This is a genomic window from Paenibacillus alkalitolerans, from assembly GCF_016482785.1.
Taxonomy (GTDB): domain Bacteria; phylum Bacillota; class Bacilli; order Paenibacillales; family YIM-B00363; genus Paenibacillus_AE; species Paenibacillus_AE alkalitolerans.
The window spans coordinates 1-57,671 of record NZ_JAEMXM010000020.1 but is presented as its reverse complement, the minus strand read 5'-3'; the positions used below and the strand labels follow the sequence as shown (position 1 = coordinate 57,671).

Annotated in this window: 51 protein-coding genes, 1 pseudogene and 1 riboswitch; of the genes and pseudogenes, 47 read left to right on the top strand and 5 right to left on the bottom strand. The window is 46.3% G+C overall.

Features of this window, described 5'->3' with window-relative positions; translation table 11 throughout:
* Nucleotides 1–24 precede the first annotated feature (24 nt).
* Nucleotides 25–732, top strand: a complete 708-nt coding sequence (queC, locus tag JET16_RS23255; RefSeq protein ID WP_199621080.1) for a 7-cyano-7-deazaguanine synthase QueC — start codon at nucleotides 25–27, stop codon at nucleotides 730–732.
* A gap of 622 nt (nucleotides 733–1,354) precedes the next feature.
* Here the strand turns inward: queC and JET16_RS23250 are convergent.
* Nucleotides 1,355–2,200, bottom strand: a complete 846-nt coding sequence (locus tag JET16_RS23250) for an IS1595 family transposase (RefSeq protein ID WP_199621006.1) — start codon at nucleotides 2,198–2,200, stop codon at nucleotides 1,355–1,357.
* Nucleotides 2,201–2,593: 393 nt separating this feature from the next.
* Here JET16_RS23250 and JET16_RS23245 point away from each other — a divergent pair, with 393 nt between their 5' ends.
* From JET16_RS23245 to JET16_RS23215, 7 genes are all read left to right on the top strand, one after another.
* A complete protein-coding gene (locus JET16_RS23245) occupies nucleotides 2,594–3,496 on the top strand; it encodes a WD40/YVTN/BNR-like repeat-containing protein (protein ID WP_199621004.1) in 903 nt (300 codons plus the stop codon).
* 136 nt (nucleotides 3,497–3,632) lie between these two features.
* A complete protein-coding gene (locus JET16_RS23240; protein WP_199621002.1) occupies nucleotides 3,633–4,505 on the top strand; it encodes a hypothetical protein in 873 nt (290 codons plus the stop codon).
* A gap of 99 nt (nucleotides 4,506–4,604) precedes the next feature.
* Nucleotides 4,605–5,171 carry an acyltransferase gene (locus JET16_RS23235; RefSeq protein ID WP_233532124.1) on the top strand — a complete coding sequence of 189 codons (567 nt, stop codon included), beginning with the start codon at nucleotides 4,605–4,607 and terminating at the stop codon, nucleotides 5,169–5,171.
* A 36-nt stretch (nucleotides 5,172–5,207) separates the two neighbouring features.
* The gene (locus tag JET16_RS23230; RefSeq protein WP_199621000.1) at nucleotides 5,208–6,158 is read left to right on the top strand and encodes a helix-turn-helix transcriptional regulator; all 951 of its coding nucleotides are present in this window, start codon (nucleotides 5,208–5,210) and stop codon (nucleotides 6,156–6,158) included.
* Nucleotides 6,159–6,491: 333 nt separating this feature from the next.
* Complete coding sequence (locus tag JET16_RS23225; protein ID WP_199620997.1) at nucleotides 6,492–6,755, top strand: hypothetical protein; 264 nt, start codon at nucleotides 6,492–6,494, stop codon at nucleotides 6,753–6,755.
* A 151-nt stretch (nucleotides 6,756–6,906) separates the two neighbouring features.
* Nucleotides 6,907–7,956: an ATP synthase beta subunit C-terminal domain-containing protein gene (locus JET16_RS23220; protein WP_199621075.1), complete on the top strand. Its 1,050-nt coding sequence runs from the start codon at nucleotides 6,907–6,909 to the stop codon at nucleotides 7,954–7,956.
* 17 nt (nucleotides 7,957–7,973) lie between these two features.
* Nucleotides 7,974–8,912 carry an acetamidase/formamidase family protein gene (locus JET16_RS23215; RefSeq protein WP_199620995.1) on the top strand — a complete coding sequence of 313 codons (939 nt, stop codon included), beginning with the start codon at nucleotides 7,974–7,976 and terminating at the stop codon, nucleotides 8,910–8,912.
* A 73-nt stretch (nucleotides 8,913–8,985) separates the two neighbouring features.
* On the opposite strand, the gene JET16_RS23210 is transcribed toward JET16_RS23215, so the two are convergent.
* Complete coding sequence (locus JET16_RS23210) at nucleotides 8,986–9,345, bottom strand: winged helix-turn-helix transcriptional regulator (protein WP_199620993.1); 360 nt, start codon at nucleotides 9,343–9,345, stop codon at nucleotides 8,986–8,988.
* Nucleotides 9,346–9,617: 272 nt separating this feature from the next.
* Nucleotides 9,618–9,986 carry a helix-turn-helix domain-containing protein gene (locus tag JET16_RS23205; RefSeq protein ID WP_199620990.1) on the bottom strand — a complete coding sequence of 123 codons (369 nt, stop codon included), beginning with the start codon at nucleotides 9,984–9,986 and terminating at the stop codon, nucleotides 9,618–9,620.
* An 802-nt stretch (nucleotides 9,987–10,788) separates the two neighbouring features.
* On the opposite strand from JET16_RS23205, the gene JET16_RS23200 reads away from it, so the two are divergent.
* The 30 genes from JET16_RS23200 (at nucleotide 10,789) to JET16_RS23055 (ending at nucleotide 41,008) form a co-directional block, all read left to right on the top strand.
* Nucleotides 10,789–12,723 carry an asparagine synthase-related protein gene (locus JET16_RS23200; RefSeq protein ID WP_199620987.1) on the top strand — a complete coding sequence of 645 codons (1,935 nt, stop codon included), beginning with the start codon at nucleotides 10,789–10,791 and terminating at the stop codon, nucleotides 12,721–12,723.
* Nucleotides 12,724–12,782: 59 nt separating this feature from the next.
* Nucleotides 12,783–12,908 (top strand): paeninodin family lasso peptide, encoded by a 126-nt coding sequence (locus tag JET16_RS23195; RefSeq protein ID WP_199620984.1) that lies wholly within the window; start codon nucleotides 12,783–12,785, stop codon nucleotides 12,906–12,908.
* Between the two features lie 101 nt (nucleotides 12,909–13,009).
* Entirely contained in the window at nucleotides 13,010–13,966 is a 957-nt protein-coding gene (locus tag JET16_RS23190) for a phosphoenolpyruvate carboxykinase (ATP) (protein WP_199620981.1), read from the top strand.
* A 167-nt stretch (nucleotides 13,967–14,133) separates the two neighbouring features.
* Nucleotides 14,134–14,436, top strand: a complete 303-nt coding sequence (locus JET16_RS23185) for a lasso peptide biosynthesis PqqD family chaperone (protein ID WP_199620978.1) — start codon at nucleotides 14,134–14,136, stop codon at nucleotides 14,434–14,436.
* Nucleotides 14,437–14,439: 3 nt separating this feature from the next.
* Entirely contained in the window at nucleotides 14,440–14,919 is a 480-nt protein-coding gene (locus JET16_RS23180) for a lasso peptide biosynthesis B2 protein (protein WP_199620975.1), read from the top strand.
* Entirely contained in the window at nucleotides 14,916–16,100 is a 1,185-nt protein-coding gene (locus JET16_RS23175) for a nucleotidyltransferase domain-containing protein (protein ID WP_199620972.1), read from the top strand. Before JET16_RS23180 ends, JET16_RS23175 begins: the two co-directional genes overlap by 4 nt.
* 12 nt (nucleotides 16,101–16,112) lie before the next feature.
* A complete protein-coding gene (locus JET16_RS23170) occupies nucleotides 16,113–17,915 on the top strand; it encodes an ABC transporter ATP-binding protein (RefSeq protein WP_199620970.1) in 1,803 nt (600 codons plus the stop codon).
* A 206-nt stretch (nucleotides 17,916–18,121) separates the two neighbouring features.
* Entirely contained in the window at nucleotides 18,122–18,889 is a 768-nt protein-coding gene (locus tag JET16_RS23165; RefSeq protein ID WP_199620966.1) for a tyrosine-protein phosphatase, read from the top strand.
* A 38-nt stretch (nucleotides 18,890–18,927) separates the two neighbouring features.
* Nucleotides 18,928–19,686 carry a YveK family protein gene (locus JET16_RS23160; RefSeq protein WP_233532121.1) on the top strand — a complete coding sequence of 253 codons (759 nt, stop codon included), beginning with the start codon at nucleotides 18,928–18,930 and terminating at the stop codon, nucleotides 19,684–19,686.
* Nucleotides 19,667–20,356 (top strand): CpsD/CapB family tyrosine-protein kinase, encoded by a 690-nt coding sequence (locus JET16_RS23155; protein ID WP_199620963.1) that lies wholly within the window; start codon nucleotides 19,667–19,669, stop codon nucleotides 20,354–20,356. Before JET16_RS23160 ends, JET16_RS23155 begins: the two co-directional genes overlap by 20 nt.
* Nucleotides 20,357–20,671: 315 nt before the next feature.
* Nucleotides 20,672–21,562 carry a UTP--glucose-1-phosphate uridylyltransferase GalU gene (gene galU / locus JET16_RS23150; RefSeq protein ID WP_199620960.1) on the top strand — a complete coding sequence of 297 codons (891 nt, stop codon included), beginning with the start codon at nucleotides 20,672–20,674 and terminating at the stop codon, nucleotides 21,560–21,562.
* A 40-nt stretch (nucleotides 21,563–21,602) separates the two neighbouring features.
* Nucleotides 21,603–22,289: a sugar transferase gene (locus tag JET16_RS23145; protein ID WP_199620956.1), complete on the top strand. Its 687-nt coding sequence runs from the start codon at nucleotides 21,603–21,605 to the stop codon at nucleotides 22,287–22,289.
* A gap of 14 nt (nucleotides 22,290–22,303) precedes the next feature.
* A complete protein-coding gene (gene fcl / locus JET16_RS23140) occupies nucleotides 22,304–23,257 on the top strand; it encodes a GDP-L-fucose synthase (protein WP_199620953.1) in 954 nt (317 codons plus the stop codon).
* Nucleotides 23,258–23,268: 11 nt separating this feature from the next.
* Complete coding sequence (gene gmd, locus JET16_RS23135) at nucleotides 23,269–24,261, top strand: GDP-mannose 4,6-dehydratase (protein WP_199620950.1); 993 nt, start codon at nucleotides 23,269–23,271, stop codon at nucleotides 24,259–24,261.
* 99 nt (nucleotides 24,262–24,360) lie between these two features.
* A complete protein-coding gene (locus tag JET16_RS23130) occupies nucleotides 24,361–25,704 on the top strand; it encodes an oligosaccharide flippase family protein (protein WP_199620947.1) in 1,344 nt (447 codons plus the stop codon).
* Nucleotides 25,705–25,782: 78 nt separating this feature from the next.
* Entirely contained in the window at nucleotides 25,783–27,255 is a 1,473-nt protein-coding gene (locus tag JET16_RS23125; protein ID WP_199620945.1) for an O-antigen polymerase, read from the top strand.
* Nucleotides 27,256–27,260: 5 nt separating this feature from the next.
* Nucleotides 27,261–28,388, top strand: a complete 1,128-nt coding sequence (locus JET16_RS23120) for a glycosyltransferase family 4 protein (RefSeq protein ID WP_199620943.1) — start codon at nucleotides 27,261–27,263, stop codon at nucleotides 28,386–28,388.
* Between the two features lie 17 nt (nucleotides 28,389–28,405).
* The gene (locus JET16_RS23115; RefSeq protein WP_199620941.1) at nucleotides 28,406–29,602 is read left to right on the top strand and encodes a glycosyltransferase family 4 protein; all 1,197 of its coding nucleotides are present in this window, start codon (nucleotides 28,406–28,408) and stop codon (nucleotides 29,600–29,602) included.
* Nucleotides 29,603–29,646: 44 nt separating this feature from the next.
* Nucleotides 29,647–31,932, top strand: coding sequence for a glycosyltransferase family 4 protein (locus JET16_RS23110; protein ID WP_199620939.1), 2,286 nt, complete (start codon nucleotides 29,647–29,649; stop codon nucleotides 31,930–31,932).
* Nucleotides 31,933–31,960: 28 nt separating this feature from the next.
* Nucleotides 31,961–32,551 (top strand): WcaF family extracellular polysaccharide biosynthesis acetyltransferase, encoded by a 591-nt coding sequence (locus tag JET16_RS23105; protein ID WP_199620937.1) that lies wholly within the window; start codon nucleotides 31,961–31,963, stop codon nucleotides 32,549–32,551.
* Nucleotides 32,523–33,752 (top strand): glycosyltransferase family 4 protein, encoded by a 1,230-nt coding sequence (locus JET16_RS23100; protein ID WP_199620934.1) that lies wholly within the window; start codon nucleotides 32,523–32,525, stop codon nucleotides 33,750–33,752. The genes JET16_RS23105 and JET16_RS23100 overlap by 29 nt, the downstream gene beginning before the upstream one ends.
* A gap of 44 nt (nucleotides 33,753–33,796) precedes the next feature.
* Nucleotides 33,797–34,912 (top strand): glycosyltransferase, encoded by a 1,116-nt coding sequence (locus tag JET16_RS30945; protein ID WP_199620930.1) that lies wholly within the window; start codon nucleotides 33,797–33,799, stop codon nucleotides 34,910–34,912.
* A 24-nt stretch (nucleotides 34,913–34,936) separates the two neighbouring features.
* Nucleotides 34,937–36,274: a UDP-glucose dehydrogenase family protein gene (locus JET16_RS23090; RefSeq protein ID WP_199620928.1), complete on the top strand. Its 1,338-nt coding sequence runs from the start codon at nucleotides 34,937–34,939 to the stop codon at nucleotides 36,272–36,274.
* Between the two features lie 20 nt (nucleotides 36,275–36,294).
* Nucleotides 36,295–37,674: a sugar phosphate nucleotidyltransferase gene (locus JET16_RS23085; RefSeq protein WP_199620926.1), complete on the top strand. Its 1,380-nt coding sequence runs from the start codon at nucleotides 36,295–36,297 to the stop codon at nucleotides 37,672–37,674.
* A 79-nt stretch (nucleotides 37,675–37,753) separates the two neighbouring features.
* Complete coding sequence (locus tag JET16_RS23080) at nucleotides 37,754–38,035, top strand: hypothetical protein (protein WP_233532113.1); 282 nt, start codon at nucleotides 37,754–37,756, stop codon at nucleotides 38,033–38,035.
* Between the two features lie 9 nt (nucleotides 38,036–38,044).
* Complete coding sequence (locus JET16_RS23075) at nucleotides 38,045–38,545, top strand: VanZ family protein (RefSeq protein WP_199620925.1); 501 nt, start codon at nucleotides 38,045–38,047, stop codon at nucleotides 38,543–38,545.
* 310 nt (nucleotides 38,546–38,855) lie between these two features.
* The gene (locus JET16_RS23070; RefSeq protein WP_199620923.1) at nucleotides 38,856–39,023 is read left to right on the top strand and encodes a hypothetical protein; all 168 of its coding nucleotides are present in this window, start codon (nucleotides 38,856–38,858) and stop codon (nucleotides 39,021–39,023) included.
* 84 nt (nucleotides 39,024–39,107) lie between these two features.
* Nucleotides 39,108–39,539, top strand: coding sequence for a tetratricopeptide repeat protein (locus tag JET16_RS23065; protein ID WP_199620921.1), 432 nt, complete (start codon nucleotides 39,108–39,110; stop codon nucleotides 39,537–39,539).
* Nucleotides 39,540–39,551: 12 nt separating this feature from the next.
* Nucleotides 39,552–40,505 (top strand): LCP family protein, encoded by a 954-nt coding sequence (locus tag JET16_RS23060; RefSeq protein ID WP_199620920.1) that lies wholly within the window; start codon nucleotides 39,552–39,554, stop codon nucleotides 40,503–40,505.
* Nucleotides 40,506–40,663: 158 nt separating this feature from the next.
* Nucleotides 40,664–40,745, top strand: a riboswitch (cyclic di-GMP riboswitch).
* An 80-nt stretch (nucleotides 40,746–40,825) separates the two neighbouring features.
* Nucleotides 40,826–41,008 carry a hypothetical protein gene (locus JET16_RS23055; protein ID WP_199620919.1) on the top strand — a complete coding sequence of 61 codons (183 nt, stop codon included), beginning with the start codon at nucleotides 40,826–40,828 and terminating at the stop codon, nucleotides 41,006–41,008.
* 62 nt (nucleotides 41,009–41,070) lie between these two features.
* Here the strand turns inward: JET16_RS23055 and JET16_RS23050 are convergent, their stop codons facing one another.
* The gene (locus tag JET16_RS23050) at nucleotides 41,071–43,386 is read right to left on the bottom strand and encodes a helix-turn-helix domain-containing protein (protein ID WP_199620917.1); all 2,316 of its coding nucleotides are present in this window, start codon (nucleotides 43,384–43,386) and stop codon (nucleotides 41,071–41,073) included.
* Nucleotides 43,387–43,674: 288 nt separating this feature from the next.
* On the opposite strand from JET16_RS23050, the gene JET16_RS23045 reads away from it, so the two are divergent.
* The 9 genes from JET16_RS23045 to JET16_RS23005 all read left to right on the top strand — a co-directional run bounded on the left by JET16_RS23045 (nucleotide 43,675) and on the right by JET16_RS23005 (nucleotide 57,250).
* Nucleotides 43,675–45,279 (top strand): extracellular solute-binding protein, encoded by a 1,605-nt coding sequence (locus JET16_RS23045; RefSeq protein WP_199620915.1) that lies wholly within the window; start codon nucleotides 43,675–43,677, stop codon nucleotides 45,277–45,279.
* A complete protein-coding gene (locus JET16_RS23040) occupies nucleotides 45,276–46,175 on the top strand; it encodes an ABC transporter permease (RefSeq protein ID WP_199620913.1) in 900 nt (299 codons plus the stop codon). The genes JET16_RS23045 and JET16_RS23040 overlap by 4 nt, the downstream gene beginning before the upstream one ends.
* Before the next feature lie 11 nt (nucleotides 46,176–46,186).
* A complete protein-coding gene (locus JET16_RS23035) occupies nucleotides 46,187–47,056 on the top strand; it encodes a carbohydrate ABC transporter permease (protein WP_199620912.1) in 870 nt (289 codons plus the stop codon).
* Nucleotides 47,057–47,075: 19 nt separating this feature from the next.
* Complete coding sequence (locus JET16_RS23030; protein ID WP_199620910.1) at nucleotides 47,076–49,082, top strand: hypothetical protein; 2,007 nt, start codon at nucleotides 47,076–47,078, stop codon at nucleotides 49,080–49,082.
* Between the two features lie 54 nt (nucleotides 49,083–49,136).
* Nucleotides 49,137–50,042, top strand: a complete 906-nt coding sequence (locus JET16_RS23025; RefSeq protein WP_199620908.1) for an aldo/keto reductase — start codon at nucleotides 49,137–49,139, stop codon at nucleotides 50,040–50,042.
* A complete protein-coding gene (locus JET16_RS23020; RefSeq protein WP_199620906.1) occupies nucleotides 50,032–54,987 on the top strand; it encodes a right-handed parallel beta-helix repeat-containing protein in 4,956 nt (1,651 codons plus the stop codon). Before JET16_RS23025 ends, JET16_RS23020 begins: the two co-directional genes overlap by 11 nt.
* Nucleotides 54,988–55,036: 49 nt before the next feature.
* Complete coding sequence (locus tag JET16_RS23015) at nucleotides 55,037–55,777, top strand: creatininase family protein (protein ID WP_199620904.1); 741 nt, start codon at nucleotides 55,037–55,039, stop codon at nucleotides 55,775–55,777.
* A gap of 14 nt (nucleotides 55,778–55,791) precedes the next feature.
* On the top strand, nucleotides 55,792–56,622 hold the full coding sequence (locus tag JET16_RS23010) for an amidohydrolase family protein (protein WP_199620902.1): 831 nt from the start codon (nucleotides 55,792–55,794) through the stop codon (nucleotides 56,620–56,622).
* 349 nt (nucleotides 56,623–56,971) lie between these two features.
* Entirely contained in the window at nucleotides 56,972–57,250 is a 279-nt protein-coding gene (locus JET16_RS23005) for a hypothetical protein (RefSeq protein ID WP_233532111.1), read from the top strand.
* A 193-nt stretch (nucleotides 57,251–57,443) separates the two neighbouring features.
* Here the strand turns inward: JET16_RS23005 and JET16_RS23000 are convergent.
* A pseudogene (locus JET16_RS23000) lies at nucleotides 57,444–57,671 on the bottom strand (endonuclease/exonuclease/phosphatase family protein); the annotation flags it as partial.

The window sequence follows — 57,671 nt, the reverse complement described above, 5'->3', positions numbered from 1 at the left end:
AATTGAGGAGGTCGGATGAAGCCTATGTCGGGTAAGAAAGCGGTCGTTATTTTAAGCGGCGGATTGGACAGCACTACGTGTATGGGGTTTGCGAAGGAAGCGGGGTACGATATTTACCCGATCACGTTCGATTACGGGCAGCGCCACCGGATCGAAATCAATAACGCGCGGGCGGTTGCGCGGTTTTACGGCGTGTCGGGGCAGCACAAGATCATCGATTTGCCGTTCCTGCGCGAGTTCGGCGCCAGCGCATTGACCGACTCCGCGATCGACGTTCCAGTGTTGAAGAACGGATCGTCTTTAGAAGGCGCGCTTCCCGGCGGCAAAGACATTCCGGTGACGTATGTGCCGGGACGCAACCTATTGTTCCTATCGATCGCGGCTTCTTACGCCGAAGCGTCGGGAGCCGAAGCGCTCTACATCGGCGTCAACGCGCTTGATTACAGCGGTTACCCGGATTGCCGCCCGGAGTTCATCGAACAGTTCGAACGGACGGTCGAGCTCGGGACAAAGGCGGGCGTGCAGGGGCAGCGGTTCCGGGTGGAAACGCCGTTGATCTTATTATCGAAGGCGGACATTATTCGCGAAGGGACTCGTCTCGGCGTGCCGTACCATCTCACGACTTCGTGCTACAACGGCAAGGAGTTTGCTTGCGGTGTCTGCGATTCGTGCGTGCTCCGGCTGAAAGGCTTTGCGGAGGCCGGCTTGAAGGATCCGATTCCGTACGTATAGAGCTTTAGCGATCTTACGGCCTGCGCCAATTCGGCGCGGGTCTTTTTTACTCTAGGGTGCGGGGGGAGATCATCCCTTTCTTCGAAAAATGTTCGCTCGCTCTCCCATCCACTCAGTAAGAAACACAGCAACAACCTCAAAATCTAAGAAATCGACTCCGTGCTTATTATGATATTACAAACTTAAGGTTTGAGCCAATACATTGCAGGCTTGATATGCGCTTTAGAGAGGGAGACCATCCCCTTCGTTTAAAAGTGTTCGCTCGCTCTCCCATCCACTCAGAAAGACACACTACAACAACCTCAAAAAACAGACTCTAAAAAAGGACTCGAAGAGGCTCGGAAAGCAACTCAAAAAGAGGCTCGGAAAGCAACTCAAAAAGAAGCTTAAAAGCAACTCAAAAAAGAAGCTTACAGGAAATTCGGAAGAGGCTCGGAAAGCAATTCAAAAAGAAGCTCGAAAGAAGCTCGAAAGAAGCTCGAAAGAAACTCAAAAGAAGCTCAAAAGAAGCTCAAAAGAAGCTCAAAAGAAGCTCAAAAGAAGCTCAAAAGAAGCTCAAAAGAATACCAAAAAAAGCCCAGAATGATGCCACGAAGAAACTCAATATAACAACAGCATTATATTATTGAACTGCCGGTCTCGGGGCAGAAGCCAAACAAATACCGGAGAGAACGTCCATGACGGGCATGTCGCGGTACGATTGATTGCAGCGGAAACAAAACTCGTCCAAATAATTTTGCAAATATTTAGCGCCTATTCCGTGAAACGTGCGGTTGATCCACTTCTTCGCTTGCTTGAACACTTCCGGAAGCAGATTGATTTCGTGAAGGCGGAAACGCTTAAGAATCCTCACATCAAAAGTTTCGGGCTCGACATGCCGCTCTACAAAATCATGCTCCCCTGAGCGAAGGATCGACTTCCCGTCCATATGCGTCATGGGCACGGTTTTTACTTTGATGTAGGAAGGCTGGCCGTTCAAATGAAAAGCTGCGCCAACCATAACGGGATGCTCCTGCGGATGCCGGACGAACGGTTGCCGAGTGGTACGGCCATAGAAAGCCGGACCGGCTCTGACTGCGCCGGAGAGAGGCTGCTTTGCGTCGTTGTCGCTGATCGCCTGACGAATCTTCCTCAGCATGGACCAAGCTGTCTTATACGTCACGCATATTTGCTCGGCAAGCTGAACCGCATTGATACTGGCGGGTTGGGACACAAGCTGCATGGCGACGGCCCACTTATGCAGAGGTGTGCGGCTGCCTTCCATCGCAGTGCCTGCAGTTAGGGAAGTCTGATGGCGGCAAAACCGGCATTCGTACAGAGGCAATCTGCGGGTATTTACGGTATAGGCGTGGCTATGCTCGCAGCGGGGACAGCGAAAGCCGTCCGGCCACTTCATCCGATAAAAATATGCGATGCAATCTTCTTCCGACAAAAAACCTTGAACTGCCGGTTCCCGAGATTGAACCATCAAACAACACCTCCGAACATACATTCCCTATTGAGATAATACCAAACATACGTTCTAAAAACAAGTTAATTATGGGAATTTATAACTACCGAATAAAATGAGCAAGGTCACCTGAGCCAGGGGGAGAGCATGAGGTGGGAAAATGAGGAGATACGGGTAAACTAGGTGTAGATAGTGGGGAAGCAAGTACAGCAATAAATGAGGGAGAGTCGAGGGGAGAGCGGGGGGAGGAGGAATATACGAAAAACTGCCCGGTCATTTGCCGGATGGGGTACACGAACGTTCCTGATTTACGGGGATAGCGGGTGAAAGAAGTTGCAGGTGGGGGATAGTTTGACCTGAGGCGGACATTTTCTTTACAATTGGGTAAAAGTATCGAGAGGAACGGGTGTCATGGCAAAATCGAAACAACAACGCAGCGGCCCAAAATTCGGAGCCGCAGCGATATTCGGTATCGCAATCGGGCTATTCGCAATTGCCGCGGTCGTCTCGATCGTCGTGAACGCGAACAAAACAGAAGAGTTGACGGTGAACACTCCGACGCACCCGCACACGTTCGGGTATGCGCCCGACGGCGAAACGATGTGGATCGGGACGCATACCGGGATGTACGAATACGGTGACGGAAAGTGGACGAGGGCGGTTCCCGCGATCGCGCAGAACGATGTGATGGGCTATTTCGTCGATGCGGAGGATACGAACATCATCTACATTTCCGGACACGGCTTCGTGCAGCGGTCGACGGACGGCGGCGAGACATGGGCGGCGATCGAGAACGGGATGCCGAATGCACCGAAGCCGGATGTGCCGGATGCCCACATGCTCGCGCAGGATCCTAACGATCCGAAGCACTTATACGTGTTCACCAATCAGCAGGAAAACAATATCTACGAAACGAAAGACGGCGGGGAGACTTGGAGCTTGGCCGGAACGATCGAACCGGTCGCTTATATGATGGCTGTTGCGCCCGGAGGGTCTTCGCTGCTGACGACAAGTGAAGCAGGGCTGACAGAATACAAGTTGACCGCCGGCAATAACGAGGTTATCAAGCGCACCGATGCTCCCGCCTACATCGTCTTAACCCGGTCGAACGGAGAAGCGATCGTGTACGGGGCGAACGGTTTCCAACGTTCAACCGATTACAACAAATGGACTCCGATGGAAGTCGATTTGAACGGCGAACTGCCTCTCGGCATCCGCGAATCGCATACGAATCCCGACCGGTTGGCGATCGTGACCGATAAATATTCCTTGTACGAAAGTGAAGACGGCGGCAAGTCGTGGAGCAAAAAGTAAAGCAAAAAGTAAAGCAAAAAGCAAAGCAAAAATTACAGCACAAAGTAAGGCAAGCCCGAACCTCGAGTTGAGTGTTCGGGCTCTATTTTGGGCATAATTGGGGAGACCTACAATTTTTTGTCCAGAGGATGTCGCTATGTTCCCCAGATGGCAATGCACCACCGGAAACACGTTCGCTTACCGGCTCTTTAAAAAACACCACACAGAAATCAATAATTTATACTGGTCTCATATGCTCGCCGCCAACCGGACGTTAAACATCGTGAAGAAGGCGGACAAGGGGATGAAACCGACAACCGTATTTTCCGCCTCTAAGAAATATATGAAGCGTCTTCCCGCCACCCTCCAACAATGGGAGCACGATTTCAAAGATTTCAACAACTGGGTGCGGTTGTCGGCGGCGATGGCGATCAACGGGTACATGGAAATATATCTTCGGAAAATTTGCGCGCTGGCTATCGAGTCGAATCCCGGCATCATTATCGGAGCGCCGGGCGCCATCGACGGCCTGGCGCTGCTGAAGTCCCGCCCGTCGCACGATTATTCCGAGTATGCGGTACACCTGACGAAAGGAGACTGGAACAGCCGGATCGGGTTCTACGAGAAACTGTTCGGAGAAGCTCCCGGGAAATTGAAGGATTACAGTAAAGAATTGAATGAGTTAAGAAAGATGCGCAACGGCGTCGGTCATTCGTTCGGACGGGCGATGGAAGACTACGATACGGGGCTGCATCTGCAAATCAAACCGATGATGAGGCTGTCGGAGGAGCGGTTCCTCAATTGGCTGCGGATGGCCGACGAGGTGACGTTGGCGATTGACAATCACTTGAAAGATACGCATATCGGCAATTATGAGCTGCTGCTCTATTATCATACATGGGACGGAGATAACGACGGGGACGCGGACGATGAAAGCGAAGTGCTCCAAGAGAGGCTGTCCCACGAAGCGGGAACGACATTGGAGCGGCGCTTTTTGCAAGAGATGATCGAATATTACCGGGAACTGTGATCGGGGCATCAGTCGCGACGATAAGCCGAACGGCTCATACACTTGGAGAAACGAGGTGTTACAATAAAAATATTATTTTTTTCATAGAGGTGTGACTCATTGGTTCAAATAAAAAACAAAATCGTCAAAGCGGCCAGAGCATTCAGAGGACTCATGACATTCGGCAATCTGGGCTATAAACTTAATGAATTGCCGTCAATCAAAGGCAAGATGTATCTTAATAAATTCGGGCAGCTTTCGATAGGAAGAGGCTTCAAAGTCGTAGCGCTTCCTTGGGCCACGCAAGTAACGGTGGAGAAAGGCGCGGTGCTTTCTATCGGCGATGACGTGTTTATCAATGCCGGCTGCGGAATCGCGGCGACAAAAGAGATCCATATAGGAAATCATGTGAGAATCGGACCGAGAACCAGTATTTTGGACAGCGATTACCACCAATTGGATGCAGATGTACCCCTTGACAGGTTGCACAGGCCGATCATCATAGAAGACAATGTGTGGATCGGAACGAGATGCACCATTCTCCCCGGCGTGACAATCGGAAAAAACTCTGTGATTGCCGCCGGAAGCATTGTAAATAAGGATATCCCGCCGAACGTCGTAGCCGGCGGAGTACCCGCAAAAATCATAAGGGAGATTAACGCCCCCGAAGGATGGATTCGGATTTGACGATGACCCTTCTCCAAGTAAAGGAAGGCGAGTGCGATGCGTGCCGATCGGCTTTTGTCGATTTTATTGCTCATGCAAGGCGGCGGCAAATGGACCGTCCGTGAACTGGCCCGCCGACTTGAAGTGTCCGAACGAACCGTGGTGCGCGACCTGGAAGCGTTGGCGGCAGCAGGCGTGCCTGTATATGCAGAGCGGGGGAATAAAGGCGGATGGCGTTTGGCGGAGGGGTATCGGACGACGCTAAACGGTTTGAATCCGGACGATATCCGGCTGCTCTTGATGGCGCAGATGTCGCGAATGTTCGAGGATCTTGGTAAGCGGCGGGAAACGGACCTTCTTTTGGACAAGTTTATGAACGGTATGCCTCCTTCCACGAGGAAAGAAGCCGATATGGTGAGAGAGCGAATCCATGTCGACGGGGCCGGTTGGAGCGAGTCGATGGAAAAATTCCCGCATTTGCCTGTTCTTTACGAAGCCGTGTGGAACGAGCGGACAGTGTGCATCGTTTACCGGCGGGGCGAAGAAACGGTAGAGAGAGAGCTGCAGCCGTTAGGCCTTGTGGCGAAAGGTAACACATGGTATGTTGCGGGCGTCGTGGACGGTGAAATTCGCACGTATCGCGTGTCGCGAGTGGCGGAGGTGAGGGAGTGCGGGAAACGTTTTGACCGGCCGGAACGGTTTGATCTTTCTGCATACTGGGAACGGTCGTCGGCGGAGTTCCGTATGAATTTGCCTTCATACGGTGCTAAAGTGAGGATGAGAGCATCGGTTGTTGAACGGTTCGCCGGCACACGGTTTGTCAAGCTGGGGAACGTAGAGGAAGACAAGGAAGGATGGGTGACCGTCTGCGTCGATTTCCAGGCGATAGAATACGGATGCGCGATCGTGCTCGGCTTCGGCGCGGACATCGAGGTCATGGAACCGGCTGAATTGCGGCGGATGGTGAAATCGGCCGCATCGGAAATCCTTCGATTGTATAAAAAATAAATCAAGACCTCCTCTTACCCGCCGGTAAGAAGGAGGTCTTATGAATACCCTCGATAGAGGAACGGATTCCCGGATGCCGCGAATCGCGCGGTCCGGGAGTGGGGTAACGTATCCTCTTCCGCTCTCCTTGCGAACTGTACCGGTACAGAATTGCGAAAGTGACAGTACAAGCTGGAAGACAATGCGCAAAAATGCCGTCTGTACCGGTACAGTTCCTAAGGGGTCGATTGAAGCAGTGGGTTCGAGGCCAAGCAGGAAGCCGTGTTTTTCTTATGGTTTCGTTGGAGAAGATGAGGTTGTGGCGTGATTTCATTTTGGAAAGGGAGATCGAAGTTGAACATTACAGTGTTGAATGCACGGATGAACAAGGATCAAGACGGATATGCGGGAGCGGTGGAATTTCAAGTGGATGGACACAAATTTCCGTACGAAATGACGCTTTTCAAAGATAAGGCTGGCGAGTGGGAATACAATTTGCTGTTTTTGAACGAGTCGGGCAGCGAGGAGGATATTTTGGCGGTCGAGGAGTATCTCGAGGAGAACGACGATGCGTTCATCCGGCTGTTGGATGCGGCGGAGGCAACATTGAAGGTGTAAAACAAAAACTGTGCTTACGAACCGGGGAGTCGGCCTGGGGAGTAGGCGCTTTTTTTTGTGCGTGGAAAATTTGAAAATTGTGGTTGACTAACGGCAGTTATATACGCTATAAAGTAATTGTAGTTACTCTAAGGCGGAATAGGTGATGAAAATGTTTGACGATATCCAATTAAACGTTGCTCTCCTCCGGCGCCGTGTGCCTAATTTGACGGCGGCGGCCCGTGCGGCGGGGCTGCGGCCGGCAACGGTTTCGAATCTGTGCACGGGTAAAATCCCGCTCTCGCGCGCAGAAGTCCGCACCCTTGCCACACTCGCTTTCTTGGCGGGATGTACGTTGGACGAATTGGTCATTAAGGGAAACGGCGCGGGCATGATGGAAACCGGTATCAAAGCGCTCGACTTGCTTGCTCCGATCGTACGCGGGGGCACGGTCGGTCTCGTCGCGCGCCCCGGCATGGGGCAGCTCGTCTTGCAAGCCGAACTGCTGCACCGGATGAGGAAGCGCGGTTTTGCGACTGTATTCTGGAAACCGCAAGAGACGGCGCCGGACATCGAAGGCGTCGAAGCGGAGGCGGAAACGGTTTGCGATACGATGGAGGAAGTATACGCGCAAATCTCGGCTGCAAGAGAGGAGCGCGACGTGCTGCTTGCCGCCGATCGTTCGGTGGTGCTTTCCGGCGAGCTGCTAGCGCTTCGCGAGCGGTTGCAGGAAGCGGGGACGCGCCCCGTCACGATTGTCCTCGCGGATTCGCGGGGCGAAGCGCCCGAACAGGAAGCGCCTTACGGTCCGCTCGATACGCTGCTGCAGTTCGATATGGATATGGCCGTTCGCCGGATGTATCCCGCGGTCGATCCCGTCGTCTCCACTTCCACCGTGCTCGAAGGCGCCCACCTCGAAGCGGTCCACCAAGCGATTCAACAGAACGCGCGGAAGCTGCTTCGCCGTTACCGCGAGCTTCGGCCGCTAGTGAACGTTAGGGGCCTCGATCATCTGTCCGAAGCCGATGCGGCGACTTACCGGCGGGGAGAACGGCTGGAAGCGTTTCTTACACAGCCGTTCTACGTTGCGGAGCCGTATACCGACATACCTGGCGAGTGGCTGCCGCTGCAGGAAACGTTGGACGGCGTGCGCCGCGTCATCGAAGGCGCGGCCGACGGGCTCGATCCCGGCGAGTTGACGTACATCGGCAAGCTGCCGTGAGGGGGGTAAAAACAAACATGGCAATCTATGAAATGAAACCCGATCGCAGTACGATTCACGGATCATTTTCAAAAGATCATAAACCGGTACTTACCATTCAATCGGGAGACATTGTCCGGTACACCACATTTGATGCAGGTTGGGGAACGCCCTCTAAAGAAGACGGCAAAAGAATTAAACCGATTGAACGAAGAAAGGAAGTTGACACGGGTCATGCCCTGTTTGGTCCGATTTATATCGATTCCGCCAAGAAGGGTATGACTTTAGAAATAAAGATAAATGAAATTATTCCGGGACCCTATGGTTTCACATCCGCAGGAAAATATCCGAATTGGCAAAATCAAAAGCTGGGACTAACTGAATATGATGAGATCCTTTTGCAATGGGAAATTGATAATAAAGCAATGGTTGGAAAGACAATCGTAAACAACAGATCATTTTCCGTTACGTTAAACCCTTTCATGGGCATATTCGGGATGCCGCCGGACGAACCGGGAATTCATGCTACTTGGCCTCCAAGAAGCTGCGGCGGAAACTTGGACTGCAAGGAGTTGACAAAAGGCAGCACGTTATACTTACCGATTCCGGTCGATGGTTGCTTATTTTCTACCGGGGACGGTCATGCAGCTCAAGGCGACGGGGAGATAAGCTGCCAAGCGATTGAATGTCCTATGGAATTGGTAGAGTTGGCTTTGTTCGTTCGTGAAGATATGAAGATTAACATGCCGTTAGCCAATACGCCCTCCGGTTGGATCACTTTTGGTTTTCATGAAGATTTAAATGAGGCAACGGTGCAGGCAATGGATGGGATGCTTAATCTGATGAGCGTCTTGTATGGAATAAACAGGGTGGAAGCCATCGCTCTAGGCAGTTCTGTCGTAGATTTAAGAATCACTCAGGTGGTGAACGGGATAAAAGGAGTGCATGCCGTATTGCCTCACGGAGCATTAAGGTAGGCTAGATATACCGAACACCCCAAGGACTTCAGACCTTGGGGCTTTTATTGCATTGAAGTTGATTGCCGTGCAATTATTTGACATTCAACGAACGGCTGCTTTTTACTTGCTCGCTGTGCATGAAACCCCAGTCGCACATGGTTCTCAAAACCGAGGCCAACGATTTCCCGTGTTCGGATAACGAGTACTCGACTCGCGGAGGAATCTCTTGATAAATAACCCTTGTGATAAGCTGATCCCTTTCAAGCTCGCGAAGATGGGAGGTTAACATGCCTTGGGTAACTTGAGGAATTAGGCGTCTTAATTCTCCGAATCGTTTCGTCCCGTCTTCCAGCAAAATAAACAAAATGAGCGGCTTCCATTTTCCCCCGATCGCGTTCAACGTCGTGATGATTCCGTGGGTTGTCAAAGAATGACCGGCCGATTTGTCCATTGTCAGTCGCTCCATCCTTCCAAAATTGTATTTACCCTTATTATGGCGTTGCATCCTTGTTAATTAAAGTACTAATATTTTTCGTACATAGTACGGAAAAACATACTAAAACAGACAAACCGGCATGCGCGGCGGTTCGACTGTTTTTTCATACCCGGTACGAAAATACTGCGTTGCTGATTTGCATGACTTGTTTGACCGTATAATGTCGATAATGTATAAAGGCCTGCTCTTACCTGAAACCGGTAGAGGAGGCCTTCTTTTGCGTAAAATTATCTCAGCGATCTTTCGGCCCGAATGAAGGCGATGAATCTCTTGGCTTCTTCAGGCGTGAGTTCTTTCCCGTCAATCGTAAGGGAAAACTTCTCCAAAATTTTTTCGTCCGAAAGTTCCAGGCTATCCGTAAATTCTTTGATGCCATCGGCAACCGAAGATTCGGTCTGCTCGCGTCCGATTAAATAATCGACCGTCACGTGAAAGAAGTCGGCGATTTTTCGAAGCGTTTCATAGTCCGGTACTCTTCTGTTTTTCTCATAATGCGATAAGGATGCTCGGGAAATATCAAGCCGGCCGGCCAACTCTTCTTGTGTAAGCTTTTGCTTCTCCCTAAGCGCAGATATTCGTTCACCGCATGTATTCATATCAAAGGCCCATTCCTCCAGAAATGTGAATGATTAGTTCCAAGAAAAACTTCCTCTAATCGCGTTCCGGCTCCTTAAATGCACTTCGAAGAAGTTTTTCAAGCTTAAATATTTAGATAAAAAACGACAAAAGTCACAAAATACTCTTGACATGATACATTCTGTAACATAAATTAGAGATTGCAACCGAGTTAGATACGTATAGTATCAAATTGTAACCCGAATGAGAGGTGCTGATCGGTGCTCGACACAACAAGTGCGGGTCGATCGTTTCAAGCCGAGATTCCTTCGGACGCTGACGCGCAGCGTTGGCGTTGGAAAACCATGATCAAATGCCATTTCCTGCAATTCAACGTGATAATAATATCATGTTCGCCAGCATTCAAGTGTCGCTATCGGCAGAGCCCCTTTCTCGCCGGTCCGTACAGAGCCCGCTTCATGCGATGGCCCGTCATCCGCAAGTATGGCAAAACAAGCCTCTTTCCCAAATCGCGGATCGTTCCACGATTTATGCGAAGGTATTAGAAGCTTACCGAGTGCATTCTTGAATCTTTTCGTACCTTAATAATTAATTTTTACATCCAGGCGCAAAACGTATTCAAGCACTCTTTATGATACTATATTTTGAATGAAAATGCACTGAAGTCAACAGCAATTAGAACCATTTCCGCATGTTTGTGAAAAAATATTCCATAAGACGCTTTATTTTAATGAACGATATGATACAATATGTATCAAAAAATGAAGATACAGTGCGTATCGGCATGTGTCGAAATGTCGGACAACAAGGCTGGGTGGAATCGTGAGCGCGATAGCCGGTATTCTCAATTTTAATGAAACTTTCATTAATTCCAGCGATGCAGAAGCGCTGATGCAGGCTTTGCGCAAATACCCCGCCGATCAAGTTGGGACGTGGTTTAGCGGGGGGATCTTTCTCGGTTGTCATGTTCAATGGATTACTCCTGAATCCATTGATGAAATACTGCCCTATTACGATCCCAGAACTAAGCTTGCAATCACTGCGGATGCGATCATAGACAACCGCGCCGAGTTATTTGATTTGCTGCAAGTGGAGCATGACCGGCGGAAGAAGACGGCTGACAGCGAGTTGATTTTACTCGCTTACAATAAGTGGGGTGAAGAAGCCCCGAAGTATTTAGTCGGCGATTTTGCATTTATGATTTGGGATGAGCGGAAAGGCAAACTTTTTGGCGCGCGAGATTTTTCCGGAACCAGAACTCTTTATTTTTACCGCGAACAACATCGATTCGCTTTTTGTACGGTAATCAAGCCGTTATTTTCACTTCCTTACATAGACAAGGGGCTGAACGAGCAGTGGATCGCCGAGTTTCTTGCGATTCCGGTCACGACGGATGCGGTGGATACGTCGTCTACCGTCTTTAAACAAATAGAACAAGTGCCGCCCTCCCATTCGATAACGGTTATAAACGGGAAGGTAACGTTTAGGAGATATTGCAGCATAGCGGCGGAAGACAAACTGAAATTGTCGTCTAACGGCGATTATGAAGAAGCTTTTCGCGACGTATTTCGAATCGCCGTAACTTCGCGAATCCGGGCGCACCGTGAAGTTGGCGCTCAATTGAGCGGCGGGTTGGACTCGGGCTCGGTTGTGAGTTTTGCCGCCAAAGCATTGCAGCGCGAAAATAAACAGCTTCATACCTTCAGTTACGTACCTGTTGACGATTTCGAGGATTGGACGCCGAGGAGAAGGATCGCCGACGAGCGGCCGTACATCCGATCCACGGTGCAATATGTAGGGAACATTAGCGACCATTACTTGGATTTCAAAGGCAAGAGTCCGCTTTCGGAAGTGGACGATTGGCTTGAAATATATGAGATGCCTTATAAATTCTTCGAAAACTCCTTCTGGATAAAAGGAATATATGAGACGGCCCATCAGCAAGGAATCGGAATGCTGCTAAACGGACAAAGAGGCAATTGGACCGTATCGTGGGGTCCGTCTCTGGATTATTTGGCTATTCTGCTTAGGAAGATGAGATGGATCAAGTTTTACCGCGATCTGCGGCAGCACAGCGGTATTGCAGGCGCAAAAATGTCGCGGCTCCTCCCGGTGATCGGAAGGAAAGCATTTCCGTTCGTCCAGCATCTTGCTTTGAAGAAGCAAGACGGCTTTCCGTTAATGATTAACCCGGATTTTGCAAGAGAAACGAATGTGTTCGACAGACTGCGGCAGCATCAAATCGATTTAACCGGGACTTATCTTTCCAATGCGTACGAGATCAGAAAGAGACAGTTCGAGAAGCTGTATTTCTGGAACATTAACGGAACGTTTGGAACCAAATTATCATTGCGTTACTCGATGTGGGAACGCGACCCGACCAATGATTTGCGGGTCATTAAGTTCTGTTTGTCGGTGCCGGAGGATCAATTTTTCCAGGATGGAGTAGGCAGGTCGTTGATCCGAAGGTCTATGAAAAATTTGCTGCCCGACGAAGTGAGGTTGAACGTCAAGAGCCGCGGCGTACAAGGCGCAGATGGGATCCACCGGATGAAGCCGTCCTGGGGCGCATTCATGGATGAGCTGCAGCGGCTTGGCTCGGATGCGGAAATTTCCCGCTACATCAATATGAAGGTGTTTAAAGAAGCTGTTTCAAAGCTGCAGTCAGGACCGCAATCCAGTTACATATTCGACGCCGATTTTAAAGTTGCGATGCGAAGCTTGATATTTTACCGGTTTATGAAGAAGTTTGCGTAATGTTAGTCGAGGCTTATGCCTTGCCTATAGAGTTTTGACCATACAAGGAGGTGAGAAACATGAAAAAGACGTGGGAAGCGCCGGAATTGGAAGTGCTCGATGTCAAGATGACAATGGCAGGTCCGGGAAAAGCAATACCTGACGCGGTACAGCCTGATGATGATGAAATGGTAAATTATAGCTAGTTCATGCTACTGATCAGGATTTGCTGCGCGCTGCCCTTATACATTCGATTGATTGTATAAGGGCAGGACTTTTATATTGCCGGCCGGTTGGAGTGATGAGGATGATCGATACGGAAAAGATGGCTGTGTACAAAGCTTTCGGATTAACAATATCAAGCGATATTCCTCTGCCTGAGCTGCAGGGGCAGCAGTGCCGTGATGACGAAATTGCAGATGTTCATATAAGAGAAGCCGATTTGACCGGGCTATGGCGGCAGATTTCCGGACAACAAAAAAAAATCGTCGTCAAAGATAATATCGTTATGTTTCAACTGCCCGATGTGGGTACTTTTTGCATTCGAGACGGTGAAACCATCGAGGTTTCTCCCGCAGAGGGATCCGATCCGGCGAAGATGCGTCTGTACATTCTTGGCACGTGTATAGGCGTTATATTGCTGCAGAGAAAAATACTTCCCTTGCATGGGAGTGCTATATCCGTTAATGGGAAAGCTTATGCTGTAGTCGGCGATTCGGGGGCCGGCAAATCCACGCTTGCTTCCGTATTATTGAACCGGGGTTACCGGCTTCTGAGTGACGACGTCATTGCGGTAACGCTTACTCAAGATAACATCCCTATGGTTATGCCGTCTTACCCGCGCCAAAAGCTGTGGCAGGACAGTATCGATCGGCTTGGGATGGAGCTCGCGGACTATCAGCCTCTATTCGAGAGGGAAAACAAGTTTGCGGTGCCGGTACATTCCCGATTTTATTCCGAGCCGCTGCCGCTTGCCGGCATATTTGAACTTGTCAAGACGCAAGATGAACAGATTGGGGTCAGCCGAATTCAAGGGCTTGAGCGTATATCCGTCTTGCAACGCCATACATACCGCCGATCTGTTGTTCCATCTCTAGGATTGACGGAGTGGCATTTCAATACCTCGGTCAGCTTGTTGCATCGAGCCAGCCTCTTCCGGCTGCGAAGACCGGTTGCCGGATTTACGGCTCATGACTTGGCGGATTCAATGATTTCCGAAATAAGATGCGATACATATGAAGCAAAAACGGCCCTTGTACGGTGACTCCATATAAGGGTCTTTTTAATGCAGCGCTTACAATATTCCTGTCCAAAAAACGACAAAACCTAAATAATAATTTGCTTGACACGATACAATTTGTATCATAAATTATTATCAAGAGATTAACTGATACCTATTGTATCATAGCGATTAAGGGGTGTAAGAGAATCATGAATAATCTTAGGGTTTCTTTAAACGATACGATTTTCCAAAGCAGCGGGTATTTGGTAAGCGATATGGACGGCGACAAAGTGATGATGAGCGTCCAAACCGGTAAATATTATAATCTTGGCAAAGTGGGCGGCAGGATTTGGGGATTGGCGGCATCGCCGATAGCTGTTAGCCAGATCGTCGACACACTTGTTTCGGAGTATGAAGTTGAACGGGAATTGTGCGAGCGGCAGGTGCTTTCCTTCGTCACAAAGTTATATAAGGAAAGTTTGATTCAACTTGAGGAAGCGGTAAGTGCCTAATCTATGTGGACCAAAGTGAAGAAATGGATCTACCTCCCCCCATCAAAGCGCAAACTATTCATAGAAGCCTTCTTTTACTTGGCGTGGGCGCGTATATTGAAGAGCTTGCCGTTTTCCAAAGTCGCACCGTCCTTAGGCGCCTCCATGTTGGAAACGCCGCATACTCATGACCCGAATAATGAACCGACACTGCGTGCAATCTCATATGCGGTTCGAACGATGAGCCGCCATACCGTCTGGGAAAGCAAGTGCATGGTGATGGCGATTGCCGCCATGAAGATGTTGGAACGAAGAGGTATCGAAAGCACGTTGTATTTAGGAACCGCCAAGGACAGCTCTGGCCAAATGACGGCTCACGCCTGGCTGCGAAGCGGCCGTTTATATATCACCGGATACGAGCAAATGAATAAGTTCACAGTGGTAGGAAAGTTCGGGAAACAATTGAATGCACATGCGGTCAGAAGGGGAATAGAAAGAGCATGAATCGTGAGTCCGGTCTCGATCTTAGTGATTTTCCAAAGGAGTTAACATTGCTTCTTGCATTGCTGCAAGAAGGCGATGAAACGAACATTTCTGAAAGAATAAAGGATAAACTAACGGATATCGACTGGAACCGGTTTCTGGAGCTTGTCAGGCATCATCGGGTATACCCACTGATGTATCTAAAATTGAGGAAAGTAGTAGATCAAGAGCTGATTCCTGTGAAAATTATGCAAGCTCTTCATTCCGATTACACAAGGAATACGTTCCAAATGCTTCATTTAAGCGGAGAAATGGAGAAAATATGCAGAGCTTTTAACGAAAACGGAATATTTTCGCTTATGTTAAAAGGGCCGGTGCTTGCTGAAACTTTATACGGGGATATCTCGCTTCGAACATCTAAAGATTTGGATATTTTGGTTAATGTAGATGACGTTGAGAAAGCGGAACAAATGCTGTCCGCTCATGGTTACGAATCGAAGAGTAATTTTCCTCGTATATTAGGCGATTGGAAGTGGAAAATTCACCATGTAAGTTATTTCCACCCCCAAAAAGGTATATTAGTTGAACTTCACTGGAGGTTATATTCGGAACTCGGAAGTGAACCCCATTTTAAAGAACTTTGGGAACGCAAGAACCGCAGTTTTCTTACAACTGAACCGGTTTATTTTCTTGGCGAGGAAGACTTATTTCTATATCTTACTTCCCACGGAGCCCGACACGGTTGGTTTCGGCTTCGTTGGTTAGTCGACGTTGACCGTATGGTGCGGCGTGGGCTTAAGTGGGAAAATGTTCGTATTTTACTTAAAAAGCATCGTAGTCTTCATATTGGCGGGCAAGCGTTATTATTAGCTTCTCAGCTGCTGAATACGCCGCTTACACAGCAAATGAATTCAATGGCGTATGTCAGGCGTCCTGTTAAATTAGCGCAACAATCGATTGTTTTCATAAAAGAAAAGTTAGATTCATACCCACCCCCTAAACATTTTGCCGGCCGCTTTAAGCGATATTCTTTCTCGCTATTACCATTAACTCAAAAATATATATTTTTAATTAGCAGACTTCATCCAAGTTCTTATGATGCGGAGCTGTTGCCGCTGCCGAAGGCTTTGCACTTTATTTATTTCCCGTTACGTCCGTTTTTATGGTTTTGGCGGCAAATGAAACATAGAACGCAAGCCTAAGGGGAGGGAAGTATGGCAAACATCCTTCTGTTCGTGAAAAAAATGCATGCTTTTGCCGGCACTAAATTATATGTGAATTTATTCTGCATGATATTAATAAGTTTATTGGAAGGGATTGGGGTCTTACTGCTTGTTCCCATGCTCGGTTTGATTGGTTTATTCGATGTGAATATGGGAAATGGTTCACTCATTGCAACGATGAATACAGTATTGCAAGCTGTAACTGCCACTCTTCATCTACCCGTAATTTTAGGAAGCTATATAATCCTCATCACAGCTCAAGCATTATTGCAAAAGAATCAATCCGTGCTGGATGCTAATATTCAACAAGGTTTTATGCGTTTTTTAAGAATAGAAATTTATCAGGCTTTATTGAAGGCAAGCTGGATTTTCCACCTAAAGAAAAGAAAGTCTGATTTTCAGCATATCTTGACTTCTGAGCTCGGCAGAGTGAATCACGGCACGACTCTCTTTTTACGATTGGCAACATCAATGACTTTCATGGCGATTCAGATTGGCATAGCATTGTGGATATCCGCCCGGATGACTCTGTTAATCCTCATATGCGGGTTATTGCTGGCTTTTCTTTCGAGGAAATTTATTGAACATTCTAAAGAATATGGAGATCAAACGACGGAGCTGGCGAAGAGCTATTACGCCGGAATCAACGACCAATTGAACGGGATCAAAGATATTAAGAGCAATATGCTGGAACAATCACATATTTCCTGGTTTCGCAAACTGAATCATGATATTGAATCGAACGTAATCAAACAAGTAAAAGTTCAAACAAATTCACAATTATTGTATAAAGTGTCATCGGCGATATTGATCGGATTATTTATTTATGTGTCCTTGGAAGCATTCCACGCGCAAGCCGGTCAGTTGATGATCATTATTATTCTCTTTTCCCGCTTATGGCCAAGGTTTACAGGAATACAATCAAATATGGAACAAATTGCATCCACGATTCCCGCATTCAAGAACTTGGTCGATTTGCAACAAGAATGCGAGAGTGCTGCGGAATTGCGAACGTTAGAACACTCAAGCAGTTCGAATCCGTTCCAGATTAAAGAAGGGATTGAGTGCCGGAGCGTTTATTTCCGATATGATCGGAGCCAACAATCTTATGCGCTAAAAAATATTCATTTGTACATTCCGGCAAACCGGATGACAGCTATCGTCGGTAAATCCGGCGCCGGCAAGAGTACCTTAATTGATGCGCTGATGGGACTTATGCAGCCTGAAAGCGGGGAAGTCTTGGTTGATGGAGTGCCACTAACGGATGAAACGGTGCTTTCGTTCAGGAGGTCGATGGGATATGTATCGCAGGACCCGTTCCTGTTCCATACAACGATTAGGGAAAACCTGATGATTGTCAGTCCGAATGCGAGCGAAGAACAGTTATGGAATGCATTAAAGTTTTCCGCTGCGGATGAGTTTATCAAACGTCTTCCGCTTGGCCTTGATTCCGAGATTGGTGACCGCGGCGTGAGGCTTTCCGGAGGCGAAAGACAACGGTTAATACTGGCTAGGGCGATTCTGAGGAAACCTTCCATTCTTGTGCTGGATGAGCCCACAAGTTCATTAGACACAGAGAATGAAAAGATAATACAAGAGGCTCTTAACAGACTTAAAGGTGAAATGACCATTATTGTCATTGCTCATCGTCTTTCGACGATTCGGAACGCCGATCAAGTGATTGTGCTTGAAGACGGCAATATCATTCAGCAAGGCGGTTACCAGCAACTTTCTAAAGAAGATCAAGGAGTGTTTGGCAAGTTATTGAGGTATCAAACGGAAATGAACGTTTGAGAAGAAATGGCTAGTGAATGCGCTTTCGAGAAAAAACGACAAAACCGAAAAAAAATTTGCTTGACATGATACTATCCGTATCATAAAGTAAGATTGTAAATTGAAAATGATACATAAAGTATCGGAATGCTTACATTAATATCACAATTCAAAACAATCCTACTTTTTTCGTAATCGGTAATGATTGTGCGGAAGGAAAGCATGAAATGATCGATATCCACTGCCACATTTTACCTGGACTAGACGACGGAGCTCAAGATGTAAACCAATCGATCGAGATGGCTCGGCAAGCTGTAGCACAAGGAATTCACAGCGTCATTGCCACTCCTCATCACTCCGACGGATTCCATTGGAATGAGCCGGATCAAGTTATTGGCGCTATTGAACGATTGAACCAGGCGCTGGCTCTGGAAAACATCCCTCTCCACATCTATTCTGGGCAAGAAATACGAGTTTATGGCCAATGTCTTAAAGATTGCCAGGAAGGGAGGCTGCTTACGCTTGCCGGAAGCAAATATTTGTTGCTTGAGCTGCCTGCCATGCAAATGCCTGTTCAAATATATCGCTTGATTGAACAAATTCAAATGATCGGGTTCATTCCAATCATCGCACACCCGGAACGGAATTTCGTAATCTTGAACGATCCGGGTAGATTGTCCGATCTAGTCGATCGGGGAGCCTTATGTCAGTTAACGTCACATTCTATAGCGGGCAAGAGGGGGAAGAAGCTTCAAGAATTATGTTTTGAACTATGCAAGCGGCATTTGATTCATTTCATAGCTTCCGATGCACATAACGTTTCTAACCGCGGATTTCTACTCAGCGAAGCTTATGAGGCAGTGGATAAAGCATTGGGGCGGGAGTATAGAGAGTATTACATGAATAACTCGGAACGTCTAGCGTCAGACCTTCCCATTGAAAAATTATTGCCGGTTAAACCAAAGAAGAAATCCTATTTTTTCATCAATTGGTAAATAGAAATTAGGCCTATTAGGGAGGAAATTAAAGGATCATGATGGAGTCGTCAATGGGACTTAAGGATTATGTCGCGATTTTGTGGAAAAGGCTGTGGCTCATCGCGGTCTGTATAATTGCCGCATGTGTAACGACAGGCATATATAGTTACTACTTCACTAATCCGGTATATCAATCATATTCAAAGATAATCGTAAATCATTCTAAAGAAAGCAATGAATTGATGGGACAGCTAAGTCTTAATGAAGTCAATTTAAATATTCAATTGGTCAATACATACAAGGAGATTATAAAGACGAATGCGGTGATGGACCGGGTTGTGGAGCAGCATCCAGAGCTAAGGTTAACAGCGGAACAATTGATAGGAAGAATTGAAGTGAGAACAGTTAATAATTCACAAGTAATGACGTTATCCATTCAAGATGATTCTTATGATAACGCCATAAACACGGTTAATGCAGTGGCATCGGTATTTAAAGAAACGATCCCAAGCATTATGAGTGTGGACAACGTGGAGATTCTTAGCGAGGCGAAGATTGCGTATGACGTTTCTCCGAACCCGATTGTAAATATTATGATGAGCTTTATCGTTTCGCTAATGATATCGGTCGGGATCGCATTCCTACTTGAATATTTGGATGATACCGTCAAGAGCGAAGCTGATATTGCCCAAATCCTTGGAGTACCGACGTTTGCGGTCGTTGCTGTGATCACGAAGAATGACTTGGTTCCACGGCACAAAAATCTAAGCAAGCAGGAAGTGGAGGGAGCGCCATATGCGACAGTTAACTCATAAATACCCGCTGATCATGGACATCAATCCGAAATCATTCATCGCGGAATCCTATCGCGCGCTACGAACGAACATCGAGTTTTCTTCTTTCGATGATGATTTGAAGTCGATTGTGATTACTTCGGCGAAGCCGCAAGAAGGCAAAACTACAACGGCGGTTAATATGGCGGTGGCTTTCGCTCAAGCAGGGAAAAGCGTAGTGCTGATTGATGCGGATCTTCGCAAACCGAGCATTCATAACATCTTTAGCAAGCATAATCGTGGGGGGCTTTCCAATATTATCGTCAAACAATATCGCGTTAATGAAATGATTCAGGAAACGCACATCGACAATTTATGGGTGATCACTTCGGGACCTGTTCCTCCGAATCCGTCGGAAATGCTCTCATCCAATAACTTCACGGAAATGCTGGATGAGTTGAAAGAGAGATATTCCGTTATTATTATCGATACGCCGCCTGCTTTAACCGTTACGGATGCGCAGATTGCAGCCGCGAAATGCGACGGAGTTATCCTCGTTGTGAATGCAGGTAAAGCTAAGCGCGATTCTGTCGTTAAGGTGAAAGAACAATTAGAACATGTAAAAGCGAGACTTCTGGGTGTCGTTCTCAATAATGCAAAACGCAAAAAAAGAAATAAACAAGAGGAATATTACTACGAAAGCAGAGCATAAGAGCAAGTACCTCGACTAAATAGTTACTTCGTATTCGAATTATATAGGAAAAAACTATGTAAACGGTTTTATTTATAGGTAATGTCTACTGCACCTTTATCACTGTAGGCACTCGGCCATGCTGTGGGTTCGATGGAACCTTAGACGTTGATCGTCGGTGGTGTGGCGTGAGGGCGGGTTGAATGCCCATCATCTTTATTTTACATGGATAAAAATCAAAGATCTGTTGTTTTCATAAATAGGAAACCGGCAGATCTTTGAATTTTATCAAGCAAAAATGGAACAAGAGTCATAGAAAAATAAGGAGGTCAACACATGAAGAAAGTAAAGAAAGCAATTATTCCAGCGGCCGGATTAGGAACGAGATTTTTGCCGGCCACCAAAGCAATGCCTAAAGAGATGCTTCCGATCGTAAACAAACCGACGATTCAATACATCGTTGAAGAAGCGGTTGAATCCGGTATCGAGGACATCATTATCGTGACGGGCAAGGGGAAGCGGGCAATTGAGGATCACTTCGATCACGCATTCGAGCTCGAAATCAATTTGGTTGAAAAAGGAAAGCTGAAGCTGCTGGAAGAAGTGCGACGACCGTCCTCCGTAGATATCCACTATATTCGACAGAAAGAACCGAAAGGGTTAGGCCATGCTGTTTGGTGCGCAAGACGCTTTATCGGTGACGAGCCTTTCGCCGTTCTGTTGGGAGACGATATTGTTACCGGAGATACGCCCTGCTTGAAACAGCTCATCAACCAATATGAAATGCTGCAATGCTCCGTTATTGGCGTTCAGCCCGTATCCGATCAAGAGACGAACCGTTATGGCATTATCGATCCGATCGGTAAAGACGGACGGTTGTATCAAGTGAACAACTTTGTGGAAAAACCGGCCCCGGGTATGGCACCATCCAATTTGGCGATAATGGGCCGCTATGTATTAACACCCGAAATCTTCAACTATTTGTCACTTCAAGAACAAGGAGCGGGCGGAGAAATTCAATTGACGGATGCCATTCAGAAGCTCAATCAATACCAAAACGTGTACGCTTACCACTTTGATGGAATCCGCTATGACGTCGGCGAGAAACTAGGGTATATTTTGACGACGCTTGACTTCGCGATTCGAAACGGGGAACTGCGAATACCGCTGCTTAAAGCGTTGGAAGAAATATTGAGCAGGGAATCGATGCAGAAAGTTATCGGATAATAGCTAAATGTAACGCGTTCAGATAGGAGAGAGAGAAAGCATGAGTGCGACGAATGAAGCGAAAGCTTTAGAACACAGTCAATTCAGATCTGCTGCTCCAGTTCAACAACGAAGCAGTCTTAGACTATATTTGGTTTCGAAGAGAGCTTTGGATATCGTCGCATCGTTGTTTGGACTGCTCTTATGTATGCCGTTATTCATCGTTCTAGCTGTGTTGATTAAAATCGAAGATCCGAAGGGACCGGTTTTATTCAGCCAATCCCGCATAGGAAAGAATGGGAAACAATTCAATATGTACAAATTCCGTTCGATGGTTTCGAATGCGGAAGAGCTCTTGGAGCAGCTGTTGGATAAGAATGAAGTCAGCGGCCTCATGTTCAAGATGAAAGAAGATCCTCGAGTTACAAGAGTAGGAAAGCTGATTCGGAAAACAAGCATGGATGAATTACCGCAATTATTCAATGTATTAAGGGGCGAAATGAGCTTGGTCGGCCCCAGGCCGCCTTTGCCCCGGGAAGTTAAAGAATATACCGCCAGACATTGGAAGAGGCTGGAGGTAACTCCGGGATGTACCGGCTTATGGCAAGTGAGCGGCCGGAACAGCGTCGGATTTGAGGAAATGGTGGAGCTGGATTTGAAATACATCCAAGAGCGAACCTTCTTTTATGACATAAAAATCATTTTTAAAACCGTTTGGATTTTAATTCGCCCTAATGATGCGTTCTAAGTGAGGTGCTTGGCATGGATAGAACATCCAAAATTTTTCTCGCGGGTCATCGCGGTCTGGCAGGCTCGGCTATTTTGCGCAGATTGCAATCCGAAGGCTTTAAAAACATTGTAGTCCGGACTTCGGTTGAATTGGATTTGAGGGATTACAGTAAAGTTTTATCGTTTTTTCAAGAAGAACAATTTGAATATGTTTTTCTCGCAGCGGCTAAAGTAGGAGGTATAGTTGCCAACAATGATTATCCCGCAGACTTTATCCGTGATAACTTACTGATCCAAACCAATGTAATTGATTCGTCTTACCGTACCGGGGTGAAAAAACTTTTATTTTTAGGCAGCACCTGCATTTATCCGAAATTGGCTCCGCAACCTATGAAGGAAGAGTATTTGCTTACAGGAGAGTTGGAAGCCACCAATGAGCCGTATGCAATTGCTAAGATCGCGGGCGTCAAGATGTGTCAATCCTACAATCGGCAATATGGAACAAAGTTTATATCTGTAATGCCGACAAATTTATACGGACCGAACGATAATTATGATCTTCAGCATTCGCACGTTTTGCCTGCTCTTATTCGGAAGTTCCATGAAGCGAAAAGCAACGGAGCCGAATTCGTAGAAATATGGGGGACGGGTACCCCAAGACGGGAATTTCTACATTCGGATGACTTGGCTGATGCTTGCGTTTACCTTATGAATACATACGAAGACAATGAAATCGTAAATATCGGAGTTGGAGAAGATATCTCCATCCGGGAGTTAGCTGATAAGATTAAAGAAGTAGTGGGTTACGAGGGTCGGATTCAATACGATACCAGCAAGCCGGACGGTACCCCGCGAAAGCTTGTAGATGTAACCCGATTGACGCGGTTAGGATGGAAAGCTTCGATCACGTTGGAAGAAGGTTTAACAGCAACCTATCAATGGTTTCTCAATAATGAATTGCAACTTCGTAAAGTTGTAACTATATAGGAGGAGTTTACATGAGAAAAGCATTAATTACAGGTGTTACAGGGCAAGACGGTTCGTACTTAGCGGAGCTTCTGTTAGAGAAAGGTTACAAGGTTTACGGTGTTCGCAGAAGAACGAGCACGCCGAATTACGAGAACGTTGAGCGGATTAAGGATGAAATTGAATGGATATCCGGCGACTTATCCGATCTTTCTTCACTGATTGAAGCCGTTAACAGGTCTCAAGCGGACGAAGTGTATAATTTAGCGGCGCAATCTTTCGTCGAGGCATCCTGGCCTCAGCCGTTGTTCACCGGAAACGCCACAGCGATTGGGGTAACCAACATGCTGGAAGCAGTGCGCATAGCAAAACCGGATGCAAGATTTTATCAAGCATCAAGCAGCGAAATGTTCGGAAAAGTTGTAGAAACACCGCAAAGAGAAACAACTCCATTTTACCCGAGAAGCCCATATGGAGTTGCGAAAGTATACGGCCATTGGATTACCGTAAACTATCGTGAAAGCTTCAATATGTTTGCCTGCTCAGGAATTCTTTTCAATCATGAATCGCCTCGCCGCGGATTGGAATTTGTAACTAGAAAAGTAACCAATGCAGTTGCCCGTATCAAACTTGGCCTTCAGAAGGAACTTCGCATGGGTAATTTGGATTCCAAGCGCGATTGGGGCTTCGCCGGTGATTATGTTAAGGCAATGTGGCTAATGCTTCAACAAGAGCAGCCTGACGATTATGTTATCTCAACAGGTGAAATGCATACGGTTCGGGAGTTGCTCGAAATTGCATTTTCGTATGTTGGATTGAATTATGAGGATTATGTTGTGATCGACCCGAAGTTTTTCCGTCCGGCTGAGGTTGATTTGTTGCTTGGCGATTGTTCGAAAGCGAAACAGAAGCTTGGGTGGGAGCAGGATGTGAGTTTTGTAAATTTGATTCACATGATGGTTGATGCAGATATGGAAAGAAATAAAGGCGAAATGAAGTACAGCGAGTCAGTTCTTGTAGTATAAAGGATTAACTGAAATGGGACTGTATAAAATTTTTACAGTCCCGTTTCCATTTAATTGGTATAAATCCTTCCCATTTTATCAAGCCTGGAGTAACCATTCATGAAGCTGATATATAAATTGTCTCTATTAAAAAAAAATGGTGACTTTAAAAATGTATTTTATAGCGTTTTATCATATTGTATAACACCTCTTGTGTTAATTGTATCTACTCCCGTGTTGTTGAAAAACTTAGGGGATGAGAATTACGGGATATGGATCCTAATTAATTCGGTAATAAATTTGTTGGGAATATCAAACTTTGGCTTGGGAAATGCTTTAATAAAGATTGGTTCTGAATATGAACCAACAGACGAAAATAACGATGTTTTTAATGAGCTTTTAAATGTTTCCTTAACGTTATCGGTTATTGTAGCTATACTTCTAAATATAATTATTCTCCTTTTCGGTATGTATTTGTTTCCTGTTGTTTTTGGGAGCAGCGGAATGGAAACAATTTTACCTTTAACGTATTTCTTAGGCGGAGTAGTTGGACTTAGGATTATCAATGGAATAATATCGGGTTCGTACATGGCAAGGCAACGATATGATATTAATAGCAAAGTAAACATTGTCTACAATTTAGTAATGTCAATTACATTTACAATACTCACAATGATTTATAAAGATATACATGTGCTTGTCTTATATTTATTTTTATCATCTATTTTTCTTATAATTCTTAATGCAATAATAGCCAAAAAAGTGACACCGAGTATCGAATATAAATTTCTTCTTAAAAGAACCACAGTTTTTAGAATTATTAACTATGGTATTTACTCATGGTTTCAGTCAATTGTTAGTTCATTAAACGCTCAAGCCGACAAGTTAATAGTAAGTGCTTTATTAGGTCCGAAAGCTCTTGGGTACTATACCGTTTGTATGCAGCTGGTAATAAAGATTCATGAAATTCCAGCCGCAGCAGGCGGTTTTCTTTTGGCTAAGTTTAGTGGTTTGTACGAAAGGAATGATATGCAAAAAATCCGAGGACTGTACGCAAAGGCATTGAAAATTACGGCTTTATTTATAATTATTTCATCCATATTTACTTTTATATTTGCATACCAAATATTGTCGTTATGGATTACTACTGAATTTGCTAATCAGCATACTGCATTATTTCGTTTACTTGTAGTCTCTATTTCATTAGGCGCCTTCGGTGTTATTCCTTATTACTTTTTAAACGGAACAGGTCACGTAAGAATAAATACAGTGCTATCGTTAATTACCTCATTATCAACAACTGGAATATTGTTCTTGTTTATTCCTTATTTCGGGGATATTGGGACTGGGATGGCGAGATTTGTAGGAATACCGCTTGTTTTGTTCTCGCTATGCTATGTTCATTTCATGATCATAAAACAAAAGCAGCAAATAGAGGGATTCAAAAAGGAACTTAACTATTAAATATTCGAGAAGGAGGACACCTTAAAATAAAGCATTCTTTAAAAATAATTGCCCGACATTATGAGCAGTGGGTGTGGGATGATGAAGTGGAGTTTAGTTAACAAACTGATTTTGTTAGCCATAGTTGGCATCTTTATAGGCTTAGGTTCGGTACTGCTTGGGTGGATCATTTCCGTTGGCGATTATGACACCAGAGTTAAGATATTAGCGATCATACTGGCCCTTATAAATGTATTACCAATCATGATAATGATCTACAAAAGAAAAGTTAACTTTTTAAATCCTTTAATCATATTTTTGCTTACTTTTTTTGCATTCTTCCCACTTAGAGCTATATATATTATTTGGAACAATGACTATTCTTTTATTAATATGCTGAATGCAAACAGATTTATTATTCATGAAGTATTAATTGTAATTATTATAAGTTTACTCTTCTTTTATTTGGGATACTGCTTAAATTTTGATAAGGTTGTAGTAAATGCGTTAAGGAAAAATAAAGTTGCTCAATCATTCTTTAATGCTAAAAATGTGATCAACCAAGACACTTACACTAAAGTAAACATCTATGCTAATTTGCTGCTTGTATTGTCATTGATCGGATTTTTGGTATTCGTTGTTGCACAAGGAAGTTTTTCAATTGGAAGAGGCGGCACTAAATTAGCTGGAGATAATGGGTACATTTATTTATCAATCAACCTCTTAATACCAAGTATCCTTCTAAAATATGCAGCCATTAAAGAAATAGGGAAAAAAAATATGACCGGCATCTTGTTATTGCTTGGAATGGCTTCATATTTGTATATGGTATTTGGAGGAAGATATAGACTCGCCATCCTCTTAGTTTCTTTTGGAATCTTGGTAACTTATTACAACAAAATTAGATTTGGCCGTATGATGTTTTTCTTTGGAAGTTTTGTGTTTACTTATTTGATTTCAGTCATAGGTGCCAACAGAAATAGATTATATGTCGGTTCTTCACTAAATCTAAATGTAGATCTAAAAGTAATAAATGAGAACTTTTTATCGTCTACTGGTGATCTAAATATCTTTGACACCTTTATTAAAGTTTATGAAGGGATTCCAAGCATACTGGATTATAAGTATGGGCAAACATTCATCTCATTATTATTGCAACCAATTCCTAGAGCGATCTTCCCACACAAACCGGAATTTGCATCAAAAATAATTATGGAGAATTTAATGCCTGAATTTTATGAGAAAGGAATCGGTTTTGCTGGATCGATATTAGCCGATTTTATGCTTAATTTTGGTGTATGGGGAATATTCTTTGGGATGATGGCTTCTGGTGTTGTTATAAAATTGCTGAATAAAATAAATCTAAATTCAGTCCAAAAAGTTCTGTTCTTTGCAATTTCAACAAGTGTTATTCCCTTCTACATTAGGGGAGAGTTTGTGGGGACATCGGTATGGTATCTGATTGTATTAATTCCGGTAATGTTGATTTTTAAAATGCTCTCAAAAAGTAACAATAATGATTCTAAATACAAACAAACAAAAACAAAAAATGTTCTTATAAGAAGCAGGTGAAGCTTGTGGGTAGACTTCTTCTCTTTGATACGATAAACACAGGACATCGACTAAGATATAATCAGTCCTTGATTAAGGGATTATTGAAACAATATGAAGTGTTATACGTTACAAAGACATGCAAGGAATTGGAAAGGAAATTAATTGATGATCAAATTGATTATCGGTTTATAAACACTAAGTTCAAATATTTCTTACTTCATGATCTTTCTTTATTATTAAGAGCATATAGCATTGCATACACGTATCATATCAAGCGATTACATATTTTGTATCTGGATAGCTTATTAATACTACTGTTATTAACATTCCCAATCATGTGTTTACTTAGATTGAAGATTAGCGGAACACTTCACTGGTATCCGAGTCGTTCGTACAAAAAAACTTTATTGCGCATATTAATAAGATTTCGTGTATTAGATAACATTGTTGTACACGGAGAGTACACCAAAAATAAAGTTATAAAATTACTGGATAAGAGGGATAGTTCAAGAGTCATATCGATCGTTTATCCCAATCTTCATGAAATACATGACACGAAAATCGAAAGTGTTCAAATAAAGGGGTTGGATGAATCAAAGTTTAAAAGACCTTATTTTTTATTATTTGGCGGATTGAGATATGACAAGGGGATTGACATTTTATTAGAAGCAATGAAATTGATTAAAGAAAAGCAGTTCACCGTTTTAATAGTAGGAAAGGAAGAATACTACACAAAAGAATTTATTGAGCATTATATAAAACAGTATAAATTAGTAGATAAAATTTATCTGAATTTAGAATACGTACCAGAACACGAAGTTCCTGTTTACTTTAACAAGGCTGATTCAGTTATTTTGCCATATCGTAAAATATTTTCAGGTCAAAGCGGACCTCTAACGGAAGGTGTGGCAAATTCAAAATTTATTATTGGTCCTAATCGCGGTGAATTAGGTTACACAATAAAACATTATAATCTAGGGTTTACATTCGAATCGGAAGATTCAAATAGTTTATCGGAGAAAATGAATGATTTTATTTATAGTTACGATCTAGGCCGAATAAACGTGAGCAGTATCAGTCAGTACAAGCAAGAAATAAGTGTAGAAACATTTGCAAAAAAATACCAAAACTTCTTTTTGAAAGAAGTATGATATGGAGAATACATGTGATGGTTAAGGTCATTCTCTCCTCTAACATTTTTCATTATAATTATACCGCAAGGGCTTTGCAAAATATGAGAGTACTTGAACGGTATATCGCAGGAGTGCAGTTTTCAAAGCAGAAGCAATTATTCAACATGCTTCCCTCAAAATATAGAAGCTATTTATTAGATCATGTAGATAAAGAACTTGAAAGTAAAAAGTTGAAGTCCCTTTGGGGAATAGAAATACTATATAAAATTTTATTAGGTGCATTTAAAAGTAAAAAAGATTATATTATCAAATTTCATAATATGCTGTTTGATAAAGTCGCAAGCCAGCAAATTGGCAAATGCGACTTTTTTCATTTTGTGAGCACCGTTGGGTATCATTCTGCGATTAAATCAAAAAAAAATGGCGCTAAGATTATTGTTGATGATCGAGCCCAACATCCAGTATTTTTAGAGCATCTTTTATCGGAAGAATGTCGGTTGCTCAATGTAAAAGATGAAAACATCGTTGTTCCTTTAAGAGACAATCTGCTTAAAGAGTATGCTCTTGCAGATTATTTTATCGTCTCTTCAACCTTTGCAAAACGTACATTTGTTGAACATGGTATTGATGAAAGCAAGATATTTGTATTGCCTTATGGTTTTAACGGAAATAAATTCTATCCGTTAAAGAAAGAGGATCATACATTCAGGGTGATTTATGTAGGGCAAATCATACCTCGCAAAGGAGTCACTTACTTACTGGAGGCATTTAATAAGTTTTCTAACAATAAAAGCGATACAGAATTAGTTCTAATAGGTAAAATCGATCCTTGCATGAAGGCCTATTTTGAAAACTTACCGTCTAACGTCATTCATCATAATTACATACCAAACCACGAACTTATTCACTATTACTCGAACTCCAGTGTCTTTGTTTTGCCATCCATTTCTGATGCTTTTGGGCTAGTTGTGTTAGAGGCAATGGGGTCTGGATTGCCGGTCATTGTTACAGAAAACGTTGGCGCAGCTGATGTAATTGATGAAGGTACAGATGGTTTTGTTGTTCCGATTAGAAACAATGAAGCAATTTACCAAAAGTTAAGTATGCTTTATAACGATAAAGACTTACAGCAAAGAATGAGCATGAATAGCATTAAAAAAGCAAAAATGTATACGTGGGATTATTACATGAAGAACCTTCAAAAAGTCTACAGCCAAATCATGCGATTATAAAACAAGAAACCGGTAAGTAACTGAAGGTCAAAGAAGGTGGAATCATGATAAAAACCCTCCTGCTCACAAATACGATCGCTCCTTATCGAATTCCTGTCTTAAACAAAATGAAAGAAAATGATGAAATCGAGTTAACGGTATGGTATTTAGAAGAACGGGAAAAAAACAGGCAATGGAACATAGATCATAAGGATATTAAATATGATTACGAATGCCTGCCAGGGATTCATGCTTTTATACAAAAACTTGATATGGGCGTGCACTTTAACCCAGGTATTTTTTTAAAACTGCTGAAAAAAAATCCGGATGTTATCATTACGTCGGGGTATGACTCACTTGGGTATTGGTCGGCCCTCCTCTACTGCAAGTTATTCCGAAAAAAGTTTATTGTTTGGTGGGGAAGTACCCTTGAGAGCAGTCGGGTTCAAAATCCAATTGTAAATCGAATTCGAAAGATATTCTTCAAATCGGCGGATTCATTCGTAACCTATGGCACAGAGTCAGCAAAGTGTCTAATGCATTACGGCGTCCAGGAGGAGAAAATTGAAGTTGGCTATAACACTGTAGATATTAGATATTTTCGTAATAAATATAATGAATACTTTCGAATTAACCGAGTACGCAATGATGAGAACATTATTAAGTTGTTGTTCATTGGCCAACTTATTGAGCGAAAAGGACTAGTACAAATCATTGAGGCTCTTAAACATGTAAACAATTCTTCCTGGGAGTTAAGAATTGTCGGATCCGGTCCGGATGAACAGAAGTTGAAAGAACGAGTCAAAGAGGCCGGGTTAGAGAGCCAAATCTATTTTGAAGGTTACAAACAAAAAGAGGAACTGATCAACTATTTGGTTCAAAGCCACTGCTTGGTGTTTCCTTCTTTGATTGAAGTATGGGGATTGGTTGTAAATGAAGCATTGGCTACCAATACTTTTGTATTAGCTTCCAAATACGCAGGCGCCACTAAAGATATCATTGTCGACAAGCAGAATGGTTTAATTATTGATCCGTTGGATGAGAACGATATACTGCGGGCTTTTCGCTGGGTGATGGAAAATCAAGATTATATTCGTTCCCAATGGAAATTGAGTTTTGGTTTATGGAGGAAACTTCATCCGTACTCATACGCACGAGCCGTTTCGGCCGCAATCAAGAAAGCATTTTCGAGAGGTAAAACTACAATGAAAAATATTTTATATATTCAACCATATGCAAGTCATGTAGGCGGAGTAGACACCGTCTTGTTGCAACTGGTTCAAGGATTGGACAAAACAAAGTATAGACCATATGTAGTGCTGCCCGCACCAAGTCCGTACGTTGAAAAATATGAGGCGGCCGGGGCAAAGGTATTGTTCTGTACATTAGCCGTATTCGGAAAGCCTACAGATGCAATGTACTATGCTCGAAACGCGGTAAATCTGCTTCGATCTATAGCTTCCTTAAGAAAGATCGTCAAGGACTATAAGATAGACCTCATACATTCGCACAAGATGGAGCTTATCGGCGGAAACATCGTCGGTAAGCTCCTTCGCATTCCAACGATGCAGACAGTCCATGAGCTGCCTAGAAATCCATTGGCAGCATATAAGTTTGTCGGTTACTTAAATCATCTCTTTAACGATAGGGTAATTGTATTGTGTGATCGAAGCAAAACCATGTTTCAATGGGGGAAACGAGAGTCCGACAAACTCATTAAAATTTATAATGGCATTGATATTCCTCGCGATAATCCGGCTAAGGGAACTGTATTGCGCGAAGAGTTGGGGTTAGCGCCCGAGGATAAAATAGTCATTACTGTAGCCAGACTGTCACCAATGAAAGGGATTGAGTACCTGTTAAAGGCGGCGTGTCTTCTACAAAACACAAATCCTGAAATCAAGTTTATCGTTGTCGGAGACGTTGCATTTGACACGGAACGTGAATATAAAGAACAATTGCTTGCATTTGCGAATCAAAATGATTTAAAAAATGTTTATTTTTTAGGATTAAGAAGGGATGTCCCGAATTTGCTCCGACAAGCGGATCTGTTTGTGCTTCCATCTGTGTACGATATATTTCCCACAGTTATATTGGAAGCTATGTGCGCAGAGCTCCCCATTGTGGCAACCGATGTCGGGGGTGTCCCTGAGATGGTAACAAAAGAAACCGGTATCCTGGTTCCGTCCGAAGACGAGCTTGCCATCCAAAAAGCGATTCTTGAGATATTTTCCTCTAACCCGAAAGAGCTTGGAAAGGCGGGGAAGAAATTGGTGCAGCAATCATTTACTCGACAAAAGTATGTAGATCGGACGACTGCTGTTTATGAGGAGCTAATGAAAATCGTATGAGAAAAATTTATCGTTTGGACTGGTACCTATGAAAAACGTTGTTCGATTGGATTTGTACGATCAAAGTTGGTATTCAAGAGGGAGAAGTAACTTAATTGTGTTGCTCTGGTGGTTTATACAGGGTACGTTGTTTCGGTATTCAATTCATAACATGTACGGTTGGCGAAGAAGCTTATTGCGGTTATTCGGTGCAAAAATCGGACGTGGTGTTCAGGTCAGAGCCACAGCCAAATTTACATATCCTTGGAAAGTGGAGATCGGAGACTATACATGGATCGGGGACAACGTTGAATTTTATAGTCTTGATCATATCCGAATTGGAAAGCATTGTGTAATTTCGCAAAACACCTATCTATGCACCGGCAGTCATAACATTCATGACCCTCATTTCGGATTGATAACAAAAGTAATTGCTATTCACGACGGTGCTTGGGTGGCAAGCGATGTATTCGTTTATCCTGGCGTAATGATCGGTGAAATGGCGGTTGTAGCGGCTCGAAGCACAGTAATGAAGGATGTCCCTCAAAATGAAATTCATGCGGGTTCACCTGCTAAGTTTCTAAAAAAACGGTTCGAAGAGGAGGGAGTGTATGAAAAGGAAAATAGTTTTTGTCATTAATTATTTTTATCCCGATTATGCTTCAACGGGCCAGTTATTGACGGAACTTTGTCTGGAACTTCAGCATAATTTCGACATAACTGTTATTGCGGTTCAACCGGAAGCTAAAATGAATAAAACGCAGAAATGGTTTGAAGAAGATCATTTGGAACAAATTAGAATTATTCGTGTAAGGAATTTTTCAGTAGATAAAACGAATAAGTGGAGCAGGATTAAATTCATTTTATCCTACTTTTTTTTATCTTTAGTTGCCCTAATGAAGGAAAAGCGCGTCTATATGGTCTACACTATATCCTCCCCGCCTATCCTAGGTGGCGCGATTGGGACAATTGGTAAAATATTTAAGAGGACAAAGCATGTATACAACATACAGGACTTTAACCCGGAGCAAGCGCAAGCTGTCAATTACTCGAATAAACAGTGGATTTATAAAGCGGCGAAATACGTTGACAACCTCAGTTGTAAAATGGCTGATCATGTGATCACTGTCGGGCAAGACATGCAGCAAACTCTTCTGAATAGATTCACCGGAAAAATGGTACCCCGTAACAGCGTAATTAACAATTGGACGAACGAGAAAGAGATAGTTCCGTATTCAAAGGATCATCCGATAGTAAATGAATTTTTACACAAACACAACTTGAACGATAAGTTCATTATTATGTATTCAGGCAATTTAGGTCTCTATTACGACTTAGAGAACATTATTAAAGTAACTGCTGAGTTCAAAGGCTCTCCAGACATTGCGTTCGTATTTATCGGTGACGGTGCTTCAAAAAATATAATGCAACAATTTGTTAAAGAAAATAATATTACGAATGTTCACTTTCTCCCATTTTTACCGAAGGAATTTATTAAATACTCTTTAAACGCAGCCGACGTACATCTTGTTGTCAACCAAAGAGGCATTAAGGGCGTATCCGTCCCGAGCAAAATTTATGGCGTAATGGCCTCTGGAAAGCCGATCTTAGGCGTCTTGGAGCGGGGAAGTGAGGCACATAGGCTGATTATGGAGAGTAAATCAGGGGTTGTGGTTGAACCGCAAGATTATAAAGGAATTGTGAGAGAGATTAACGTTTTTCGCCAGTTAGATAATAGGCAACTGGAAGAGATGGGGCTCAACGGAAGGCAGTACCTTGAACAGTATCTGAGGAAAGAAGCTTCAATACAAAAGTACCGTCAATTGCTTGAATCCGTCTAATCATTAATAAGGTTGGACGGGTTTTTCGGATGGGGGACGTGTTAGTGCACCGGATTATAGCATATTACATATCGGACTACGGTTACGGCCATGCATCCAGAAGTATCGCTGTCATCAGGCAATTACTGAAGCAGCCGTGGGTCTCGAAGCTGTATATTTGCACCTCTTTTCCAATGCAATTTATCATGAACTCTCTTGACGGATACAAGGAGAAACTGCATTTTCGGCATGTAAAGAACGATATAGGGTACGTACTGCAAGAAGAGTCGACTGAAATTGACACCATCAGGTTAAATCTTGAATTTGACCGATTTGTAGATAGCTTTCCTGAAGCTCTGCATCAAGAACAATGGTTTATGCAAGAAAAGAAGGTGGATATGGTGATTGCCGATATTCCGCCTATTCCGCTTCTTGCCGCCCGTACGCTTGGAATTCCTTCAATAGGTATTTCCAATTTTACATGGTATACGGCATATCGAAGGCTGATTCCCAACAACAAATTGCACATATTGGCCGAATGTTATCAAGCCATGGATTATTTCGCGGCGTTGTCAGGCGCGAATGAGCCAGTATGGAGCCGGTACATTGGGAAGTTTGATTTCTTTTGCAGACAAACCGACCGGTTGGAAGTGCAGCGGTTGCGAAGGTGGATAGACCCCGATGGAGAGAAGAAAATCGTTTATTTTGGCTTGGGTATGAAAGTTGATATCGCGTCACTATCATCACTTAAGCTGTGGGATAATGCGAATTGTGCGTTTATCGTTTCAAGCAACGTTCATGTCGATCGACCTAATGTATTTCGAATTCCGGAGAATTATGTTGAAACTCAGAATGTAATCGCCGCCTCGGATGCAGTCATTTCTAAAGCCGGCTGGGGAACCGTCAGCGAAGCGGTGGTAAATAATAAACCGTTAATCCTGTTGGATCGCAGGCACTTAAATGAAGATAACAATACGTTGCAATATTTGGAGAAACATAATCGCTGTGACATTTTGACTTGGCGGCAAATAAGCGAATTATGCATTGATAACGTTTTATTTGACCGATTATCATTACAAATCAAGAAAAAGGCGGATCACGTCAATGACGATAAGGAAATATTTCGCTTGATCGAAACGTTCCGAAGCTTATTGAAATTTGACACTGCTTTAATTACATAAACAAGAAAGAAGGGCGACGGAGCTATGAAACTTACTGTAATCGGCACCGGATATGTCGGATTGGTTTCCGGGGTATGTTTCGCGGATCTCGGCAACAACGTAACATGCGTAGACAAAGATAAGACAAAGATCGAAATGCTGCTTCAAGGCGAAGTGCCCATCTACGAACCGGGTCTGAAAGAACTGATCCAAAAAAATACCACAGAAGGACGGTTGTCCTTCACCACCGATATCTCCGCTCCGGTACAGGATGCGGAGATTGTTATTATAGCGGTGGGCACGCCGCAATCGCCGAGCGGGGAAGCGAATCTGCAATATATCGAGCAGGCCGCTCGAGAAATCGCGCTGGCGATGAACGGCTACAAAATCATCGTCACGAAAAGCACGGTTCCGGTTGGTACGAACGAACGAATCAAAGATATCATCGGCGAACTCACCGAGCATCCCTTCGATGTCGTTTCGGTGCCGGAATTCCTTCGGGAAGGCTCCGCGATACAGGACACGTTTCATCCCGACCGCATCGTTATCGGAGCAGAGCGCAAAGAAGCGGCGGAAACCATAGCTGTTCTGCACATGCCATTAACCGGAAAGATCATCGTTACCGACATTCGCAGCGCGGAAATGATTAAGTATGCTTCCAACGCCTTCTTGGCTACAAAAATATCCTTCATTAACGAAATCGCGAATATTTGCGAGAAGGTCGGAGCGGACGTTACGCTTGTGGCGAAAGCGATGGGAGAGGATCGAAGAATCGGCGGTTCCTTCCTGAATGCCGGCATCGGTTACGGCGGGTCGTGCTTTCCGAAAGATACCCACGCGCTGATTCAAATCGCGGGGAACGTAGAATACGACTTCAAATTGCTCCGCTCTGTCGTGGAAGTGAACCAAATGCAAAGATTTAATGTCGTGCGCAAGCTTCTCGAATCGGTTGGATCTCTTGAAGGAAAGACGATCGGAATATGGGGGTTGGCTTTCAAACCGAATACGGACGATGTAAGAGAGGCTCCTTCCTTGGAAATAATCCCCGCTTTAATCGGCCGCGGAGCGAAAGTAAAGGTGTATGATCCGATAGCGATGGATAAGTTCCGTAAAGAATACAACCACGAATCCCTCATTTGGAGCTCCGATGCGGTTGAAGCGGCGACAGAGTGCGATGCGATTTGTTTGTTAACCGAATGGGAAGAGTTTGTGAAGGTGGATTTGCAGCATATTGAGCAGGTTATGAAGCAACCGGTCCTGGTTGACGGCAGAAATGTATTTACCCAGAAGCAAATCGAGCAAACCAACTTTACATACTACTCTGTGGGCCGCCCGATGATGAATCGGTTGAACACGAACATTTTAAATTACATGAAAGCTTAAAACTAAACAGGAGTGATCCCATGAAACTCGTACTATTATCCGGCGGATCCGGCAAGCGGCTGTGGCCGCTGTCGAACGATTCGCGCTCCAAGCAATTTTTGAAAGTACTGACCTCGCCGGACAACGGACCGGAATCGATGGTGCAGCGGGTGTGGCGGCAGCTGGCGGCGGCAGGTCTGAGCAAAGACGCTTACATTGCGACAGGGAAAGCCCAGTTGGATGTGATGCAAAGCCAACTCGGATATGAAGTACCGTTGATCGTCGAGCCCGAGAGGCGCGACACGTATCCGGCCATCGCTCTGGCAGCAACGTACTTGTACTCGATTATCGGAGTGAAGCTGAATGAAGTTGTGGCGATCCTCCCCGTTGATCCTTATGTGGAGGAGCATTTTTTCGACAAGATCAAACAGTTGGAGAGTATCGTTGAAACCTCGGGCGTGGATTTGGCGCTCATCGGAGTAAAGCCCACTTATCCTTCCGAGAAATACGGCTACATCGTTCCCGGAACAGATCGGGCAATTCATCGACAAACGGAATATGTAACGGTCAGCCATTTTATCGAAAAACCCGGCGAAGACAAGGCGAGAGAGCTCATCGAGCGGCAAGCGCTTTGGAATTGCGGGGTTTTTGCATTTAAGCTCGAATATGTCATCAATCATCTGATCAATCACGGGCTGCCTATTCAATACGAAGAGATGCTGAAGCAATACTCCCGCCTCCCGAAAAACAGTTTTGATTACGCCGTGGTCGAGAAAGCGTTCCGTATTGCGGCGCTACCTTATGATGGCTATTGGAAGGATCTTGGCACCTGGAACACGTTGACGGAAGAGATGGCCAGCCGGCAAATCGGAAAGGGCATTATTACGGACGATTGCGCCAATACGCATCTAATCAATGAATTGGATCTTCCTGTAACGATACTGGGAATGTCCAATACCGTAGTTGCCGTAAGTCCAGATGGAATACTGGTATCCCAGAAGGAAGCGAGCCCCCGTATTAAAGATGCGTTGAAACATATGGAGCAGCGTCCGATGTATGAGGAGCGCCGCTGGGGTTGGTATAAGGTGCTTGACTACGGGAAGCTGCCGCAAGGCGGGGAAGTGCTGACAAAGCGCATCCATATTCAAGCCGGGAAAAATTTGAGCTACCAAATGCATTTGAACCGCAGCGAAGTGTGGACGATCATCTCCGGCTCCGGCGAATTTATGTTAGACGATAATTTGATTCCGGTGAAAACAGGAGATGTATTGCATATTCCGGTCGGATCAAAACACAGCATGCGGGCCGGGGCAATGGAAGATTTGGAGTTTATCGAAGTGCAGCAGGGTACCGAGTTGGTGGAAGAAGATATCGTTAGATTGGCAACCTCATGGGACGAAATCGTGCAATTATGCTCTTAGCGGACGTCAAACCCCTGGAATTGCTGCTGTTTCGGGGGTGATCCAAATCTGTTCGCAAGTTGGGGAGTTGAGTTCTTGTTTGCAGAAGAAAAAATACAATACGAAATGGGCGATTACCTATAAGGGTAAAAGTTACATAACCATTTACGGAAAGAAGAAAGCGTATGACATGTACGTCAAACTAAGCGCAAGCGTCGACGGGCTTGAAATCGTTCAAGCGGAAAAAAGAGAGAAGACGGCCAAAAGCAGAGAAGAAAAGCAAAAATACTGCAGGAGCTGGCGAGAGAAGAACAAAGATAAAGTGAAAGAATACAATCGAAAATATTATTTGAAACGCAAAGAATCAAAAAATTCAAACTGAAGGTGGTTCATGAGAAACCATATTTTCAACGGCGGCATTTTTATATTTGTCCTGGTTTGGATCGTGGTCATCTTTTATTTGTCATCGCAGCCTTATCAAAAGCAGACGATCATCCCGTACCTGAAGTCGCATTTATCGGAAAATTCTCTTAAGAATAAATTGCCTGATGTGACCATAAATTATAACAAAATCCATATCGTGGCTAAAAAACAACCATTTCATTTCATGGAATTTTTATTCAGGAAGTCGGCGCATTTCTTTGTATATGGAGTATTGGGATTGTTAATCTCGCTGGCCCTGAGTTCATATAAAGGAAATCCTGCTTGGAAAATATTTATCGTTGTGATATTTACAGCGATTATTGCCGTCATGGATGAATGGAACCAATCCGCGTCTTCTTCCCGAACGGGTGTAATTCAGGATGTCGGCGTCGACTTGGCCGGATCATGCATCGGGCTGGCGCTTGGGATGGCAATCGTCAAGTTGAAAAATCTAGGGCGGCGGGTATGATAATTTTTGGTATTAAGAATATCGTTTTTTTAAATAAAAAAATTGGATTTACAAAAAAATGTTATATTTCCGGACATAATATGCTGAAAAATTACTGGGTTCATTTCCATGATTCGACAGACTCAATAAGAGATCTTTATTATAATAGTCCTAGGCGATCGGAATTATCAGTTGCATAACTAATGATTGGGCGCTGAAACGTGTAGAAATGATTTCGTACAACCGGCCCTTCTACTGTGGAAAGAAAGTAGGCGGGTCTTTTTTTATTTACATAGATAATAACCAGTATCTTAGGAGAGAGGATGGTTTCATGATCAAAGAGGGTAAGGTTGTGGTAGAGCTTAAAGATTTGTTAGCTTCTCTTGGAATTGACTATGCGAAATGGCAATTGATTTCCCATCCCCCCGAAACCAATACCGATCAGGTACATATCACAAACACGCTGAATGTCATCAGTGAAAAAACTCCAAGTGCTTAGATACCATCATCTTCGCCATCTTAAACAACGGCTTGTCCTTATCTTGGGCGGGCCGTTTTTTTTGTGCGCATTAAGGAGGCCTGTATGGGACAGTCCGGGGCCAAGGGCCACAATTTTCGAAGTTATGTAAAGAAGAACATTATCCCGCTCCAAAGAAATCTATATATCAATCCGGCCGATCCGTATTACTACGAGAAAATCATTCAGTATATCGACCGGAATTCCCCTGAAGCACATTTTCATCTAGCGCAAAATTGTTTACAGTTGAACGATTTGGAGAAGGCGATCTACCACTTTAACCAGTGTATTCAAACGAATTCGCGTTTTTATTATAAAGCAAAATCGATATTGGAAAGACTGCCGCAGCCGGAACAGCTCAATGCAGACGTCAAGAATAATCTGATCCGGACGTATGGTAAACAGAAAATCCTCATTTTCCTCTCCGGAGCGGTATTAGGATTACTGCTGATGTTCTTGTACATCGCGTTCATCGTATTTCTCCTATCCGGCACTTAGAGGAGACTTGGTATGAGTAAAGGATTGAAAGTGTTTGTCACTATTGCTTTGGTCGTATTTGCTCTAATAATCGGAGGAACCGGGTATATAGGTTGGTCTTTATTAGACGGTAACAAACCGGACGATGCTCCGTCTCAAGTACGCGTCGTACCCCCTGCAGAGACCCTTACTATAGATACGACACCGAAGCTTGAGGTTCCTCAAATACGGACGACGGACGATATTATTGAATCGGCCGACGGAAAAATGTATATTTTGGCTCTCGGTATTGATACTAGAGGCGATGACTTTTCAGGCAGAACAGATACAATGATTGTAATTTCCATAGACAAGGCGAACGATCGTGTCGATATGATCAGTATTCCAAGAGATTCTTACGTACAAATAGCGGGAAAGGGCATTTACGATAAAATAAATCATTCTTATGCATACGGCGGTATAGAAATGTCTAAGAACACCGTAGAGAATCTTCTTGGAGTTAAATTCGACCATTATGTATTGTTTAATTTTATATCTTTCATGAAGGTTGTTGACGCTGTCGGCGGTGTTGAAGTTAATGTTCCATACGAATTTTCATACTCGGATACTAAGGGGGGTGTTATGAAGCTTACAAAAGGATTTCAAACTTTGGATGCGGAGCATGCATTAGCTTTTACAAGAATGCGTTACCAAGATCCGAAAGGGGATATTGGGCGTACAGCCCGTCAACAATTAGTGGTCAAAGCCGTAATAAATAAGTTAGTCAATTCTCCGGTTTCGCGGTATATAAGCATATATAATGCAGTAAAAAGCAGCATTTCTACAGATGTAAGCGTCCTTGACTTACCGGGCCTGGTTGGATATGTGAGAAATTACGAAACTGTAGAGATGCATACTTTGAAGGGGTCGGCTCTTATCATTGACGCTATTTATTACTATAAACTCGATAATAATGGAATTGACGAGATAAGAGATTTGCTGCAATAGTCACGTAGGCGGAATAGGTTTATCCGGTCTATCAAATTTCAATTCTTTAATATAATTAAGTAGACTTTAATAAATATTTATTTCTTTCGACAAAAATTTTCCACTTCGGTTTACATAGTTCGACAGACTTTGAGCAATATTTCTAGTATGATAGCCCTAAGTAAAGGAAGCGATGAGTTTCGTTCCTTATTTGGGCACCTGGGACGTTAGGAGCTGGTGGTGCAACCGACCTTTCTACTTGTGTGTAAAGTAGGCGGGTTTTTTTATTTTTAGAGAGAGAGAAATAATATTTCCCGGTGTGCGAGAGAAAGGATGAGCTTATGCGTTACGAAGGCAAAGTAGTGCTTGAAGTGAAAGAATTGCTGGTCTATCTTGGAATCAGCTTCGACAAATGGAAGGTGGAAGGCGACGTGCATAACGCAAAACTCCAAGATCCGACCGAATACCTGAGCGAAAACTCATATATCGGGAATATTGGATTGCCTCCTGGAGAATATACATAAGTCGAAAGCGGCTCCCATGCCCAATGCTTTCAACGCGTCGTTCAGCTCGCTCTCCTTACGGTTTATGCCTCCCCGCCGGCCCGGTTGGCGACGGCTGCCCGCCGGCGGCGGAAATGACCGGGAGTCTGGCCGATCCGGGCTTTGAACAGTTTGTTGAAATAGCTCACGTTGGCATAACCGACCTGGCGGCAAATTTCTTCAATGGAAAGCTTTGTTTGATGAAGCATCTCAATCGCTTTGCCGATTCGCAAATTGATCAAATAATCGTTGACGGTCGTTCCCGTTTTGTCCTTGAAAATCCGGCTTAAATAAGAGGCGCTCAGATGAACGTGTTCGGCAACCGTTTCAACGGATATATTGTTGTTATAGTTGTTGTTCATGAACTCCATGGCCAGCTTTAACGTTTCGTCATTGATTTTCATTTTTTTCTCCTGGTGAAATTCGATGATTCTGCCGCACATCGACAGGATACATTGCTCCATGTCGTGCAGCGTTTGTGCCTGCGACAGCCTCTGCAGGTATTCCGGTTTATCGCCGAAGACCTCGGCGATCTCGCCTCCGGCATGAACGAAAGACTTCAATATTTCGCCGCTCAGTTGGAAATACAACTGCTGAATATTCGGTTTGTCCAGCTTCTTTTCGATGATCGTTTGCGTCACGCGGCGAATGAAGCGGACGGCTTCTTCGTGATGGACTTGAAGCAGCGCCTGAAGCAGTTTTTTTTCCAGGTCGTATGGATAATAATAAGTCGTGCCGTACTGCCTCCATTGCCCGACGGACGGATACGACAATATTTCTCCTTTCCCGATATACATTTTGTGGTTTAACGCATCGATCGTTTCGGTATACGCTTTAGCCACGAATTCAATATCCGAATGGATACCGCTGATGCCGATCGTCACTAAAATTCCGCTCTCGGCGTGGATATGCTGCTTCAGCTTCTTGGCGAGTTCGTGCAGCTCCTCTTCATTGTCGGAACAGACGGATTGAATGAGGACAATCCGATCATCCTCGTTTACGAAAATTTCCCCGGTAACATAATTTGACATCTCTTCCGTCAAGCCGAGCTGCAGCAGATGAATATTCAACTTTTCAAGCGCTGCACGATGCATTCCGGTGTCTTCGAATTCGATGGTCAGCAGCGCGTACCGTTCAAAATCAAGCCGGAGATCCAGCAGCTCGAGTGCATCGTCGGAATGTCCCGGGTGGCGGTGAAACAGCTTCCCCTTGATCAAATCGTTCAAATATTTGTCTTTTAGCGCTTTTCGGTTCCGGTCGAACAAGGCTTCCATGCGCAATTTTTCCCGAAGCAGCCTTTCCTGGCTCCGTGTCATTAACTCGAACTGGTGCCGGATATAGCTTGCTTCGTCGGATATGCCGGGCTGCCCTCTCTTTTCGGTCCAATCGCCGATATAGCTCATGACGGTTTTCAGCGGATTGTATAGCCGCCGTGAAATGTAAAAGGAGAGAAGTATGGCCGCCGAAACGTAGAAGACGGATACGGCCAGGACGATCGTTTTGATCCGGGCCATGTTTTGCAATAACAGAAATTGGGGAGTGACATGGATAAATTTCCATCCGGTCAAATCCAATGTGGTGTAGGTTATTATATTTTTTTGATCGTCGATAAAAGAGTTTTCGGACAATGCCGCATTATTCAATTGAGTAACAGCGATTGCGGCCGCTTCGTCCTTCTCGGCATACAACAGATCGTTGTTCGGACCCAGCACCACCATGGAACCCATTTTGTTATGGTAATGGCTTAAATAATCGCCGAACAGGCGATCCTGGTTCAGATTGATAATGATCGCTCCGTTTACGTCTCCGATAAACGGCATCTTTTGCAGCAAGGTGACTGTTTTGCGGTTGGATGCCAAAACATTGGAGCGGTTGGGAATCCATACGGTGCGGCTTCCCGTTTCTTCGTTCAGCGCAGGCAGCCACGAGCGGTCCGCAAACGAGCCGATGGGCGACGTTTTCAAGTCGGTCATTGAAGTCAGTACGAGCTGCAGTTCCTCGTAATAAATGTAGACGGACTCAATATACGGGCTCATTTTTTGCTGTTCTTCCAAGAAGCGGGAGAGATCGATAAGGGAGGCGACGCTAATGTCGGCATCGATTTTGCTGTACAAATAAGATTGGGTAATGGTCATGTTTGCGGCCAAATTTTTGATGGCGGTCAGTTCTTTCGAGATCAGTTCCCGCTGCTGCATAACGATGGAGCGGTTGTATGAAATCGAGTTTTGAATGTTGTTGTTCGCCGATATGGAGTAGGTTACGGAGGAGATGAGAATAACGGTAACGAGTATGAGGGCCGTCATCGCAAACAGCAATTTGACGTACAATGTGCGATTTTTTAATAATCGGCTGTGCAACACGGCAATAACCCCCTTGCCATTGACAGCGTTTTCATCACAAATAAATTGTAGCACAACTGATCGTTTCCGGTAAGCCGATCCCGCAAAAACATAAAAAAAATGGGATAACGTCATTTGTTTTTCATTCGTAGGGCACGTCCACAACAGAAAAAGACAAAAATGAACGAATGAAATAATTGATAAAGCGCTTTCATGGGTCTACGATGAAAGTGCTATCCGATTCGTACCAAATTTGGGGCCCGGTTGGTCGGACGGATAAGCGAAATCAAAGTACAGGGGGAATCTCCTTTGGGGAAAAGGTTACTGCGAATTTTTGCAGCGATATTGATCGTAGGTTTGGCCGTTTCCTTATTTTCCGGGTGCGCCGGCAGCAATCAGGTGAACGATTCGGGACAAAACGAGACGCAAAACGATTCGAAACCGAGTCCCGAACCTGCGGAATCGACTCCGGAACCGAATGCCGAACCGGTGGAAATCACGTGGGGTATCCATTTTCAGGCGCCTGCGGTCATCCCCGATACGCCGGTTCAACAATGGCTGGAACAAAAATTCAATGTCAAAATCAAGCCTGTCAAGGTGACGGACGCGAGCATCGCTTCCGGCGAAATTCCGGACATCTTCACATTGGGTGACGCGTCGAATGTAGCCGCTTATCAGGCGCAGGGCGTTCTGATGAGCATCGATCCGGCCGGTCTTCAAGAAAAAATGCCCGAGTATTATCAGGATATCGCAAATACGGAGGCGAAAGCGCTGTTCAACACGGTTACATTCAACGGGGAATTGTGGGCAATGCCGATGTTTGTCGATATAAAGCCGTACGATTTCGCCTTATTGTGGCGTAAAGATTGGCTCGATACATTGGGCATCGAGAAAGTGCCTGAATCGCTCGAAGAGTTCGAGCAGGCCGTCTATGCGTTCGCCAAGCAGGATCCGGACGGTAACGGCAAACACGACACTTACGGCTTGACGGGAACGATGACGACGACATGGTCCTCGGGTTTTTTCAGCATTTTCGGCGCGTTCGGGGTTCAGCCGACGATGTGGCACGAGAAAGACGGGAACGTCGACAACGGTTCGGTTATGCCCCAAACGAAAGAAGCTTTGGCCATATTGAGGAAGTGGTACGCCGATGGAGTTATCGATCCCGAGTTTATTACGGATACTCAGGATTCCTACCGCAAGAAGCTGTACAACAACCGAATCGGGCTCATTGAGGAGAGCATCGGCCGTGCGGCATTGGACGATTCCTCGACCATTGCCGAAATGAAAGCCGCCAACCCCGACGCCAAGCTCATTCTCGGCAAAAATCCGAAAGGGCCCGGCGGGGACGGCAGCTGGGACTGGGGGATCAAAAGCAACTTTGTCGTAATCGGCAGCCATGTGAAAGACGATCCGGAGAAACTGCAAAAGCTGTATGAAATTTTAAAAGCCCAAAGCACGGACGAGGAAACGATCAACATGACGGGCCGCGGCATCAAAGGGACCCATTGGGATTTTGTCGAGAGCGGCGCCGCTTCCGGGGCGACCAAGTTTTTACCCGGATTCGAAAAGCCCGAGCAGCGGGATGTCGCCGGAGTGCGGTTGTTTTCGTTGGGCAGCATTACCACCCGGGCGATTCGGGGGAAATACGAAAATCCGGATTTGACTGAAAAAGTAAGAACGTACTCTTCCGCGCCACGATGGAGCGATGCGATCCTGTACTCGGCCCTCCCTTCCGACGGAAAATACAAGAAAGAGCTGACGCTGCTGATGCAAAAGTATTTTGCCGAAATCATCAAGGGAGAGAGGCCGCTCGAAGATTTCGACAAGTTCGTGGAGGAATGGAAAACAAACGGCGGCGAAACGCTGACCCAGGAAGCGAACGAGTTGTACCGGACGCAGTTTAAAAAATGAGAACCATTTGGAAACATCGTGAACTATTCGTGCTATTCCTGATCGCGTTCGCTTTCTTCGTCGTTTTCAAATACGGCCCGCTGTACGGAGTGATCATCGCTTTTAAAGATTTTCGCATCATGGACGGCATATGGGGCAGTCCTTGGGTCGGCTTGAAGCACTTTTACGAGCTGTTCCGAACTCCCGATTTTTATCGCATACTGAGCAACACTCTGCTGCTGAATTTATATTTGATCGTCTTCGCGTTTCCCTCTCCGATCGTGCTTGCGCTGTTATTGCACGAGGTAAAGAAATATGCGTTCCAGCGGCTGATCCAGACCACCATGTATTTGCCGCACTTTGTGTCGTGGGTCATTATGGCCGGCCTTGTCATCTACTTTTTGTCCCCGACAACGGGCATTGTCAATTACGTGCTGCAATGGTTCGGATTCAAGCCGATTTTCTTCATGGGGCAAAAGGAGTATTTCCGGGGTATCGTCGTCGTTTCGAATATCTTGAAAGAAATCGGTTGGGGTTCGATCATATATTTTGCCGCCTTGTCGGGCATCAATCCCGAGCTGCAGGAAGCGGCCACCGTGGATGGGGCTAGCCGCTGGCAGCGCATCGTTCATATCAACATCCCGTCCATTATGCCGACGATTGCTATCATGTTCATCCTGAGCCTGGGCGGGTTTCTCAGCTCGAACTTTGAACAAATCATCAATTTGATCAACCCTGTCACCTACGAAACCGGAGATGTGATCGACACTTACGTGTACCGGGTCGGATTGCAGCAGTTTCAGTACAGTTATACGGCAGCAGTCGGCTTGTTCAAGTCCATTGTAGGTCTAGCCCTGATTCTGGCGGCCAATTGGACGGTCTTGAAATTGAGCAAGGGCGAAAGCGGCTTATGGTAGGGGGAGGCCCAATGAAGGCGCGTTCGTTTCGAGAAAAGACGGTGGATTGCATCATTTATATTTTGCTGGCTTTGTTGGCTTTTATTGTCGTCTATCCTTTCATTCATGTCGTGTCGATTTCATTGAGCGACCGGGGCGAAGCGTTGCGTACAGGATTTCATTTCTATCCCCAATCCTTTAGTTTGGAAGCGTACAGGGACTTGTTCGCTTATCCTTTCGTATGGACCGGTTACGGCAACACGTTGTTCCGCATGGCGGCAGGCACCGCGTTGACGCTGCTGGTGACCGTGTTTGCCGCCTACCCGTTGTCCCGGCCGGAATTTCCTTGCAAGAGGCTGTTCGTCCTGCTCGTCTTGTTTACGATGATTTTCGACGGGGGGATCGTACCGAATTATCTACTGATGAAGGAGCTGCACTTGCTCAATTCGCTGTGGGTCTACGTGCTTCCGCACGCAGCCAATGCTTTCATGGTGCTGGTCATGATCTCGTTTTTTCGCTCGATTCCGGGGAGTTTGGTGGAGGCGGCCCGCATCGACGGCGCGCGTGATCTGCGCATCCTATTCCGCATCGTCCTGCCGTTGTCGGTTCCTGTGCTCATAACAGTCGGCTTGTGGTCGCTCGTCTTTCACGTTAATGCATTCATGGATAATCTGCTCTATGTCACGGATAAAAGCTTGTTCGTTTTGCAGCAGATTATAAGGGAAATTTTGATCGAAAACAAACTCGACGAGTTTACGACGTCGACCAATCCGAATCCGCCGGCTCCCGAAAGCCTGAAAATGGCATCGGTCGTCGTTTCCGTGCTGCCGGTGCTTATCCTTTATCCGTTCCTGCTCCGTTATTTCGAAAAAGGAACGATGATCGGATCGGTAAAAGGGTAGAAGGAGGGAGCGCAAGTAAATGATAGTTGCAAATATTCCCGTGATCGAACCGCCCTTATGGGCCATCTTGGAGCGGAAGCTGATCGACACGATGAATCAGGCGGTGGAGCCGTTGTTGCAAAAATACGTCCGCCCGAACGGTGAACTGATGTGGCCGCCGTCCGACAATTACTCCAGTATTCATGCATTGGACGACACATACGAAAGCTTCCATAACTGGCCGCTTTTTTATCTTCTCGGCGGAGACGAACGATTGTTGGAGTATTCGCAAAGAGAGTTCGAAGCGATTACAAGACAGTTCGCCGGCTACGATACCGGTTACGGCTATCCGAAGGTCGTGAAGGAGTATGAACCGGGTTATGACTGGTTCCATCAGGGTGAAGGATACATTTTCTTCTATTTACTTTGCATGGCCGATCCGGATAACGCGAAAAACCGGGAAAGGGCGATCCGTTTTGCAGGATTTTATCTGAATGAAGATCCGGAAGCGTTGAATTACGATTTCGAACTGAAGCTTATTAAAAGCCCGCATCCCGGCAGCGCGGGACCAGCCCGCCACAACTTCGACGATTTTGTTCCTTGGACTTACAGAGATTGGAAAGAATTTTACGGACTCCCGTTTCAGGATGTAGAAGGCGTAAGCCGGCTTGAAGATATACGGAACGCGGAAGGGGCTGCCCGGATGGGGCAGGCGATAAAAGAGCGGATGTCCCGCGGGGATACGCCCGTCAACTTGGCTGCGACGAGCATGGTCGCGAACGCATTCTGCTTTACCGGCGAAGAAAAGTATCGCTTATGGGTGAAGGACTACGTCGAAGCGTGGATCGAACGGACCCGGCAAAATGGCGGAATCGTCCCGGATAATATCGGACTTTCCGGAAAAATCGGCGAATATATCGGCGGGAAATGGTATGGCGGCTATTACGGCTGGACCTACCCGCACGGATGGCACAGTTTGGGTTGCGCCTTGGTGGTTGCGGGGGAAAACGCTGCGCTGTTGATGAAAGATCCGGCTTATCTCGATTTTCCGAGATCGCAGATTGAACGCTTGATGGACTTGGGAATCGAGCGCGACGGAACGCTGCATGTTCCTTACAAGCATGGAGATGCGGGATGGTATGAATACGATCTGTGGATCGACGGTGTTTTGTACGAGGATGGGGCGGCTTCCGTACCTTTCCAAAAAAGTAAAAGCCCGATATTATGGAAAGACGGATGGTTCGAGTTTCAACCAATGGAACCGCACTTTATGACACACGTCTGGTATATGTCCATGGATCCCGCGGATAAGCAGAGACTTAGACGGCTAAGAAATTACCGCACGAGGGATTTCGAGAGGGTCGATTATTCGATCAAGTCGAAAAAAGATTGGGGGGGTCACGACCAGCCATGGGCGGCCTATCTGGATGGAGAGTTCACGGATTATCCGGAAGCGATATTGAAATACAATTTGGCACAGGTGTATTACCGTCTCGAATATATGCGCCGGGACCGGCAAGATCCTGCTTCATACAAAGATTCATATTTGCAGGCGAGAAATCCGGTCACGGTGGAAGGGCTCGTGCAGCTGACGATGGGAGCTCCCCGGATCATCTTCAACGGCGGCTTGCTTATGGCTCGCCTTCGTTATTATGACGCGGAACGCCGAAGACCGGGTTTACCTCGGGATGTGGCGGCGCTGGTTACGGCGTTAGAGGCCGACCGGGCGGTCGTGCAATTGGTCAATCTGAATGTGATGGAAGAACGCGAATTGATCATTCAAGCCGGCGCGTTCGGTGAGCATCGGTTTACCGACGTGAAATATCGGATACAAGACGGAGAGCGGCCGATTGAAGCGGTGCCGGCGGATATGACCGCATTCGATACGGTGGAACGCACCGAGCGGGTGAACGGCAAATGGCTGCGCGTAAAGATGCATCCGCAGTCCCAAATCACTTTGGATCTCGGGATGAAGCGGTTTGTCAACGACCCGTCATATGCTCAGCCTTTTATGAACGAAGGCACGGTGGAAAGGGGTTCCGGATGACGGATGCCGGATCAAAGGAGTGGGTCATTTGCGCAAACGGTCAGGAAGTTTTGGTTGAATCTGGACGGCCGGATCATCCCGTATGGTCTCGGTTGCGCTTACCTGGGCAGGAGCGATTCAACGGGGGAATCGTTGAAAAATAGCATCGCCACTCTGGAATTCGCCTACGATTCGGGCTTTCGTTACTTTGACACCTCGGCTAATTACGGCGAGAGCGAGACGGTGCTCGGGCGGTTTGCGGCCTCCGTCGAAAGGGAAACCGTGTTTGTCGCCACCAAGTCGCAATGGCTTCCCGCCGAGCTGCATCCCCGTGCGGCGGCGGAACGGATGAAAGAAAGCTTTTTCCGCAGTCTGGAGCGGCTAAACACGGATTACTTCGATCTATACCAGTTCCACGATGTCACTACATTGGAACATTTGGTCGGTGAGGGCGGCGCATTGGAGAAGCTGCTGGATTTCAAAAGGCAGGGATTGGTCCGCTACGTCGGTCTGGCGACGCGTCCCCTTGCACTCCTTGCGGAAGCATGCCGTATGGGCGTTTTCGATACGATTCTGACATTCTCTGATTATACGCCTTTGGAGACGCCCGCTAAATCCGTGATTAAGTTGGCCGCACGGCTGGGGGTCGGAGTTATCAACGCAAGTCCGCTCGCGGGCAATTTGATTCGCGGAACGGAGCCGCGGGACATCCGGCTTCCTGATGGCGACATCCGGTTATCCCGGCTTCCGAAGGCTATTGCATTTTACGATTTTTGCCGTTCCAGATATGTTTCTGAACTTGCTCTCGCTTTTCAATTTCCTTTGTTCAACTCACGGATTGACATTACACTCACAGGGCCAGCGTCGGTTGAACAAGTCCGTTCGACGCTGACATGTTTGAATCAACGGATCGATCCGGCTGTTTGGAATGATTGGAAGGAATTGAAAATACGGTCAGGAGGTGGCCGAAGTGGGATTTGACAAGGTTGGCGGCCAAGCGTCGCCGGAAGAGCAGCCTGTCACGCAATCTGTTTACCCTCATCTGGACTGGACGGACGCGGATGCCGACGAGTATGTGCTGGACTTGTCGCCAAATGCCGAATTTTCCGCCGTCCGGCGATTTGCTGGAATTCTAGCGTCCGAATTTACCGTTCCCGTAAAGCTTCAATACGGCACGACATATTACTGGAAAGTGGAAGCGGTCAAGGGCGGGATGTCCGAAGAATGGGAGTCAGGATCCTTCACGACTGTCGCAACGGATGAGACTACGCTGTATCGGAACGATTTCGACCTTGAAACAACGGGGCCTCAGCTGCCCGCGGGTTGGCAAAGTTATATTCAGGGAACGACGTCCCAAGTAGGAATCGCCGATTTCGACGGAAACGGCAACAAGGCGATCAAGCTGGACAAGACGGCCGAAGACGGGTTTGCCAGTCCCGGAGTCATTTACAATTTCGGCAGGACGATGGACACAGGGACGATGACGGTTTCGTTCAACGTGTATCGAACGGTCAACCAGCACACGTTTTGTTACACGCTGGGGTACGAAGGCGCCGGAACCGGCAGGCAATCGGATAAGCAGGCTTTTGCCGTTCAGGTGGATTACGACAAACATTATGTTAACTGGAACGACGTAAGGATGGCAAACATCGCTGACCAATGGCACGCCTATCAAATCGTTGCCGATTTGTACCGCAGGACGTTCGACCTGTACATCGACAACAGCAAGGTGACGGCTCAACCGGTTTCTTTCCGGGAAGGAGTCCCGATCGAACAGTTTGCCGTCTTCACGTTCGCAGGCGGGAAAAACGGATGGGGGCAATATGCCAGCGGTCCCTATTATGTGGACCGGGTGGAAATCCGCATACGGAATCAGTCGCCTAAACCGGCGGCTCCGGTTCATCTCGCTGAAGATATTCCCGTTCGCACCTCTTTCAGTTGGGATGACGCCAAAGCGCAGTCTTACATCCTCGTCATTGACGATAGCCCGGATTTCGGCAGTCCGGAACGAATTATATCCGGCATAACGGATGCCGGATATACATTGACCGAGGAACAAGCGTTAGATTACAACAAGTCATATTACTGGAAAGTCATTGCCTCCGGCGGTGGAACGACGTGGGCGGACGACGCCGTTTACTCCTTCACCACGCAGCTCGATGCGACAGGGGATAAGCTGCCTTCCCTGTTCGAAGCGGTGCCCGCATCGGCACGACCGGACGATACCGTCGCATTGTTCGGCCATAAACTTAGTGAAAGCGATATCCATCTGTTCCGCCTTCCGGACACGTGTGAAGCCGACATTCGCGCCTCGGTCGGTCTTGATCTTCCACTGGAAAGCATGCAGCCGCCATCTACAGGCACAATCGTCCTTTCGCTCTTCCAACGCAAGGCCAATAGCGTCAGCGCGGCCATTCCCGGATCGACCGATAAAGGGATGTATGCCGTATGGGCGCGAAACAACAGCAAGTGGAGCCTTCCCGTCGCTTTAAACCGTACGGAGGTGTATTTTGTTTCACCGGATATCGTTGATTTGTGCGCCGAGAGGGAAGTTCGGGTCATAGGAAAGCATTTGTCCGATCTGAACGGAAGCGGCAAGGCTTATGTATATTTGCGCGAATGCGGGGGAACGGGGCAAATATACCCCGTGACGCTCAAAAAAGCCGCCTCGTACGATCTGTCCTTCGATCTCCCGGACGAATTGCCCAAAGGCGAATACGAGGTATGGGTGCACAATGGGCACGGTGGCGCTTACGGCTGGGGAGAGGTGCACCGTATCGCGGTCAAGCGAAAACAACCGGCTGGAGTGTATCCGATTGTGGCTTACGGGGCGATTCCGGATGACGATACGGTGGATACGGCAGCCATCCAAGCTGCCGCCGATGCCGCTGCCGCCGCCGGCGGAGGAACGGTGCTGGTGCCGCCCGGCAAATATTTGTTTGACGCCGCCATCCGGCTCGGTCCTAACGTCACGCTGAAGGGTGCAGGGAAAGACGACCTTGGTGAGCATCTTTCCGTTTTGAAGTTTAAAGACGGGCCGCCGATCGGACCGGCCAGCGGCGGGCTTGGTCCGGAGATGATCCGTATGGAATCCGGGGGTGGAATGAAAGATCTCCGCCTAGTCGGAAGCGTGAGCGTCGACCGGGGCATCGTCATTCGTCCCGGCGCAACGGACGTCAACATTTCGTGCAACCGGATCGACAACTTTTTCCCGACCGAGGGTATCAAGGGCTATTTCAGCGGCGTTTTCGGAAGCGGTATGGAAGGCTTCAAGCGCATCACCGTGGAAAACAACGAGTTCGAAGGGTATAATGCGGTGAATATCGACGGGTTGGAGTACGGCAAAATTTCAGGAAACACGATACGAATCCGCAGGTTCACCCCAGTCGTCTTTACGTCCGCTTCCAAAAACATCATCGAAGGAAACCGCATCGACGGCAGAAATACGGACGGCCGAAGGAAAGCGAACCGCGGCATCACGTTCAACACCGGTCCCAACGAACCGGGCTGGAAGCCAACGGAGAAAAATTACGTCGCGTACAATGTTATCGAATACGTAGGGGACGAGGTTGCACCGACCAACGACGGCGAATATGTGCTGTTCGACAGCAACGCAGATTCCGATTACCGGAAAGTGATGCATTACGGCGAGATAACCGAGGCGGGACCGGACAATGTGAAGACCGCCGGGGTTAATTGGGAGAACGATCAAATGAAGAGTTTGTACGTTCTAATTGTGGAAGGAAAAGGGATTGGCCAATACCGGAAGGTAACCGGGAATACGGCGGATACCCTTAATGTGGAAAAAAATTGGATCGTCATACCCGACTACACCTCCAAACTGACAGTCACGCGATTTTTTGTCAAAAACATTGTGCTGGAAAACACAGCACGGTATAGCAAGGAAAACAATTTTATGGTTTGGGGCAACGGTATCGGCAACGTGCTGGACGGAAATACGTCCGATGCAGGCGGGGTCGCTGCAGTCGCTATGGATACTGCGAAAACCGACATGTATTTTCCCGCATATTTCAATGTGATTGACAAGTCCGCCGTTCGGAAGCTTCAGATCGGTTACTATGAATACGCCCGAGGGGCTGTTCCCCGGTCGGTCGGACTGCTCGGAAACGTGATCAGAAACAGCGCCGCAGGGAGCTTGAGACTTTTCGCTAACAGCAGCCAGCAAGGCGTCAACGCCTTAAACCAGCTTATGGAGCATAACAGCGTCACTTCGGGCATAGTGATCATGTCTCATGCTCAGGATACTCTCCTTCGGAACAACCGGATATTAGGTTCAGCCGTGCGGTACTACGATCAGGGAACCCGGACCGTTATCGTCGATTATCCCGTTCCGGCAGCGCCTTCGCAAACCGTGACGGAAGCATACGACGGTTATGTGAAGGTGCGGTGGAATTCGGTCGAAGATGCGGAAGGCTATTACGTGTTGCGGAGCGAATCGGACGAGGGACCTTACTCGGTGCTGAACGGAGGCGAACCGGTCGCCGGCATGGAGTTTACCGATGATTCAGCGTTGCCGCGGAAACTATATTATTACAAAACGGCGTCTTGGAAGCAAGCATACGGCCAAGGGGATGCTTCCGCCGCCGCCGGCGGATTCAACGGGAGCGGCGTGTTTGCCTCACCGCTTGATTTCTCCTCCACGCAAGGTGTGAAATACTGGTATTATTATGACGATCAGGGTCCGTTGCATTTTGAGAACGGCCGATGGACGAACGCCGGCCGGACCGTTACGTTAGACGCGCGAACTACGCAACTGACCGCCGGTACCGCGGTACGCCAGTGGGTAGTTCCCTATGACGGCAAGGTCCATTTACTCGGGACCGTTACGAAGTTGGCGGGAGATGACGGCGCCGCCACCGTCCGACTCATGATCAATGACGCGGCGATTACCGAAAAGTCGTTCACCTCAAACACCGTGACGGAAAGCACATCTTTGGTGAGCGCAGGAGATATTGTGCGATTCGCGCTTGCGGCCGGAGGCCAGAGCGCGAAAACGTATGCGACCGAATTCGCTGTCGATTATACCCGCGAAGCGCCCATTCCCGCCGTACCTGAAAATGGGGCGAGGGATACGGATCTCCGGCCGTTATTGCGCTGGACTCCGGTGCGGAGCGCCGAATCGTACGGCCTCGTGCTCGATGATGACCCCGATTTCAACAGTCCTCTCCTTGTCAAGCAAGGACTGCCGGCAGCAGAGTACCGTTTGGAAGAAATGCTGGAGCCGCAGCGCACATATTATTGGAAGGTAAGCGCCCGAAGCGGAGACGAAAGCTGGGAGGCGGAACAGTCTGCAGCATCCTTTGTCACCGGAGATGCGGGGTGGACGACAACATTCCAAGAGACGTACAATCTGCTGGCAGCCGGGCCCGTACCGGACGGTTACAGGGTAATAACAGGAAAAAGCGGGACGGCAGGGGTCGCCGATATCCCTGGAGAATTCGACAAATCGCTCCGGCTGTTCACGCCGGGCGATAATAGCGCCCCGTCCGTTTCATTCGATTTGCAAGAGACGATCGCCTCCGGCATGTACGAAATCAGCTGGCAGGCCATGTATACCGGCCATGAGCAGCTCCATTATTCCGTGTTCCCCGGAAGCGGCGACCTTCCCTGGAGCAGCGCTGCGAAAGGTTTATTCGTCGCTTACGGCAGGTATTATGTAAATTGGCTGCCGGCCAACGCCTTTCCGGTGAAACCGAACGAGTGGCAGCAGGTGAAGATGGCGCTTGATATGGACACCAAGCAATATCAGGTGTACATCGACGGCCGGATATTGACGTTGAACGACGGAACCGATACGTTTTCGTTCCATGACGAGGCTATTCGTACAATCACGGTCAACGTACCTTACGGTCGTTGGAACGGTGCGGTATATATCGACGATGTGAAAGTCCGGAAACGTGGGTAGCGGCAGGCGCCGGCATCGACATGAACTGTGTGGTAAAAGGAGAATCAAGATGTATTTGACCCGTATGAGACCGGAAGAAATCCGGCAAGCGGTGAACAACAACGTGCCTGCCCTGTTGGCCGCGGGGGTCGTCGAATATCACGGCCCTCACCTTCCGGTAGGGACAGACATTCTGATTGCCGAAAGCATATGTGAAGAGGTGGAAAGAAGGTGCGGCTGCGTGGTCGCGCCTTCTCTTCCTTACGGTCCCACCATGATGTGGGCAGGCGGACCGGAGGAAGGGGAGATCGATTTCGCGCCGGACCCATTATTCCGTTATGCGAAGGAAATGCTGCGAGGTTTGACGGCCATCGGGTTCAAGCGCGTCTACATCCTGCAGCATCATGCCGGACCGGAAGGATTGCAGAGACTGTGCCTGAAGAGGGCGGCGGCGGAAATCATGCGCGAAGAAACGGCTGGTTGGGGAGCTGGGTGGGGAAGAACGCCGAAAGACGCTTTCCCTAATCCGGACATTTTCCATCGGATTCGGGTGGCCGATTTAGACGATTTTTCCGATTATCCGGAAGATTCGCGGGAGCGGATCCCCGTCGGTCACGCCGGCAAAGGAGAGACGCAGCTTATCATGGCGGCCGCTCCGGACACGGTCGATCTGCAAGCTCTTGCTTGCTGGAAAGAAGAACTGCGGCCGTTGTGGTTGCGTGACGCTTCCGAGGCGACCATGGAGGAAGGGAAGCGCTGGTTCGAATTTTGCGTGCAGGGATGGGTTCGAGAACTGTCCGGAAACGGATGAAAGGGGGCGGAAGCTTGTATCTGGACAGCCATGTACATTTTTGGAAATTGGCTCGAGGGGATTACGTCTGGCTGAAGCCCGAAAACGAAACGCTGTACCGGGACTTTATGCCGGACGATTTGGCGTCGTCCCTTGAGGAGCATGAAGTTGAAGGAGTTATTGTTGTGCAAGCGGCCGCCACGGTGATAGAATCCGAGTTTTTGTTGGAACTGGCGCAGGAATACGATTTCATCAGAGGAGTAGTCGGATGGCTGGATCCTTGCTCCGAACTTTTCACCGACACTTTAAACCGGCTTCGGCAACATCCTCTTCTTGTGGGAATCCGCATCAACGGCAGCAGCTTCCATCTCGGCGGGCAGATTCAGCAAACGAGATTTGCCGAAAATCTCCGGCATTTGGCCGATTCCGGATTTCCAGCCGATTGGCTGATCCAGCCGGCGGATATGCCTTATGTCTTGGATCTGTTGGAACGCCTGCCGCATTTTAGAGCGGTGATAAATCATTTGGGGAGTCCTCCCGCCAGTGAGCAGTTTTACGAGCCGTGGAAGAAATCGATGACGTATTTGTCGCGGTATCCGAATATCGTTTGCAAGTTGTCTGGCATGATAACGCAATTCCGGGACGTTCCCTTCCTGTTGCTGCAGCAATATGTCGATTTTCTCTTTAAAGCTTTCGGTTCGGATAGGTTGATGTTCGGCAGCGATTGGCCGGTTGCTTTACAGGCTGGGAGCTACGGGGAAGTGACCGTTCTTTTTGAACGATTGCTTCCCCCGGCATTAACCGAGTCCGAGCGGGTGGCGGTGCACAAGGAAAATGCCCGGAGGTTCTATGGTTTGAACCCCTAACGATTTTCATGCGGTTTGTAATTTATTATGGATAAGCGGTTAGATATTGAACTATCGAGCTTCGTTAGCGCAAAGCATATGGCTCCTTACTGAGACATACCTTTGTAAGGTAACGGAGGGATGTCTCATGTTAAGGACCTTAAGGGTAAGAAGAAGGCTCTTTTCGAAAATTGTTACACAGTCGAAAGCAATCCTTATCCTCGTTATGTCTGTGATGCTCATTTTCATAATCTACCGGTTTACTGTCTCGGATCACCCTTCTAATGAGATTCATAATGTCATTGATCAATTTTATAGCTTTGAGCAAGATAGTAATTTCTCGGAATCTTGGGAGTTATTTCATCCATATATGAAAGCTAAGTTTGGTAAGAATTATTACATTCAAGACCGAAACCATGTGTTCATGCAGCATTTTGGTGTAACGACTTTTGAATATGAAATTGGAAAAGCAGAAAAAATAACTGATTGGACAATGTCAATGCAGCCAGATACTCCGCCTCTTGATGAAGTGTACAAGGTAACTGTCGTCCAGCACTTTAAAAGTAAATTTGGTACTTTGAATATTGTTCAAGATGTTTTTGTCACCAACCATGAGGGAGAATGGCTCATTTTATGGTCATATAAATAATTTGGACTTCGTTAGCGCGGTTAGATATTGAACTATCGAACTTCGTCGATTTAGTGGATAACCGATGGGCGATCGAATCTCTTTAACGTGCTTGGCAAAAAAAAGGACATTCACACTATGCCGAAGCACGATCGAACGTCCTTGGTATTATCCTGCGATGTTACCTATTTCGGCTCGCATAATTTTGGAACGGTCATTTTCTTGTCACCGAAAGTTCGGCCGTAATCGGCAAGTGATCGGAAGCATCCGTTGTAATGACTTCCGCGGATTGAATCTTTACATCTTCGGAAGTGAAAACATAGTCGATGCGACGATCTGCTATCGGATCTGACGGATACGTATAGTCCTCATTTTGACCGAGTTCGGCAAATACATCCTTGTATTGCGCGGTCATCTTCAAAATTTCCGCTTTTTCGGGAGT

Bases quoted from the DNA above. Each gene is read 5' to 3' on its own strand.
- queC (WP_199621080.1), top strand. From the start codon at position 25: ATGTCGGGTAAGAAAGCGGTCGTTATTTTAAGCGGCGGATTGGACAGC.
- JET16_RS23250 (WP_199621006.1), bottom strand. From the start codon at position 2,200: ATGGTTCAATCTCGGGAACCGGCAGTTCAAGGTTTTTTGTCGGAAGAA.
- JET16_RS23245 (WP_199621004.1), top strand. From the start codon at position 2,594: ATGGCAAAATCGAAACAACAACGCAGCGGCCCAAAATTCGGAGCCGCA.
- JET16_RS23240 (WP_199621002.1), top strand. From the start codon at position 3,633: ATGTTCCCCAGATGGCAATGCACCACCGGAAACACGTTCGCTTACCGG.
- JET16_RS23230 (WP_199621000.1), top strand. From the start codon at position 5,208: ATGCGTGCCGATCGGCTTTTGTCGATTTTATTGCTCATGCAAGGCGGC.
- JET16_RS23220 (WP_199621075.1), top strand. From the start codon at position 6,907: ATGTTTGACGATATCCAATTAAACGTTGCTCTCCTCCGGCGCCGTGTG.
- JET16_RS23215 (WP_199620995.1), top strand. From the start codon at position 7,974: ATGGCAATCTATGAAATGAAACCCGATCGCAGTACGATTCACGGATCA.
- JET16_RS23210 (WP_199620993.1), bottom strand. From the start codon at position 9,345: ATGGACAAATCGGCCGGTCATTCTTTGACAACCCACGGAATCATCACG.
- JET16_RS23205 (WP_199620990.1), bottom strand. From the start codon at position 9,986: ATGAATACATGCGGTGAACGAATATCTGCGCTTAGGGAGAAGCAAAAG.
- JET16_RS23195 (WP_199620984.1), top strand. From the start codon at position 12,783: ATGAAAAAGACGTGGGAAGCGCCGGAATTGGAAGTGCTCGATGTCAAG.
- JET16_RS23190 (WP_199620981.1), top strand. From the start codon at position 13,010: ATGATCGATACGGAAAAGATGGCTGTGTACAAAGCTTTCGGATTAACA.
- JET16_RS23185 (WP_199620978.1), top strand. From the start codon at position 14,134: ATGAATAATCTTAGGGTTTCTTTAAACGATACGATTTTCCAAAGCAGC.
- JET16_RS23180 (WP_199620975.1), top strand. From the start codon at position 14,440: ATGTGGACCAAAGTGAAGAAATGGATCTACCTCCCCCCATCAAAGCGC.
- JET16_RS23175 (WP_199620972.1), top strand. From the start codon at position 14,916: ATGAATCGTGAGTCCGGTCTCGATCTTAGTGATTTTCCAAAGGAGTTA.
- JET16_RS23170 (WP_199620970.1), top strand. From the start codon at position 16,113: ATGGCAAACATCCTTCTGTTCGTGAAAAAAATGCATGCTTTTGCCGGC.
- JET16_RS23165 (WP_199620966.1), top strand. From the start codon at position 18,122: ATGATCGATATCCACTGCCACATTTTACCTGGACTAGACGACGGAGCT.
- JET16_RS23160 (WP_233532121.1), top strand. From the start codon at position 18,928: ATGATGGAGTCGTCAATGGGACTTAAGGATTATGTCGCGATTTTGTGG.
- JET16_RS23155 (WP_199620963.1), top strand. From the start codon at position 19,667: ATGCGACAGTTAACTCATAAATACCCGCTGATCATGGACATCAATCCG.
- galU (WP_199620960.1), top strand. From the start codon at position 20,672: ATGAAGAAAGTAAAGAAAGCAATTATTCCAGCGGCCGGATTAGGAACG.
- JET16_RS23145 (WP_199620956.1), top strand. From the start codon at position 21,603: ATGAGTGCGACGAATGAAGCGAAAGCTTTAGAACACAGTCAATTCAGA.
- fcl (WP_199620953.1), top strand. From the start codon at position 22,304: ATGGATAGAACATCCAAAATTTTTCTCGCGGGTCATCGCGGTCTGGCA.
- gmd (WP_199620950.1), top strand. From the start codon at position 23,269: ATGAGAAAAGCATTAATTACAGGTGTTACAGGGCAAGACGGTTCGTAC.
- JET16_RS23130 (WP_199620947.1), top strand. From the start codon at position 24,361: ATGAAGCTGATATATAAATTGTCTCTATTAAAAAAAAATGGTGACTTT.
- JET16_RS23125 (WP_199620945.1), top strand. From the start codon at position 25,783: ATGATGAAGTGGAGTTTAGTTAACAAACTGATTTTGTTAGCCATAGTT.
- JET16_RS23115 (WP_199620941.1), top strand. From the start codon at position 28,406: ATGGTTAAGGTCATTCTCTCCTCTAACATTTTTCATTATAATTATACC.
- JET16_RS23110 (WP_199620939.1), top strand. From the start codon at position 29,647: ATGATAAAAACCCTCCTGCTCACAAATACGATCGCTCCTTATCGAATT.
- JET16_RS23105 (WP_199620937.1), top strand. From the start codon at position 31,961: ATGAAAAACGTTGTTCGATTGGATTTGTACGATCAAAGTTGGTATTCA.
- JET16_RS23100 (WP_199620934.1), top strand. From the start codon at position 32,523: ATGAAAAGGAAAATAGTTTTTGTCATTAATTATTTTTATCCCGATTAT.
- JET16_RS23090 (WP_199620928.1), top strand. From the start codon at position 34,937: ATGAAACTTACTGTAATCGGCACCGGATATGTCGGATTGGTTTCCGGG.
- JET16_RS23085 (WP_199620926.1), top strand. From the start codon at position 36,295: ATGAAACTCGTACTATTATCCGGCGGATCCGGCAAGCGGCTGTGGCCG.
- JET16_RS23075 (WP_199620925.1), top strand. From the start codon at position 38,045: ATGAGAAACCATATTTTCAACGGCGGCATTTTTATATTTGTCCTGGTT.
- JET16_RS23070 (WP_199620923.1), top strand. From the start codon at position 38,856: ATGATCAAAGAGGGTAAGGTTGTGGTAGAGCTTAAAGATTTGTTAGCT.
- JET16_RS23065 (WP_199620921.1), top strand. From the start codon at position 39,108: ATGGGACAGTCCGGGGCCAAGGGCCACAATTTTCGAAGTTATGTAAAG.
- JET16_RS23060 (WP_199620920.1), top strand. From the start codon at position 39,552: ATGAGTAAAGGATTGAAAGTGTTTGTCACTATTGCTTTGGTCGTATTT.
- JET16_RS23055 (WP_199620919.1), top strand. From the start codon at position 40,826: ATGCGTTACGAAGGCAAAGTAGTGCTTGAAGTGAAAGAATTGCTGGTC.
- JET16_RS23040 (WP_199620913.1), top strand. From the start codon at position 45,276: ATGAGAACCATTTGGAAACATCGTGAACTATTCGTGCTATTCCTGATC.
- JET16_RS23035 (WP_199620912.1), top strand. From the start codon at position 46,187: ATGAAGGCGCGTTCGTTTCGAGAAAAGACGGTGGATTGCATCATTTAT.
- JET16_RS23030 (WP_199620910.1), top strand. From the start codon at position 47,076: ATGATAGTTGCAAATATTCCCGTGATCGAACCGCCCTTATGGGCCATC.
- JET16_RS23015 (WP_199620904.1), top strand. From the start codon at position 55,037: ATGTATTTGACCCGTATGAGACCGGAAGAAATCCGGCAAGCGGTGAAC.
- JET16_RS23005 (WP_233532111.1), top strand. From the start codon at position 56,972: ATGAAAGCTAAGTTTGGTAAGAATTATTACATTCAAGACCGAAACCAT.